The organism is Scopulibacillus cellulosilyticus, assembly GCF_042665295.1.
Classification (GTDB): Bacteria; Bacillota; Bacilli; order Bacillales; family Sporolactobacillaceae; genus Scopulibacillus_A; species Scopulibacillus_A cellulosilyticus.
Genome location: NZ_JBHTCO010000012.1, coordinates 1 through 52593 on the forward strand (window position 1 = coordinate 1; position 52593 = coordinate 52593).

The following is a 52593-nucleotide window of genomic DNA, read 5'->3' on the forward strand; positions in this document are numbered from 1 at the left end:
AGCAAACCGTTAATCTGTAGGGCTTTTTATATTCAATGGTAAATACGTTGGCGAAGGGTGGTAAATTCTTTGGCAAGCCGTGGTAAATAACTTGGCAAGGGTGGTAAAATCAAGTGGCCGTAATCAACCATTAGAAAAAAGAAATAAATTAAAGGCTGAAAGGACAAAATTATCTTTGTATGAACCAGAAAAATATGGTGAACTTTTTTCATTGGACATTAACAAAGGAATGTCGGCAATACGAATGAATTATTTCAGTCGGGAATTACAAGTTTACGATGTAACTAGAAAGTTAGAATTTATCTCAACTCCTACATTAATAATGTGTGGAAAATATGATGTACAGTGTCCAGTAACTTATTCTATTGAAATGGCTAAGAGCATACCCAATTCAAAATTAGTTATTTTTGAAAAAAGTAATCATTACCCATTCTTGGAGGAAACAGAGCTATTTACTAAAGAATATGAATTATTTAAAAAGGAACAGGACAACTAAAGACAGGTGTTAATATAAAAGATAAACCGAATCTTCATTAATTTAGGGAATCGGTTTAAGTCATCTTATAACAACCGTTATGTCAACTATCTTCAAAAAAAAGTTTAGTCACGTCATTGAATTCTTTAGTTTCTTCTAGAAAAGGCCAATGCCCTGAAAATGGGAAAACAACAAATTCAGCATGAGGTAAATACTCCAATAAATTCTGTTCCACCATTTTTGGTGTGAATAGGTCGTCATTACCCTGTAGAATTAAAATAGGTATTTCCTTAAGCAGGGAAAGGTATTTCCGAACATCATAGTTTTTAAGTATTTCCTCACTTAAAATTGAATTAACCTTTACGTTTATTTTGGTATCTATTTTCCTTTTCAAATTTTCAATATTATGTACATAGTATGGGTCTGTAATCTGGGTAAATTCTTTTATTAATTGATCAGGATCACTTTTTAACCGTTCGTTATAATTTTCTTCAAGTTTCTTAAGTTGATTACTATCATAATTAGACAATCTATCCCTTAATTCTTTACTAAATGCCTTAAAACCTTCGCCAGTTGCTCCTACAGCAGACACTAGCATCAATTTATTTACATGATCGGGATAGGTCGTTGCATATAAAAGCCCTAAAATTGTTCCCCAAGATTGACCCAAGACGTTCATTTTTTGGATTCCTAATTTTTGCCGTAAAGCTTCTAAGATTTCTATTTCCTGTTCCATTGAATAATTTTCAGAGGTACCAGACTGTCCGCAACCAGATTGGTCATAAAATATAAGAGTAAAATCATTTGAAAGAGGTTCAACATGTGGCAAAAAATATTTATGTTCATCACCTGGACCACCATGTAAAAAAATCAAGGGTTCACCGTGCCCCATCGTTTTAACAAAAATATTTACGTCATTTAATTTAATGTGCTGTTCTTTTAATTGCTGCAATGTAATCCCTCCTTAAACAACCGAAATTTTAGTATTCTAACAATTTAATTTTACACGAACAGTTAATTGATTCAAAGTAAGACATTTTTAATTAACTAAGTGAATAATTAATACAAAAACCATTTTATCGTTCTTATAACAATCTATTGTGATACCTGCGTATCTTTGAATATAAGTTTTATTTTACTGGAGGCTTTAAAATGACTGAAGATTTTTATTGTGAAGAAGTATTAAGTGATAATACAAAAGTTGAAAAAATCTACGAAACTAAAAATGCTTTGGCATTCTATCATACTCGTCCATTTTATAGAGTACACATAGTAGCCATCCCAAAAAAACATATTCCATCATTCACAAACTTGGATGATAACGATAAAGATCTTTTTTTCGAATTGATGGAAGTTGTAAAATTGCTCGCTAAAAAAGTAGAATCAGAGTACGGAGCATGTAGAGTACTCACTAATTTGGGTAGATATCAGGACTCTAAACACCTGCATTGGCACATTATTTCTGGTGGGAAAATAAACTAAAAGATAATTTATAAACCTCCTTAACTAGGCCTATTGTATCTAACAATGAAACCGATTCTCTATATTAGAAAATCGATTTTTGTTCTTATAATAAGGGTTATGTAAGCAGGTGAGAATAGCTGTATAAGAGAATATTGCTTTATGCCAATTCCTAAACTCAAATTTTAAATATTTAACTTGGGAAATCAATTATCGTTATGTAATTTATGGTAAAATATTAACGGTTGTTATTTGTGAAGGAAGATTAATCAATAAGTAAGCTTTCACTTCCCAAGGGGGAAAACTTCTATGAGTTACCTTACAATTGCCATAATAATTTTGACTGTTATTATTGAATGTTGTTTACTTGATTTTGGTTGAAAAAGATGAAGCTGGATAAAAAATTGGCATAAGCGTTATCAGGTGTCATTTTCTCTTGTTTTATAATAGGATCATTCTTAATTTCTATTTGTTTTAGTACAGGTTACTTTTAAGAACAACCTACACATTCCATTGGGGGAAAACGTATGGAAAATGAACAGCTAAAGATTTTTGATGAAAACAGAACTCAATTAGGCGTTGCCACTCGAGAAGAGGTACATAGGATTGGTTATTGGCATGAAGCCTTTCATTGTTGGTTTGTTAGTGAAGAAAAGGGTACAAATTATATTTATTTACAACTTCGAAGTGATACAAAAAAAGACTATCCAAGCCTTTTGGATATTACAGCTGCAGGGCATTTATTAGCAAACGAAACAGCTGTAGATGGTGTAAGAGAAATAAAAGAAGAAGTAGGAATTGATGTTTCATTTGATGAATTAATACCGTTAGGGTTAATTAATTACTGTGTAATTAAGGAAAATTTTATAGATAAAGAGTTAGCAAGTGTATTTTTATATAAAAGTAACAAAACCTTTGATGACTTTACTCTTCAAAAGGAAGAAGTTGCTGGAGTAGTAAAAGTTTTGTTTGATGATTTTGCTGAACTTTGGTTAGGTGAAAGAAAGACAGTTAAAATAAAAGGATTTAAAATAAATAAAGATGGGAACAAGAATTTGATTAATGAGAATGTAGGAAGGGATAAATTTGTACCTCATCAAATAGTATTTTATAAAACTGTTATCCAAAAAATAAAGGAAAAAATTAATGTAAAGTAATAGGTGACTAATATTCAACCGATCTCCATTTTTAAGGAATTGGTTTTATCTTCTTATAATGACGATATGTTAATCAGACCATAGTTTTATTGAAAAGAAAGTATATTTTTCTTAAACTTTAGAAGTATTTAGAATTAAAATTAAGACAATTACAGTAATGTGAAAGGAAGCTTATAATGTTAATAGCCTCGGAAAGATTGTTATTTCGATCATACAATGATGATGATTTTGATTTTCTTATGTCTTTGTTATCAGATCCTGAAATGGTACGGTTTATTGGAAATGGAAAGACAAGAGATAAAAATGGTGGGGAAAAATTTTTAGACTGGATATATAGTACATACAAATTCGGTAAAGATATGGGACTGATGGTTCTAACACGGATAGAAGACGATACCCCCATTGGGCATGCAGGTCTAGTTCCCCAAACAATTAATGATAAAGAAGAAATAGAAATAGGATATTGGATTTCCCGAAAATATTGGGGGAAAGGATATGCTACAGAAGCAGCACGATCGCTTAAAGATTATGGAACCAAAAGCCTCGATATAAAAAGATTTATTGCACTTATTCAACCTGAAAATTTAGCATCCCGAAAGGTAGCAAATAAAATAGGTATGCATTTAGAGAAAAAAATTGTATTAGATAGTCAAGATGTTAACGTATATTCAGTTTCTTGTGGATGATGTTTAATAAAGAAACCAATCTCAATTTTTAGAGGATCGGTTTTTTACTTTTTTATTAAAAAGGGTTATGACAACCAACATAGAAAATTTAAACTAGTTGATTATTATTCAAATTAATACAAAGCAATGAAAAAGTGTAAAATAAAAAAAGATAAGGAGCCGTTATGGATAAAACACAAGTAGCTTCACGATTTAAGAACTTTGCTAAACTGGAATGCAAAGGATCAAGCGACTTTTATGAATTTTTGTCTCTGGAAATTTCAGAAGATGGTGAAATTATCGAACTGTGTTCGGAAGCTCAAAATGGTCAACCGGTTCCTAATTTATTATTAGGTGCAGTTCATTATCTTTTATTAAAGGGAAAAGAACATACTTTAAAAGAATATTATCCAAGTATCGCTAAAGAACCAAAAAACATGGAGGGTTCTTTTGTTCACTTTAAGGATTTTTGTAACATTTATAGAGATGAGATAGTATCCATTCTTAAAAGTAAGATTGTACAAACAAATGAAGTTAGACGTTGTGCTTATCTATATCCAATTTTTTGCTTGATATATAGTAAGGTAAAAAAACCTTTATCACTTATTGAAATCGGAACAAGTGCAGGGCTTCAACTTTTATGGGATAAGTATAGCTATTCTTATGGAACTAACAAAATTTATGGAGATAGGAATTCAAGTGTTCTTATAAATTCTAAAATAAAAGGCCATAATGCTCCTTCATTTCTCTATAAATATCCTCCAGTTGCATCAAAAGTTGGATTAGATCTACATATAAGCGACCTAAGAAATTCCGAGGATTATCTATGGCTGAAATCACTAATTTGGCCAGAACATAAAGAAAGATTAGACTTGTTTGAGAGGGCAGCCAAAGTATTTAGGGAAAATCCCGTAGACCTAATTGAAGGAGACGGAGTAACCTTATTAACAGACGTTGTAGAAAAATCCCCTAAAGATACTGCTATTATTGTTTTTCATACCCACGTTGCCAATCAAATACCAGAAAGTTTGAAATATGAACTTATAGAAAAATTAAAGAAAATCGGCAGTAAAAGAGATGTTTTTCATATTTATAATAATATGTGGGATAGAAAACTTCACATTGATTCTTTCATTAATGGTGTTGAATACAATCATACAATTGGTGAAACTGATGGTCACGGGAGATGGTTTGAGTGGAATGTAGATGAAAATTTAATTTCAAACTAATGTTTTAAAAAGTAACCGATTCTCCAATTATTTTAGGGAATCGGTTTTGTTGTATTAATAACGACACATTTGCCAACTAAATAAAAATAATTAACAATTCGTAAGAATTGAAGAAAATAAGTTTAATTTAAAACAGTCGATGATAATTAATCATAGTTATTTTGATGTATCAAGTCTGTTTTTCATTAATGTAAGTTTTAATCGACGGTGGTTCATAGTTGTTAAATTGATCAAGTAGACCACTTGGCTCTGTATCAATAAGCGCCATAGAACGATATTTTTCATGAAGAAACTGTTCATTTGTCATGTGATTGAATAAGGCAACAAGTGGATCATAATAATGATTAATATTTAAAAATCCACATGGTTTTTGATGAAGTCCTAGTTGAGCCCATGTAAAAATTTCAAAGAATTCCTCTAATGTTCCCGGGCCTCCCGGTAAAGCTATAAATCCATCAGCCAATTCTGCCATTTTAGCTTTTCTTTCATGCATTGAATCTACAATAATGATTTCGGATAAATTCTTGTGTGAAATCTCTCTTTTCTCTAGAAAGCTTGGCATAACGCCAATAACTTCTCCGCCTTCTTTTAAAACTGAGTCCGCAACTGCACCCATAACGCCTACGCTTGCGCCGCCATATACAAGTGCAATATTTCGTTTAACAAGTTCTTTGCCAAATGCTTTTGCACCCTCTATATAAATATCAGATGCACCATTACTAGATCCACAGAATACAGTTATCCTTTTCAAACTATCCCTCCTAAATATATTGCCATTTTAAATTATATAGAATTATCGATACTTTGTTAAACTAAATATGTTTAAATAGAATCAGTGAAGAAACCTTAAAATAGAAGGTGGAGTAAAAATGAATTTAAATGAATTTCAACAATGGGTAAAAAACTATTATGAAGGAAGAGGGTGGTCAGATTTAGATATATTTATTCGGATTGGATTTCTAGCTGAAGAAACCGGGGAAGTATCAAGAGCTATAAGAGCATTAGAAATCGGTCGAGATAGGCCAGATGAAAAAACAGAAACATCCGATGAACTAAAACAGGAATTAGTTGAAGAATTAGGAGATGTTTTAGGAAATATTGTTGTCATTGCAAATAAGTATGAAATACCACTCGAAGATATTTTTCAATCTCATCGTAGAAAACTACTTGATCGGTATTCGATGGAGAAATAAAAAGCAAAAAAGTTTTTAATTACAAGATCGATTCTACTTTTTCTAGGGAATCGGTTTTTTGTTCCTGTACAATTCACACATATCACCACTTTAAAAGACTTGCAGTCCATAGTTGTTTTAGATGGAAATGAATACTCGGTGATGTAAAAATGGTTAGAGCAGGACTTGATGAACTGTGGAGGAACTTTGAGTACATATTATTGAAAATAATAAATAAAAACGGAATCCAAAGTTGGGGACGAACTGGGGACGGAATCAAAATTTTGCTTAGTAAATTAAGATTTATTGAGAATATCGCCAAGAATAGAACCCTTGAAAAATCAAGGACTTTAACAATCGGTAACAATGTAAAATTTAGTGATATTCCCCTTAGCTGGAGGTCAGAATGATATCATTTCTAACATTACTTTAAGTATATTAGTGGGGTTTAGGAAGGTTCAGATTTATAAAAAATGGAGCCATTAATAATCGGCCCCAATTTATGCCCCCAAAGTTGCCCCCAATTTGCCCCTTTTATTTAAAATAGTATAATCCATTTTGAAAAAAGTAAAATCATAAATGTCCAATATCTGAGTATTGCGGACAGAATGAGCCAGCTGTGCGGAGTTTTGAGCCACTGTTTGCGGGCAACAGGGCCAGTGAATGCGGGGAAGAGAGCCACTGGTTATTAAAGGAGAAAAACACACAGCCATTGAAACAGTTTTATCCTAATTCCAATGGCTGCTGATTCTATCTAAATCGTCTATCTTCTAATTGCTCGTCAATAATCTCAATTGCCCAACGGACAAGTTCATCAAAATCTAAATCATCTTCCTCGTTCCATACACAAGAAGTTAGTAATCTATCTACTATTTTCATCATCACTTCATCCGGTAAATATCTATGAAAGAAATATCTTGCTACACGGTTTTCAACTTCTGTTGGGATCATCTGCCGACCACCAAACCATGACGTTTTCTCATTGATACTTCACCATCAATTAGAAGTTTATAGGAATCATGAACAATACGGTCGAGAATCGCATCAGCTACCTGTGCTTGTCCTAACTTCGAATGCCAGCCTTCCGGGGAAAATTGAGAACAGAATATAGTGGATGCTCTCTTTAGTCTCGCCTCAATAATTTCCAGGACATGAAGTGCCTTTTCTTCTGAAAGCTCAGTTAATAACCATTCATCAAGTATTAAAAGATCAATTTTTTTATATTTATGAATGAGTTTGCGGAAGCTACCGTCAGCTTCATACTTTGCTACAGCTAATTCATCAAGTAATTCTGGCAATCTAATATACTTTACTTTGTAAAATTGACGGCACGCATGAACCCCAAAAGCGTTAGATATCCAGGTTTTCCCGTTACCTGAAGCCCCCATTAAAATAATGTTATGGTGATTTTGAATATAGTTGCCTGTCGCTAACTTTAGTATTAAATTTTTGTCCAAGTTGCGATCAGGATGATATTCTATGTCTTCAATAGCTGCCGTCGGTTCATCAAAAGTTGCTTGTTTAATTAATCGTGCTAGTCTATTTGATTTTCGGCGGTCATATTCATAATCTACCAAAAGATTAAAACCGATCATCGAAATCCATGTCATGATGATCTCTATTCTGACTTTGTTGCTGATATAATTCTGCCATTGCACCCATTTTCATTTCGGTTAGTTTGCGTAAGGTTTCTTGGTTAATCATTTTTTGTTCCCTCCAAAGTATTCAGCACCACGGGTAAACCCATGATCATTGTTATTATTTTTCTGGCTATCAATATTCGATTTTTGCTTACGCTTTTTACTCCTATCTAATACGCCCTTTAAAACGGAAATCGTGGGATTTGTTGATATTTCCAGTAATGTGTGTGTTGCTTTCTCAAGTTCCTTATTTGTATATTTTGTTGATAAGTTTCTTAGTGTACTAAGCATACTTAATGCTTTCTTTTCCGCATTCACTTCAAGGATATAAGAAACAAACTGAACCATAGAAGGCCCAATCGTTTCTGCCCATTTTCGGTTATTTTCAGGGTTATGTTCTAGATATAACCGGTGGTTATCAGGCATGTGATCCACGTTTGTTGAAAACTGACCGACTTCTCCATTTAATCGTTTATGGGATGCAATTCGTGTTTCTTTGAAGTAAACTTCAATTAGATCCGTAGTCAGTCGAACATCGACTTGTTCACGGACGTAGTCATATGGAACGGAATAATACATTCGTTCAACTTGGATGTGGTAGTTCAGTTGAACTTTTGCTGTTTTCCATTCCGCAAGTTTGTAACGTGTTTGGGGAAGCTGTTGAAGGTGGGATTTCTCTTCTTCCTCAAACACCTTTTTACGTGAACCAGGACGTTTTTGAAAATCAATCGTATTGATTTCCTCTAGCTTTTCAAGGATTCGCTCATTTAAATCATCAATATGAAAACATTGATAATTTCTTAACGAAGCGATAATCTGTCGTGAAATGTAGCCCACAGTTCCTTCGACACTTGGCTTATCTTTCGGTTTCCGGACTCGGCTTGGAACAATGACTGTACGATAATAATCTGCCAGCTCACGATAGGCTTCATTGAGAAGAGGTTCACCTCGAAGAACTTTTGTAACCCCTGTTTTTAAATTATCCGGAACCAAGGTTTCGGGAACTCCGTCAAAGTATTCGAATGCATGGATATGAGCGATAAGCCAATTAGGCGATTTCATATCTAAAAATGCTTCCACGTAACTTAATTGACTGTAAGGTAATGTCGCAATAAAAACATACGCTGGGATTGTTTCACCTGTTGATCGATCTATAATATGCAGTGTAGAACCAGTCCAATCCACCTCCATGATTTCACCAGGTTTTCTGCGAATTGGCATTGTTAATTTATATTTCTTCGCGTATTTCCCATACTTCTCACAAAAAGTTCGATAGGCATAAGGAATCTTCCCACCCTCACGTGCTACTGTGGTATATTCATGATGCAGTAAGGACAAGGTAACATTCTTTTTTTGTAATTCCTTATGCACTTCTTCCCAATCAATTGGAAAATAGCCTTTCTCAATAGCTTGTTTCTCTGGAAAGAGAAACGTCTCCAGCCATGAATTGGTCATGGTATCGCTCAAGCTTTCCACACCAAGTTTCTTAGCTCTTTGCACGACCTCAGAGACTGAATTCCTTGAGTGACCAGTGCTGGAACTGATTGTTCTTTGGCTGACCCCTTCGAAATACATCTCTAGGATCTTACGGTAATTAACCATAAAAAAACCTCCTGTATAATAGTGTCATGCTTGTATGCATGCAGCTTTTATTATACAAGAGGTTATTCTATATACTGTACTGGCTCTCTAGGGCGCAGAGGGTGGCTCTTTTTTCCGCAATGACTGGCTCAAAAGTACGCATTAGTGGCTCAATCCATCTGCAATATTCAATATCAGGGCATTTAATATAGTTAAAAGGATTTTAAAAGCGTCATATATGTTTAGAACTCAAGTCAATCCTTGGGAACGCGATCAATATATGAGCACATATTAATAGGTGAACCCCTTGATACCACTGGTATCAAGGGGTTTATTTAATTCCTAACCCATATTCATCTACAGACTTATAGGGGTATATTTGTCTTATAGGGATTTTATAGTGATATCTTTATCTTTCCTCGCTCAGCGGGAAGGATTTTTGGGAATTTTATTTAAAGTTAATGCCTTATCCATAGTGTTATACATGGTATTGTGAACAATTTCAACTGTACATCTTATTACAAAAAGGAGAATATTATTGAAAACTGTCTCGTATTTTAGAAAGATGCTTCATGATAACAATCAAATTTACATATAATTTTTACTCAGATCATAAAGTATAGTACCAATAAACGGAGGTATTATTATGAAATTTAATAAACACATTCGTAACATGGATCACGATAACTTGAGAAAACCGGCGACGAGTAAAACTAGCTTAATCAATAAGGGCTTTTATCAACAAATGAATTGGGGAAAATTAAAAACAGAACAAAATTTAGCTAGTCAAAACGTCGTGGTTAATGTCCCTTTACCTGTCATCTATCGAAACAATACCTCGCAAACAGTTTGGGATTTAAATAGATATTCATTTTTATTACAAGAACAAACCCCAGATACCGTCCACCCAAAGTTATGGGAACAAGGTAAATTAAATCTTCACTCTGGATTATTTAAGGTAACAGAAAATATATATCAGGTAAGAGGTTTTGATCTGGCAAATATTAGTGTAGTTAAAGGAAAAACCGGCTGGATTGTGATTGATTGTTTGACTTCTCAAGAGACTGCAGCGGCTGCGCTTCAATTATTAAAAGAGTATTTTGGCAGTTTCCCGATCAGTGCGATCATTTTTTCTCATTCTCATACGGATCATTATGGAGGAATATTAGGAATCCTGCAGTCTGAAAAAACAGTGAAAGTCTATGCTCCAAAAGATTTTATGAAATCCGTTATCCAAGAAAATATTACAGCGGGGGTTGCCATGTCCAGACGCAGCGCTTATATGTATGGGGAGCCCTTACCTCGAGATAACAAAGGACAAATTGATGATGGAATCGGAAAAACTGTATCTACAGGGAGAGTGACGTTAATCCGTAATGTACAAGAAATTTTACCCAATGATCACGAGCCATATGTAGAAAAAATAATAGATGGTATGAAAATCCAATTTCAACTGACTCCAAACACAGAAGCGCCTGCAGAAATGAACATGTATTTTCCGAGTGAGAAGTCATTGTGTATTGCGGAAAATTGTACGGCAACACTTCATAATATATATACCTTAAGAGGTGCTCAAGTAAGAGATCCTGTTGCTTGGGCAGCTTATTTGCAACAAGCAATTGATTTATTTGGTGATAGTTTAACCAGTATTTTTGGTGTTCACAACTGGCCGCGCTTTGGAAATAAATATTGTATCGACTATATGGAAAAACAAAGAGACATGTATCAATATATCAATGATCAAACATTACGATTGATCAATCAAGGTTATACTTTAGAAGAGGTTGGAAGAATGATAAAACTGCCAGAAAGCTTAAGCGACGAATGGTATAACAGCTCCTTTTATGGAACAGTAAATCATAACTCAAAGGCGGTTTATCAAAAATATATGGGCTGGTATAATGGAAATCCTATCGATTTAAATAAATTACTCCCTGAGGAATCCGCAAGGAAATACGTAGAATATATGGGGGGAGAAGATACTGTTCTGGAAAAAGCAAAAAAATCTTACCAAGATGGTGAATATCAATGGGTAGCAGAGGTAACCAAACAAGTGATCTTTTCCGATCCAAACAATAAAAAAGCAAAGCTTTTATGTGCTGATGCCTTAGAGCAATTAGGATATATTGCGGAATCTGGACCTTGGAGAAATGAATATTTAATGGGCGCTCAAGAGTTGCGTTTTGGAAAAACACTTATTCCCATTTCGACTATAACAAATGAGGTATTGGATGTTATCCCCCTTAAAGATATCTTATATTTATTAAGTATTAGGGTTGATGGAATAAAGGCGGGAAATTTCGACTATAAAATTAACTTCGTTATTCCTGACCGAAAGGAAAAAGCCGCAACAGAAATCAAACGCGGAATCTTCAGATACCTGAAAAGTGAGCTAATAAATGGTGCTGCGGTAACGGTCACGATGTGGAAAGATCGATTATACGAACTTGTAACTACAAATAATCTAATCAATCATTCCATTACCATTATCCAAGGAGATAAAAATAAATGGGAGTCATTCTTGGCAGCCCTAGATAAAATTGACCCTAATTTCAATATTATGACTCCTAAAGAATAAAAGGTTGCTGTACTTTTTTTTGGTATGGGTAGGGCGTTTGGGGATATCAACCTAGATTTCCTTGGTGAAAAGTTAAATTATCTAGCGGGTTTATTGTTCCGATATGATTGCCTTTTTTCACTCTTTTTAATAAAGCTTCAATGGAGCACCTTGCCCCTTTCTTTGTCTTAAATTTCTGAAAAGCTTCTCGCCAAACGGATATGACTGGATTACTGCTGAAATCCTCCAGACTGAGAAATTTATGTGCTTCTTTCTCTGCCTCCTGCAGCAGCTTCTCGTAGATTTCAACGTCCCTTATTGAATTATCAATACCCTGGCAAATAACGGTGCCTATTTTTGCATGAGGGAATAACGACCAAAAATCATCTTCAATGATAAATCTAGGCATAAAATATCTCTCCATTTCATTTTACTTATTGTCTTGGTAGAATCGCTATTTGTTGTGTCATAACACGATAAATTTTATCAAAAATAAATATCCGATAAAAAAATAATATTGTACAAACTGACATAAAAAAAGGTACAATAACAAATAATTATACATGTCAGATGGGATGAATCCCTTACCGTGGTGAAAACCGTTTATTTTTTTACTTAAATCACCTCAACGTTGTAAATTTGAGTTTTGCTGGTGATATCCCATATGGGAAAAAACGCATCGAATCATTTGATTCGATGCGTTAGTTTTATAATTTATTATACCATTCATCATCGACGGGTTCTAACCAATCCGGCGTACCTGCAGTGATTGCAATGTGTTCAAACCAACTATCTTTTGCTGCACCATGCCAGTGTTTCACACCATCATGAGTGACAATAACATCGCCAGCTTTTAAGAATTGAGCAGGTTTTCCTTCTTCTTGGTACCAACCTTCACCACCAGTTACTAATAGAAGTTGAAATCCATCACGATGGATATGCCAGTTATTTCGGCATCCCGGTTCAAAGGTCACATTCCCAACACCAACACTCACTTTAGGATCAGCAATCAATGTTTTAAGATAACTTTGTCCCACAAAAAATTTTGCATATGCTTCATTTTTTTCTCCTACTGGGAAAATAACCCCATTTTTTACTTCTTCATGTTTTGTCATTTTTAATCCCCGCTTTCTTTTAATCTTTATAGATTTCTTTTGCGATGTTAAATGCTGACCAAGCTTTTGGCCATCCTACATAAAACGCAAGATGAGTAATGATTTCAGAAATTTCGTCTTTTGTTAATCCGTTTGCTTTCGCTTTTTGAAGATGCGGTGTTAATTGTTCAAAGTTTCCTCCAGCAATTAACGCAGAAATTGTAATCATGCTGCGATCACGGGGAGATAGTTCTTTCTCTCTTGACCAAACTTCACCGAATAAGACATCATCGTTAAGTTCAGCAAATTTTGGCGCGAATTCTCCTAATAAGTCTCGTCCCGCTGTTTGTTTTTCTGCCATTTCAGTCATTCCCTCCATACAATCTTTGTTTGTTACAAGATGAAGTATAGACCTTAAAGTACACTTTAATGCAAGGGTAGTGTATCTTATTATTAGAAACAAATACACAAATCGAGGTGGGTACCATGACTTATTCAATTGGAGAATTTGCTAAAATTGTCAGTGTATCAACGAGTACACTCAGATACTATGAAAAGGAAGGGTTACTTACTCCTCATCGGAATGAAAATAATTTACGGGAATTTACTGATGATGATATCGGATGGGTTCAGTTTTTGCTCCATTTGAAAAATTCAGGAATGTCAATGACGGAGCTAAAACAATATACCAAATGGCGTGAAATGGGTGAAGAAACGATTCATGAAAGGTTGGATTTACTTGAAAATCGTAAGCTTCTCGTGGAACAAGAGATTCAAGATTTGCAACAAAACTTGCATATATTGAATCGTAAAATTGAATACTACAAAGATCAGTTAAAGGGGAATAAATACGAATTTGCCCTAAATCCAAACGAAGAGGCGAATTCAGAGGCCCCACAAACATATTGTCAAGAACACCTGCGCCAGCAACGGAGCGAACAGAAGTATTAACTGGCAAATGGATGTAAAATAAGGTAATTGTAACAAACATCTTATGGAATGGAAATGCCTTTCCCTTTCAAGGTCGACTAAAAAGGGAAGGGCTATTTTTATTGGATGAAAACTAATTTTTTGACTTACACGCTAAGCTTATATAACTGCAAAAACAATCCACCTTTGAAATTCCTTAGCATATTTAAGAAATTTAGTATCAAGGGGCACAAATTTGCACATACCCTTCTGCAATGATTGCGCTTTCTTATTACAGCAATTGTTATATGATAAAACCATAGAGAGGAGGAAAACTGGGAGTGAAAAATGCAGGTGCTTCTAAAAAGGGGATAATTTTAAATTACTTGGCACATCAAGAGGGATATACTTCTGCTGAAGATTTATCAAGCACCTTTAAGATTTCTAAGCGAACGCTCTATTATATTTTCAAAGATCTGAATAAAGATTTACTTTCGAAACAACTGGAACCCATACAGAATGTTAGGAATGAAGGCTACTACCTTAAGAAATGCACGAAAGAAAAAATACTGGAGACAGGGGCAAGTATCGAAGAAACAACACCGATTAAATATACAAAAGAAGAAAGATGTAACATTGATATACTGCTTAGCTTAATCAGCAATAAAAAAGTAACCCTGGAATGGCTTTCTGAAATTGAAAATGTATCAAGAAATACCGTTATCTCCGATATTGATCGTGCCAGAAAGATAATTGAAAAATCGAACCTTTCCTTATTAAATGATCCCAATAATGGCTATTGGTTAAGCGGCAAAGAAGAAGATATTCGTTGGTGGTTTTATGAATTCATTGGCAATTACTCAAAATTATTAGCGGAAATAACAGGGAGTGAATACTTTCAACGCTTCATTGATTGTGAAACTGTAAATCGAATAAATTGTGTAACCGGCAAATGGCTGGAAGATGTGGAAAGGTTAACCGGAAAGCATTTTTCGGATGACACAATAAACACGTTGTCAAATTTCTTACCGTTTGTCATTCAGCGGATATTAAGAAAAAAAACGATTGATTGTATAAAAGAATATGAATTAAATGTTCTTCGGAGCTATCCTGAATACGATTTGGTTTCGCAGCTATTAAAGCTTTTTAATATAAATCCTGAATTAAATGAAAATGAAGTCTTTTATATTGAAACACTTCTTTTGAGCAGCCAGATTAAGTTTATAAGTTTAGAGTCCAAATATGCACCGCAAAAGTTTACCGGATTGGATTCTATAGTTAAAAAAGTGATTTTACGCTTTCAACAAATATCCGGTATCGATTTCGATAATATTGAAGAACTAAAAAAGAATTTGTATGTTCACCTTCTCGCTTGTTACTATCGGGTGCGCTATGGGGTGAAATATCAAAACAGACTGTTAAAGGAAATCAAAAAAAATTACGGCAACGTGTTTTCATTTACTAGATTCTCCATTCAGCCTTTTGAAGCATTTTGTAAACATTCTATCAGTGAAGACGAAATCTCATTAATATCTATCTACTTTGGCGGAGAAATTGATAAACAAAAAAGAAACAGGCTTTCAGATAACGTTCAAAAGGTGCTAATCGTCTGCAGCAGCGGAATTGGAACTTCAAATATTTTAAAACAAAGGCTTCAGTCGCTGTTTCCATTTGTAGGCTTTGAAGGACCAATAACAGAAAGGGAGTATTTGAAACAAACAGAAATACATGAGAACTTGGTCGTTTCAACGGTTAAAATTCCTGAAAAAAGCAAAAAAGTCATTACGGTACATTCCATACCGGATGATCAAGATTTAAAGATACTGACCAAAAATCTTGTTCAATTTGATATTTACCGAAACGAACTTGTCTCATCTATTTTGGATGTTGTCAGTGATTATGCAAAGATCAATGACTTCAACGGTTTAACACAAGGTTTAATCCAATTGTTTAATAAACCAAATTTAAAAACTGGAACAGGAGGGGTCTATCAGCCAATGTTGAGTGAGTTATTAACAAGCAGTACGGTCCGAGTTGAGAAAAATGATGGAATGGATTGGAAAGAGGCAATCCAAAAGAGTGCGGACCCTCTTCTACAAAAGGGGAAAATTGACCAGGAATATATTGATGCCATGATAGATGTCGTCAATCAGCATGGGCCGTTTATCAATATTGGCAAAGAAACTGCCCTTGCGCATGCACGTCCGGAAAATGGTGTCAATCACTTAGGGATGTCACTTCTGAAACTGGACAAGCCGGTGAATTTAGTCGATAAAGAACATCCAGTTACATTATTTATTACTTTAGCAGCCGTCGACAATACGGCGCACTTAAAAGCATTATCTTCATTGGCAACACTGCTTGGCAAGGAAGAAAAGCTTGAACAATTATTGAATGCAAAGACAAAAGAGGAAATTTTATCAATTATAGAAGAAGAGGAGAATGTTCAATGAAAATAGCAGCTGTATGTGGGTCTGGTTTAGGTTCCAGTTTCATGATTGAAATGAATATTAAATCGATCTTAGATCAATTAGGCATCAATCAGGATGATATTGAAGTAACCCATTTTGATATGGGAAGTGCAATGCCGGATTCTGCAGATCATTTCTTTGTCGGCCAGGATTTAGCTGACGCCACCGAAAAACTTGGACACGAAAAAGTAACCGTATTAAAGAGTATTATCGATAAAAATGAATTGAAAGAAAAAGTCGTTCAATATTTGCAGGAATCTGGACGCCTGCCTAAATAATTCGCGTTAAGCCGAAACAAAAAGGGTTAGCTGCGGTTATGGTACACATATGGTCAAAGAGATTTCTTTTTTGACCATCTTCATCATTCAGTCGAATTGAGGTGAATTGAAAATGAAAGATTTATTAAATGTATTAATCGGTATTGCAAGTACTCCGGCACTTCTTGTTGCTTTAATTGCGGTTATAGGATTAATCCTCCAAAAGAAATCGATCAGTAACATTTTGCAAGGCGGTATTAAGACATTTGTAGGATTTTTGGTTTTGACGGGCGGCGCGGGGATTGTTCAAAGTTCATTAACACCTTTTGGAGAAATGTTTAAACATGCCTTTTCCGTTACAGGGGTTGTTCCAAATAATGAAGCAATTGTAGCCCTTGCACTCACAAAATATGGTACACCGACAGCATTGATTATGCTGGTTGGTATGGTTGTTAATATTTTAATCGCACGATTTACCAGATTTAAATATATCTATTTAACAGGGTACGCGACATTATATATGTCTTGTATGATTGCTGTCATTATGTCTGTATCCGGATTTACAACAGTGCCTTTAATTCTTTTGGGCGGGTTAATTCTCGGTATGGCCAATGCATTGTCACCGGCTATCCTGCAGCCATTTATAAAAAGCGTTACCGGAACAAATGACATAGCAATGGGGCATACTGGGAATTTTGGATACATGATTTCAGCAGTGATAGGCAAATTATTTGGCAATAAAAGCCGCTCAACAGAGGATCTTAAAGTTCCAAAAGGCCTTTCCTTCTTGCGTGATTCAACCGTTGCAATAGCGATTACGATGGGAATTATTTATGTCATCCTGGCTATCTTTGCCGGTAAAGGATACATTGAGGCGAAACTAAGCGACGGCACAAACTTTATCATTTATGCCATCCAAATGGCAGGTACTTTTGCAGCTGGTGTGTTTGTTATCCTATCTGGTGTTCGTTTGATTTTAGGGGAAATTATTCCCGCATTTAAAGGTATTTCTGAAAAATTGGTTCCAAATTCTAAACCGGCCCTTGACTGTCCAATTGTCTTTCCATATGCGCCAAATGCTGTTCTAATCGGCTTCTTTTCAAGCTTTGTCGGCGGTATCGTCAGCATGTTCATTATGATTGCTTTTCACACGGTCATCGTTTTACCAGGAGTCGTTCCGCACTTTTTCTGTGGTGCAACGGCCGGGGTATTTGGCAATGCAACTGGCGGGCGCCGGGGCGCGATACTCGGTTCATTTATACAAGGTATCGTTATCAGTTTTATGCCTCTTGCTTTGATGCCGGTATTAGGTAATCTTGGTTTTGCTAATTCTACGTTCTCTGATACGGATTATGGTGTTGTAGGGCTCTTCCTGGGAGGATTAGGAACTACCGGCGGTATTGTAATGATTACAACAGGTATTTTTGCAGTTCTTGCCATCATGCTTCTTCTAACCGTATTCAAAAAGAAACCGGTAAATACTGATACTGTTGTTAAAAAATGATAGCTTGCTAGAAAGTTGGGTTATGAATCTTTTACTTTAGTAAAAAACTGAAAGAAAGAAGCTGATAATTCATGTTTGATAGCATAGATGAGCTAAGCGTAAAAACGATACGGGCATTAAGCATTGATATGATTGAAAATGCAAAGTCCGGGCATCCGGGGCTGCCGCTTGATGCGGCTCCGATGGGCTATGTATTATGGGCTAAACAAATGAAATTTAATCCAAAGGATACCCATTGGATCAATCGGGACAGGTTTGTTTTGTCGGCCGGCCATGGATCGGCACTGTTATACAGCTTGCTGCACCTGGTTGGCGCCAAGGTTTCGATGGATGACATCAAAAATTTTAAAACTTATAAAAGCAATACACCTGGTCATCCGGAATATGGGGTAACAGACGGTGTGGATGCCAGCACAGGACCGCTCGGCCAAGGACTCGGAATGGCAGTTGGCATGGCGATGGCTGAAAAGAATATGGCCTCAAGATATAATAAACCTGATTTTCCAGTCATAGACCATTACACATTTGTACTTTCAGGCGACGGGGATTTGATGGAGGGTATTTCCCATGAAGCGGCAAGTCTTGCCGGACACCAAAAATTAAATAAATTAATTGTTTTATATGATTCGAATGATGTGTCATTAGACGGGCCGACGAAAAATACGTTTACCGATGATACTAGGAAACGCTTTGAAGCATATGGATGGAATTATGAGTTTGTGAAAGATGGCAATGATTTAGCGGAAATTGACAATGCCATTACCCGTGCAAAAGCACAGACAGAGAAACCTACAATTATTGAAATTAAGACCATAATCGGCTATGGCGCCCCGAATGAAGGAACGAACCTTGTACATGGCAATATCCTTGGCAAAGAAGGAGCATTATCAGCTAAGAAAAGGTATGGCTGGAACTATCCTGAGTTTACTGTTCCAAAAGAAGTAAATGATCGTTTCAGTGAAGCGGCTGAGAAAGGGAAAAAGGCTGAAGATAATTGGGTTCAATTATTCAAGGCCTATAAAGAAAAATATCCGGGATTAGCTGAAGAATTCGAAACAGCTGTTACGGGAGAATTACCTGAAAATTGGGATAGGGGTCTTCCAACTTACAAAAAAGGCGATTCTGAAGCCGGCAGAATGACCAGCCATAAAATCATTCAGCAGCTTTCAAAGAATATCCCTTATTTTTGGGGCGGGTCTGCGGATTTGTTTGGTTCAAATCGGACAGATGTAAAAGATGAAGAGATCTTCCAACCGGAAACTCCAGAAGGACGAAATATCTGGTTTGGCGTTCGTGAATTTGGCGAAGCAGCAGCTGTAAACGGGATCGCGCTGCATGGTGGAAGCAAAGTCTACGCTAGTACATTCCTTGTCTTTTCTGATTATATGCGTAATGCAATTCGTTTGTCAGCACTGCAAAAGCTCCCTGTTACGTATATTTTTACGCATGATTCAATCGCACTGGGGCCGGATGGACCGACACATCAGCCAATCGAACATCTGACCAGCTTCAGATCAATGCCTGGAGTAGTTTTGTTAAGACCTGGCGATCCGAATGAAGCATTAGAGTCATGGAAACTTGCGATTCAAAGCAGGGAACATCCGACACTTTTAGCTTTATCACGGCAAGATTTACCTGTCCTGACAGGGACAGATAAATTGGCTTGTGAAGGTGTAGCCCGCGGCGCTTATGTGCTATCCAAACAGAAAGGGGACAAACCCGAAGGAATACTGATTGCCTCCGGTTCTGAAGTTCCTCTTATATTGGAGGCACAGAAGGTTTTAGCTGGCTCAGGTATAGATGTATCGGTCGTTTCAATGCCAAGTATGGAATTATTCGAACAACAATCGGCCGAATATAAAGAATCTGTTTTGCCATACGATGTAACAAAAAGAGTCTCCGTTGAAATGGGTTCAACATTATGCTGGGGACGTTACGTAGGACTTAATGGAGCAAGTATCGGAATCAACCATTTTGGAGCGAGTGCTAACGCGGATGAATTAATCAGAGTCAGCGGATTCACGGTGGAAAATGTCGTTGAAACCTTCAAATCACTTAAAGCGGAGAAACAGTTAATTTAAACACAAAACACCATAATGATATAATTTGCTGTTATAGCAGTCACATTAAAAGAAAAAGTAACCACGTGCCCTAGCCAAATAAGGGGGTAGTGGTTACTTTTTAATAACATACTTTTTACTTAGTTACCACCAATTCTATGATTGTAACTGCTCAAGGTGTTTGGTAGTTGCTGCTGCCAAGTCCTTATTTACATTTTCACAAAAATATCATAGGAGATAAAATCCGGTACCCATAATGACGTAAGCTGCTACCAACGTTGCCCCCTCAAACCAGTTGGCATCTCCGTCGTTCATGATCATGACGTTCAATAATACGGCTAAAACCATCGCAATCATTTCCGGAACGGTAAATATCAGCTTCATTTGTTCAGGGAACAATAACGAGACCAGCACGAGGATTGGCGCCACGAACATTGAGATTTGTAATGTCGAACCAATTGCTATCTCTACAGTGGTCGAGACACGGTTCTTCACCGCCATCATAATCGCGGTGACATATTCACTTGCATTACCGACGATGGATACAATGATGATACCGATAAAGATTTCACTCCATCCGAACGTTCTGGAAACCGTCTTAAATGTATCGACCAAGTTTTCGCTGATGTATGCAGCAGCTAAAGTCAACACGATCAACGTGATCAACGACCGCCACAATCCCCATTCCGGTTGTTCCTTCGTTTCTTTTTCAGCTTTTTTCTCATCTGAAGTTTGATAAACACCGCGGTGAGTGACTAGCTTGAAATATAGGCCGGCAAGATAAAGTAAAATTAATATTACTGAAGAACTTACTGTAAGGGTTAAGACATCCTTGCTATGTAGTTCATAAGAAAAGAACTTTGGAAATAAAAAGGCGACAATGACAGCAAAAATCAATAAAACAGAGTTGTGTCTCGCGTTATAGGCGTTAAATTGCAATCGTTTATGTTTTATACCCCCTATAAAAAAGGCGAGGCCACCGTTGAAAAGTAAATTTCCAATTACTGATCCTGATATCGATGCCAGCACAAGCTGGATTAATCCGGCATGTAATGAAAAAATTGCAATCATTAATTCAACTGCGTTCCCGAATGTCGCGTTTAGCAAGCCGCCGATCCGTTCTCCCGCGATCATCGAGACGTTTTCTGTCGCCTTACTCATAAAGAAAGCCAACGTAACGATAGTTAAGCAATAAATAATGAACATAAGGATAGCAGGCCATTTTAACAAACTGCCGATTACCGATACAGGAAATCCAATAATCATTACAATGAGAAAGATTTTGTCCATCAACGGGTATCAACCTTTCATAAATAAAAATCACTTCTTTTCGTATATATTGTGCCGCCCAACAGTAAAAGTATGAAATGAAATATCACAAATAGAAAAAGCAAGCCATTTTAACGCAGGGGATGGGCTTCCTTTTTTTCTTCATAATTTAAATAAGGGTCCAAACTTGGAGGCACCCAACACGAAAATCTTTGAGTGCTGTTTTTCTTAAAATAACTATGTTGCTGACTTTTACTATTGATGCTAGTGTCTTATTATACATACTGAAAACATGGAAACGAAAAAAATCAGGGTGCAAGAATAGAAGGACTAATAACAGCAAAATTGCAGATATTGAGATTGGTCAGCTAGAAAGTGACATGCTGTTATCCAAACTGTTCATCGTTAACATTAGATTTATATGAGGGCGTATTAATAGGGGAACCCCATAGAATCAGGAGGTTACTATAATGAAATATTATATTGTAGATGCATTTGCTGAAAAATTGTTTGAAGGAAATCCGGCCGGGGTTTGTATTATGAAGGAATGGCTTCCTGAAGAAGTGATGCGAAAAATTGCAATTGAAAATAATCTTTCTGAAACAGCATTTGCTGTAAAAGAAAAAGACGGCTATCGGTTGAGATGGTTTACTCCAGGTGGAGAAATTGACCTCTGTGGTCATGCAACTTTAGCAACTGCTTATGTAATTGCCAACTTCTATGAAGAAAATGTAGAAGCAATTAAGTTTCAGACAATGAGTGGGGAGCTTATTGTATTAAAAAAGGATGAACTTTATGAAATGGACTTCCCCAGCAAAATGCCTGAAAAAATTGCATTAACTGAACAAATGGTTGAAGCAATTGGAATAGAGCCCGCTGAAACCTATCTAGGAAGAGATCTAATGTTTGTGTTAGAGAAGGAAGAAGATGTTCAAAATGCGAATCCTGACTTTTCAAAAATAAAGGATTTACCGGATGGTTTGGGCGTTCTAATTACTGCAAAAAGTAAAAAGTATGATTTTGTTTCCAGGTGCTTTTTTCCGAAATTGAATGTGAATGAAGACCCTGTGTGCGGATCTGCGCATTGTAATTTTATCCCATTTTGGGCAAAACGTCTTGGCAAGGATGAAATGGTGGCACGGCAGCTTTCCGATCGCGGTGGGACACTATACTGCAAATCTTTTGGAGACAGAGTGAAAATCAGCGGATCGGCTGTATTGTATGCTATTGCTGATATTCTAATAAATGAATAAGAGCTAATTTTAAAAAAAAGAACAGAGGAAACCTTAAAAATAGGGTTTCCCTTAATTTTTACAGAGCCTATTATAAAAGTGCATTCTATAATTTTTTAAGTTGAATATTTGGAAAATTGATTAAAAAGTGTTGCGAAAATAAATATCAAATGTTATTATTCATTTAAATGAAAATATTAGGAAACATCGTTGTGTAATAAACAACAAAGTCTATATAAGCAAGCGAAATATTTTTTTGGACCAATATAGGAACACAGTTACACAATAAGCAACACAGGGGATTGGTGGGGATGATTTACAATTGGGAAACAAGGAATTAAAACCTTCACAAAAATATTCTCCTTTAAATAAATAGAAGTCCAAATATTCAAATAGTGGTTATAGCTTTTGACGACGTTGAAAACGGTTGTTTCTTGTCAAAGTTATTATCATTTAAATAAATAAGTCGAGAGAAGGGAAGAAAGAATTATGAAGTTTGCTAGATTTACACTCAGTAATGAGGAAAAAATTCGCTATGGGATTATATCGAAAGGTAGAATTGAAGAAATTAATGGTGATATTTTCAGTGACTGGCAGTTTACCGGCAAGACGTTTTCTGATCTTGAAGTTCAATTCATAGCTCCTCTTGAACCGAACCAGATAATTGGAATCGGTTTAAATTATGTAGAAACCATAGAAGAACGACCTGAAATCATTCCGGACATTCCAGTTTTCTTTTTTAAACCAATAAGCTCAGTAATCGGTTCGGGTACTCCTATTGTCATTCCCAGTACGCTTACAGAGGTTAAATTCGAATCGGAACTGGCGGTTGTTATCGGAAAGAAAGCCAAAAATGTTTCAGAAGATGAAATATTAGATTACGTGTTTGGATATACAGTATCTAATGATGTAACGGCGCCACAGTATTTTCATTCGGAGGGCCATTGGATGGTCGGAAAATCATTTGATACATTTACGCCACTTGGACCCGTTATTGAAACAGAAATGGATCCAGATTCTGTCCGGGTACGATCATTTCTAAATGGTGTGAAAAAACAAGACAGCTCAACAGGATTAATGATCATAAATATTAGGCAAATGCTATCATACCTTACGCGCGTGATGACCCTATCTCCGGGAGATGTTGTTTTAACCGGGTCTCCTGTCGGTGCTGAATTTTTGAAAGAAGATGATATTATCGAGTGTGTCATTGATGAAATCGGTACTTTGCGCAATTCCGTCATAACATCAGTCGAAAAAGCGAGGACAATTTAATAGATTTATTCGTACTTTAAAACACTAACTAACTTTGGAGGTATTTAATTTGAACTGGATACAGAATTATAATCCTTTAGGAAATATGCTTTTTTCCTTTATCGTCGCACTAATTCCACTTCTTTTTTTCTTTTGGACGTTAGCAATCAAAAAAATGAAAGGTCACATTGCTGCGTTATGGACAATATTGATTGCTATTATTGATGCAGTAATTATCTTTCATATGCCTATTCTTAACGCTATAGAATCAACCTTTTATGGTGCCGCAAATGGTCTATGGCCAATTGGGTATGTTATTGTTGCCGCCGTTTTTCTGTACAAATTAACATTAAAGTCAGGTAAGTTTGAAGTTATGAAAAATTCAATTGCCTCTTTAACAGAGGATCGACGCCTTCAAGCTTTATTAATTGCTTTTTCATTTGGAGCCTTTTTAGAAGGTGCAGCTGGCTTCGGTGCACCCGTTGCAATTGCAGGAGCACTTCTTGCCGGCCTTGGATTTAATCCATTTTATGCGGCAGGTCTTTGTTTAATTGCTAATACTGCACCTGTTGCCTTTGGCTCATTAGGTGCACCTATTCTTACCGCAGCCCAGGTTTCAGGATTAAGTCCTGAAAAAGTCGGTGTTGCGGCAGGTGATCAGCTTCTTCTGCTTTCAATTTTCATTCCATTCTGGTTGATATTTATTATGGCGGGATGGAAAAAGACTATTGAAGTATTACCTGCCATTCTTATTTGTGGGATATCTTTTGCAATTACACAATTTATAACCTCACATTACCTTGGTCCACAGCTTCCAAACATCGCTTCTTCGATTGTCAGCCTTGTTTGTTTGGCATTATTTTTAAAAGTGTGGAAACCTAAAAGCATATACCGTTTTAAAGATGATAATTTAGTTCAAGGTCATCAATTAATCAATAAAAATAATGAAGTGGCAATAGAAGAGGCAGCAACAATAGAAACAGTACCTGGGTATACTTTAATACAAATATTAACTGCTTGGTCACCATTTATAATATTGATTATTTTAGTTGCTGGCTGGGGAGCTATTGATTTCGTAAAGAATATTTTAAATTTGGCAACTATTGAAATTCCTGTACCTGGCTTAAACAATGCTATCTTAAAGGCAAAACCAATAGTTGATCATCTAACGCCTTATACTGCAATTTTCAAATTTGATATCTTAGGAGCTGCAGGATCGGCTATTATGATCACAGCAGTAATCAGTAAATTTATCTTAAAAATATCTTGGAAAACTTGGGGAATTTCATTTGTAGAAACGTTGAAGGAATTACGTATACCATTAACAATGATTGCTTCCGTATTGGGATTGGCATACCTTGTTAATTATTCAGGTATGAGTGCCACTCTTGGTCTAGGACTTGCACAAACTGGAAAACTATTCCCGCTTTTTGCTCCACTATTAGGGTGGATTGGTGTATTTTTAACTGGTTCAGATGCTTCCTCGAACGCATTGTTCGGCAATCTACAAAAGATTACCGGTTCCCAAATGGGTCTTGATCCTACATTGCTAGTTGCGGCAAACTCAAGTGGCGGTGTGACGGGGAAAATGATTTCTCCACAATCAATAGCCATTGCGACGGCTGCCACTGGTATGGTTGGCAAAGAAGGTAATTTATTAAGATTTACAATTAAACATAGTCTATTTTTAGTTGCGGTTGTAATGGTAATTACGTATATTCAGGCATACTTTCTATAATGAAACCGCTTACCATTTATGTATTTGCAATACATTTTTATTAATTCCAATAATATAAGTAACGCCAATTTTCAACATATTCAATTTTAGTAATCATCATCTATCTAGGAGTAATCAATATAAAAATTCCATAATTAATATTGCATAAATACTATTTTATTATTGTAAAAATGCGAAAGGGGTGAACTGGATTAAATTAGAAACGTGGTTGTTTATTAAATAACAAAAAGTTGGGTAACTATTGAATATTTTAGGAGGTCTATTTAATGAATGATCGTGGACAAAGACAACAATCCAAGCGGCGGTGGAAGGTAAGATATACTGTTTTACTTTTATTATGGTTTTGTTGGATGTTTTCCTTCTTAGACAGAATGGTTATAACAGTAGCTTTACCTTTTATTGGTAAGGACTTTAACGTTGGCGCCACAGGCCAAGGTCTCATTATTAGTATCTTTTTTGCTGGTTATGCTATCTTTCAAATCCCAGGTGGTATGCTAGCAGATAAATTTGGTTTTAGAAGAGTCATTAGTTTAGCGCTTGGATGGTGGTCGATTTTCACAATGTTAACGGGTGTGATTTTCTCTTATCCACTGATGTTAATTAGCCGTTTCCTGTTTGGTTTGGGGGAAGCGCCTTTACCTGGTTCGTCATATAAAGGCATCGCGACATACTTTCCCAGTAAAAAGCGCGGTACCGCTGCAGGTATACAGTCGACAGTTAATACTTTGGGGCCAGCTGTTGCTACAATAGCTGCAGCCGCAATTATTTCTTCTTTCGGTTGGCGTCCTGTATTTATTTCTATTGGGATTCCTGGTTTGATAGTTGCACTATTGATCTGGTTAAAAACTAAAGATAATCCAGCAGATCACCCAAATATGACAAAAGAAGACCTTCGTGAGCTGGAAGAAGATGAAGATCTTAGTAAAGAAGAAGTACAAACGAAAGTTGGCTTTAAGGAAGTTCTAAAAAAGCCGATTCTGTGGCAAGCTACGTTGATTTGGTTCTTTTTTGACATTACTTTCTGGGGATTCACATCATGGCTTCCTTCTTACTTGATTAATGTTCGAGGTTTCTCATTAATGTCAACAGGCCTCTTTAGTGCATTACCATTCTTAATTGGCACGGTCACTATGATTCTGGGCGGCTATTTGTCGGACCGTGCTCAGGGAAATCGTAAGTGGATTTTCATTCCTAATGCGATTATTGGCGCCGGAGTTCTATACTTGATGTTTCAGGCCTCCTCAAATACAATGGTCATTACATACCAATGTATTGCCGTATTTTTTATGTTCATGGCACAAGGTTCTTTCTGGGGACTAGTTGTAGACAGTCTCCCTTCAAAAGTTATGGCTACGGGATCATCAATTGTTAATTTTGGTGGCTCAATTGCCGGGTTTATTTCCCCGATTGTGATGGGGGCTTTAATTGAAGCAAGCGGTGGATCTTATGGGTCTTCATTTATATTTATAGCAATTGCCCTTGTCATTTCTGCAATCATTGCAATGACAATTCATACAAAGTCCGAACAGGAGAATACATCCGAAGTCTTAAAAGCCTAATTAAATCTAAATATTTATACATGTCAAAGGGTGGCCTTAATTGGCCATCCTTTGATATGTAAAAAGAGCAATCGCATAAAAAGACTGGTTAATTACTTCTTTTTCTAATTAAAGTGGCAAATTTACAGTCTTTAAAGGTATATTCATTATAGATTACTATAACTAAAGATGCTTCGAGTGCAATTTAAAACGGATTTCCGTAATATAAAGGCACAGAGAGCAATTGAACGAATCGGAGCTACAAAAGAAGGTATATTACGAAGCGAGAGACAGTTACCTGATGGTTATGTAAGAGATGCTGTTGTTTACAGCATACTGCAAAGAGAATGGCCAAATGTAAAAGACTTGTTACAAGAAAAACTGAGTCAGTATAAACTTGCCGGAAAAGAACAACAAATAAATCAGCGTCATATATTAAATAGCCTTATTTTTCAGAGAAGAATGCGGCTTATGTCCCTTAATTCAGGTCTTTTCGTCCTTATAATTAACTCATTTAGTTAACTAGATTAAAAATTTATTTAATCTGAGGTGTCATATGAAGATTAGAAAAGCCACATTAACTGATGCTAAAGGGGTTGCCAAAGTTCAGGTCGATAGTTGGAGGACGACATATAAGAATATTGTTCCAGACAAGTATTTAAATCAAATGACATATGAATCCAGAGAACAAAAATGGAAAGATATTATCTCTAAGGAAACTGTTTATGTTGCCGAAAATAATGCAGGTGAAGTTGTTGGTTTCTCAAATGGCGGCAAAGAAAGAACTGGAAAATATCCAAATTATAAGGGTGAGCTATATGCAATCTACATCTTAATGGAATACCAAAGAAAAGGGTTAGGGAAATTGTTGTTAGAACCGATTATTGAAGACTTAAAACAACAAAATATATTTGCAATGATGGTGCTAGTTTTAGAAAAAAATAGTTCCCGATTGTTTTATGAATCTCTAGGGGCTAAAAAAATTGACACTGTTGAAATAGATATACTAGGGAAAAAGCTTAATGAGCTTGTATATGGATGGGAAAATACAGCGATAATTATCTAATTTGTTATTTAAGTAACGTTTGCCTAATGTTTAATAAATGAATCTGTATTCCCATCACATACACATAAGAGAATCGTTTTTGTCGTTCTTATGCGAGATTTACACATCATTACAATTTATTGGTGATGGTTTAATGAAAGCAAATGATAAAGAACGAGAAAATTTTTATAAAGCTTTAGATATTATAATCCAATTGTTTAATGCCCCCTGTATGCCAATTTACTACCTTTAGGAAATTTCTATTTATCTCTATTATTTTTCGAAGCGTGTATTTCGTGAACTGGTACCTCAAAAATCCATTAACTTACCTTAAAAGTATAGATGAAACAGCTCTTTCTAAAACTTGCATTGGATCATCTGCCATTCCAGAACTTCGCCAAGCAACAATTCCATCAGGTCTTACTAATACAGCACCAGTTGTATCGACTCCATAAGAATTACAGAATCGTCCATCGATATCAGTGAGGTCTGACCCAATTTGATAAATTGGTAACGAAAGATTAAATCTTTTTTCCACTTCCTTAATTGCAGGAATCCACTCCATCCCCTTAGGGCTGACAAGAAATACAAAAAGAGTACCAAATAAATCGAGGGTAGATATTTGCTTCCCATTTTTATCAAAATCAACATATGGAGCACGGGTTCCGGGGAGCCCTTTCCACTGATTCGGCAGTTTTATTTGAGTTGTATCTTGCTTGTCTTCTGTTACAAATGCACCCTTTAAGTAACGATAACCCATGTTAATCATAAGTGTATTAACTGTAATTTGGTCAATGTCTTCTGTTGCACGCTGTTGAGATAAGAGGGTTGTTTGTTCAACAGTTAAATCCGCAATCGGCAGCCGTTCACTTTCATATGTTTTGAGCAAATCAAGACCTGTGTCCCCTCGAAGAACAGCTGCCAATTTCCAAGCAAGATTTTGAGCTTCGGCTATTCCAGTGTTTCCTCCAAGAGCTCCGGAAGGGGGCTGCACTCGAACAGAATCACCAACTAAGAATATTCGACCTTGCTGAAAGCAATCAGATACACGAGCAGCCATTTCCCAAGAAAGGACGGTCTTCAAATTCACTTGGAGATCAGATATACCAACTGCTGCCCGAATCAATGGAATGCACCGTGATTCTGGATAATCCGCAACCGACTCCTTTTTTGGATCATACCAAATATCTAGTCGATAAAGGTCTGGACGGACAGAAGTTCCTGGATACGATACGAGAGCGCCCATCACTTTTTCATTTCGAACAAAGCCCATAACAGCATTTCTCTTGGCAAATAACTCAGCGATGTCCGCCTCAAAAACCATACTCATATTATGCATAATCGTTCCTGCGCCATGCTGTTCAATATCAAGTTGTTTTCTAACTCCGCTTTTACTGCCATCAGCAGCTATCATAAAATCAGCCTTAATTTGTCGTGAAGTACTGTCCGATTTATTACGAATAATAGCCGAAACGCCATCCTGATCTTGTTCAAAAGAAATCATTTCTGTATTATATCGTAGGTCAACGCCATTTTGTTCTGCATGTTTTCGCAGTATAGGTTCAAGTATATCTTGCGCAATACAGCTGCCTTTTACAGGACTTTCATCTGTAAAGAAAGCACTCATTTCTTCAATTGTTTGATTAAACAATTGACCCACAAGACTTTCTGCTTGAAAAACCTTACTTTCTTTCGAAAATTGCGGTTCCACGTTTCTTATATCTTTTTCAACTCCTAAAACACGAAAAATTTCCATGGTTCGGGAGGTCAAACCTGCAACGCGTGGATGTATGGCGGTATCTGGATGACGCTCTACAACCATAGAGGAAACTCCTTGCTTAGCAAGAAGAAGAGAAAGAGAAAGACCTACCAAACTGCCTCCAATAATAAGAATTGGAATAGTTTCATCATATGGCTGAAAGTAATCAACTTTTTTATTCATAATGTTTACTTTCCTTTCAAATTTTAATTGGTAAAAATTAAGAACCTTCATCCCTGATTTTTTCATAAACATTTATAACCTTTTAAAATTTATGTTTAAAACATCTTTTGATGAACTTCTTTTTAAAATAAACTAGCGTAATTAAGATTACTCCCTTTACTTTTTGTAGTTGTTAATTTTTTATAAAGATTTTGGATAGAGGAACGTTCTTCAACAAAGGTCAAAAATAAACCATCAACATTCGATTGATATGTCTGTTATTGTTTTTTGATAATTTGTTTGCCGTAAAATGAAATAGTAAATAATAAGAAGGAATAATAAATAAGGAGAGATGCTGTTTTGACAGATCCAAATGAAAAAGAGTTAGTTCAAGGCCTTATGGAAAGCGGGTATTCAGATGATGAAATATGCAGTGCACTAGGTCTTACCGAAGAAGAGTACAAAAATATCATGGATAATAATTAGATGTATGAAGAGCTGATAAACCAGCTCTTTTTTTGTCGAAAATCATTTGAATAAATCTATTAAAAATTGACAAAATACGCCATGTTGAGTATTTTATAATAAGCCATAGGTCACATATATATAAACAAAGATTAAGAAGATCTGTTATCGGCGGTTAAATCGTGGTACTATTGGCGTGATTATAATTTTGATTAAGTAGTTCTTTTATCCTAATTTAATAACGAAAATGAAAAAGCCTTTAATCAAGGAGAAAAGCTATGAGAAGCCATATTATAAATATGAAAAAAATATGTCTGCAAGCTGTTAAATTGTTTTTTCTGTTTGCTTTAATTCTCATAGCATCAAAATATGTTTCCTTGACAACACATGCAGTATTTTCTGAACGCGTTAATGTTTCAATGAACCTTTCAACCGCCGACAAATTTAATGGGGGTGATGCCGGCTGGGATAAGAGTCAGCTAATTTTTGTTAAACAGGATGAAAGCGGTAACTGTTCGAAAATTGAAGCTTGGTTAATGAATGAACAGAAAGCAGGTAATAAAAAAGTCTATACAGATTATAAAGTATATTATATTGAACACGGTAACCCGGAACACGGCATTGTCGTTGCAACAGGGAAAGTTCCCCTATTAAAAGCGGGAGAAACATATGTGTTAACATATCAGCCAAAGAAACCCGGATTTTACATATTTATGGCTGAACAAAGTCCGGGATATCCTGGTGAAAAAAACATTTGGAGCAAGAAAATTCATATTAAGGATTGCACGTAAATTTAAGAATTTATGATATCTATAAAAATTATAAAAGGTACCCTAATTTATTTATCGGTTGAAGGAGTTAAAAGTTTAACAAAAAATTTAAAGGAGTGGCGCTAATTGCGGCTCATAAAAATATTTCGAATGACCTTAACCGGGGTAATCATTCTATTTATCTTACTTACCATTTTCATAGTTTCCTATTCAAAGCTGTCTGGCAGCGGATTCAATTTATTTGGATATAAGATAGAAACGGTTTTATCAGGGTCGATGACTCCAACATTTAAAACAGGTTCAGTGATCACCGTTAAGTCTCTGGATGACCCGTCTGCATTAAGAAAAAACGACGTGATTAGTTTTCATCCTCCGGGGAATTCAAACATGCTTATTACTCATAGAATTACAAAAGTTTCAAAAAATGACGGTCAACTGCAATTTGAAACAAAAGGGGACCATAATCAAACAACAGATTTAGAAAAAATACCATCGCAAAATGTCGTTGGACAATATACAGGGTTCACGATTCCGTATATTGGATATTTTGTCGAATTTTTAGGATCAAAACTTGGTTGTATTTTATTATTGATTCTTCCTGGATTTATTTTGGTTGTCAGTTCACTTGTCGCAATTTGGAGGACGATTTCAAGACTTGAAAAATCAAACAATAATTCTCTTGAATCTTAAAATTTGTAAATATTATCAAAAGTCATTTTTTGGAGGAATTAAAAATATGAAAATAAGATCAAAAATTTCGGGGGCTTTACTGAGTTTAGGATTAGGGGCAGCTTTAATGATCGTCGGTACTTTTGCCTTATTCAGCGATCATGTAATAAGTCCGAATAACAGTTTTGCGGCGGGAACGTTAGATTTGAAGGTTAATGGTCAAGATACTACAGTACAGGGGATCAATGCAACTGGTATTACTCCGGGGGACGTAAATACTCAATCATTTAAAGTTCAAAATGCAGGAAGCTTAGATTTCTTCTATAGAATAGTGCCGAGTAATCTCAAGATCACTTTAAAAGATGGAACAAGCTTTCAATTAACGGATGATAAAGGAACTTTTAACCAAAGCGCGTATGATAATTATGTCAAGAGAATAAAAGCTGATGGTGAATCAGGTGATCATCTGCAAATTAAGGTCGCTGGTCAAAGCTTTTTAGATTCTAACGGCGGAATCAGCACTCATGTGACAAAGTTGTCTCCAAGCCAAACGGATAATATTGACATTACCTATGGACTGGATAAAGACGCGGGAAATGCTTATCAAGGCATAAAGGTGCAATCTGATCTTTACTTTGATGCTGTTCAAGCTAAAAATAATGATACTAATGGCAACAATCGTCCGGATAGCTGGGGTTAAAAAGACAGCGGTCATTTGACCGCTGTCGTAATTTCTCTTATGTACTAACAAATATCCCGAAATACGCCAATGACTTTACCCAAGATAATACAGTTATCAAGTATAATTGGAGCCATATTCGGATTCTCGGGTTGCAGCCGAATATAATTATTTTCCTTAAAGAAACGTTTAACGGTTGCTTCGTCATCTTCTGTCATTGCCACTATAATATCGCCGTTATCTGCAGTTCTTTGCTGCCTGACAATAACTTTATCGCCGTCCAATATACCGGCATCAATCATACTTTCCCCGACAACATTTAAAATGAAAACCTCATCATTAGCTGCCATTGAAGCAGGCACCGGAAAATATTCTTCTATATTTTCAACAGCTGTGATCGGCAGTCCTGCCGTAACTTTCCCGATAACCGGAACTTGAACAATATCCTGTCTTGGTACGGAGGGTTCATCGATTTGGAGGACTTCGATAGCTCTTGGTTTTGTTGGATCTCTGCGAATATATCCTTTTCTTTCAAGCCGTTCTAAGTGTCCATGAACAGTGGAACTTGATGCCAAGCCAACAGCATCACCGATTTCTCTTACGGAAGGCGGGTAACCTTTTGTATTAACTTCGTTCTTAATAAAATCTATAATATCTTGTTGGCGCTTTGATAGTTTCAATGTCTTTACACCTCTCTTACGCAAGATTATTCTTGACTGTATTATAACACCATCATATAGCAAACGCAAACATTCGTTCGAAATATCTTGACACAAACAAATGTTCTATTTAGAATAATAAGCGAACATACATTCTTTAAGAGGTGATTGATATGACTGGAACGAGTTACAGGTCTAAGTCGAGAATAGGTTTTTCTTTTGTTATCATTTTTATTTTCTTGTTAATGTGCGCGTCAGTTGCAGTAGCCTCTGATCTTAAGCCGGTTAATAAACACCAATATAAAATGGTCACTGTTAAAGAAGGGGATACAATCTGGTCAATTGCCAATTTGTATAAAAAAGATACTTCAATGGATTACGATGGATTTGCCGGCTGGGTAGAACGTGTTAACCAAATTGAACGGAATCATATTGAACCCGGCCAGAAACTTGTTATACCTGTAAAGAAATAGCTGACTCTAACTCTTGAATAATTTCCGGACATGAGATAAGCTATCAAATAAAGCTGATACAAAAAGGAGTTTTTTGATGCTTTCTAAAGAGAAGCTGAGTCGGATCTCAGAATTAGCCAATAAATCAAAACAGGCAGAATTAACTTCGGAAGAAAAAAAAGAACAAAACAAGCTGAGGGAAGAATACTTAAATGCTTTCCGAAAGGGTTTTAAAGAACATTTGCACACCATTAAAGTGGTCGATCCAAATGGTGACGATGTCACTCCTGAAAAATTAAAAAACAGTAAGGACAAGCGTCGTCAAATGCATAATTAACTCAAACTCGCCTTTTTGGCGAGTTTTTTAAGTAAGTTCAATTTTTTTAAAATTGGGCTTATTTTTGTATTGCATCAGACGGAAATTCTGGTATACTGTTATATAACAATAATAAAAAAGGATGTGATGATGTTGTTGCAAGTATCTGAAAAGGTTGCTCGATTTTATAAGAACGAAATGGCTTTAGAAGACGGTGATGCGTTGCAATTATTTGTTCGGCATGGCGGTATAGGCATAGGCGGCTATGCACTGGGTGTTGAAAAATCATTTCCAAGAGACCTTGATATTAAGCAAACAATAGAAGGTATCACATTTTTTGCCCGTCCGGATGATTTGTGGTTTTTAGACCAACTCGAATTAGACTGTGACGAACAACTATCTGAATTAAAGCTATCATTTATAGCTTCTTAATAAAAATATATTTTTATAAAAACCTGAAGACACTTTAAAGTCTTCAGGTTTTTTTGTAAACGCAGGATAAATGTGTAAGCGCAACCAATCCCTTAGCGGTGCGAATTGTTGGATTTTCCCTTTTAAAATAGGGCATTATACCAATAATACATGGTGCATTTAATGTGATGAAGAACTGAACTTTGTGTTAAACTGTAAATGTTCTTATCATAGGAGAAAGGAAGATAAGTCTTGACACAATCGATTGAACAACTATCTATTAACACCATTCGCACACTATCCATTGATGCGATTGAAAAAGCAAATTCCGGACACCCAGGATTGCCAATGGGAGCAGCTCCAATGGCTTATACGCTTTGGTCCAAATTTATGAAACATAATCCTAAAAACCCTCATTGGTTTAATCGTGACCGTTTCGTTCTTTCAGCCGGACACGGTTCAATGCTTCTATACAGCCTTTTACATCTTTTTAATTATGATGTTTCTATAGAAGATCTGAAATCATTTAGACAATGGGGAAGTAAAACACCTGGACATCCTGAATACGGTCATACAGCAGGCGTTGATGCTACTACCGGCCCATTAGGACAAGGTATCGGCATGGCAGTTGGTATGGCAATGGCTGAAAGACACCTTGCAGCAAAATATAATAAAGATAATTATGAGATCATTAATCATCATACTTACGCCATTTGCGGCGATGGAGATTTAATGGAAGGTGTATCAGCTGAAGCTGCATCATTAGCCGGGCATTTGAAATTAGGACGTTTAATTGTATTATTTGATTCAAATGATATCTCCCTTGACGGCGATTTAAGTAAAGCTCAAACAGAAGATGTTAAAAAACGTTTTGACGCCTACGGCTGGCAAGTCCTTTACGTAGAAGACGGCAATAATATTGATGAAGTTGCTAATGCCTTACAAACGGCTCAACAAGAAACTGAAAAACCAACGCTTATCGAAGTAAAAACAACAATCGGTTACGGTGCGCCTAATAAACAAGGCACAAGCGCTGTTCACGGCAGTCCTCTTGGTGCTGATGAAACTGAACTTGCTAAGAAAACTTATGAATGGAATTATAGTGAACCATTTACAGTTCCAGAAGAAGTTAGAGAACACTTCAAGACTTTTACTGAAGAAGGACAAGCTTCTGAAGATCAATGGAACAAGCAATTTGATGCATACAGTGAAGCATACCCTGAACTAGCTAAAGAGCTGAAAGACGCGATTGATGGCAAGCTTCCTGAAAACTATGATGCCAACTTGCCTCAATATCAAATTGGCGATAATAAAGCGACTCGGGCTATCTCTAATGAAATCATTAATGGTTTGGCCTCATCAGTACCGCAACTCTTTGGCGGAGCAGCGGACCTTGCCGCTTCAACAAAGACATTAATGAAAGATAGCGAAGACTTCCAGCCTGGAAGCTATCAAGGACGAAACATTTGGTTCGGCGTCCGTGAATTTGGTATGGCTGCAGCTGTTAACGGCATGGGATTACATGGCGGTGTTAAGCCTTATGGTTCAACGTTCTTTGTTTTCTCTGATTACTTAAGACCAGCTGTTCGTCTATCAGCTTTAATGAACTTGCCTGTGACTTATGTCTTTACTCATGACAGCATTGCTGTTGGTGAAGACGGACCAACTCACGAACCAATTGAACAATTGGCATCGCTTCGTGCCATGCCGAACTTATCAGTGATTCGTCCGGCAGACGGCAATGAAACGAGAGAGGCGTGGAAGCTTGCAATTGAAAGTACTGACCAGCCAACAGCGCTTGTTCTGACTCGTCAAGGATTGCCGACATTAGAAGGTTCAATTAATGGCGCAAAAGACGGTGTGAAGAAAGGTGCTTATATCGTTTCTGAAGCGAAAGATAATGCAGAAGGCATCATCTTAGCTACAGGTTCCGAAGTCAGCCTTGCTGTTAAGGCGCAAGAACAACTGGCTTCTGAAAATATTCATGTTCGTGTTGTCAGCATGCCTTCTTGGGATCGTTTTGAAAAACAATCACAAGAATATAAAGAACAAATCTTACCTTCAAACCTTACTAAACGCTTAGGCGTTGAAATGGGTGCATCATTAGGATGGCATAAATATGTAGGACAAGAAGGGGATCTCATTACAATTGACCGCTTCGGCGCTTCGGCAAATGGAGACAAGGTCCTAGAAGAATATGGATTTAGCGTCGAAAACGTTGTAGCCAAAATGAAACAACTTCTTAACAAATAATTTGTAATAAATTTCAGTTCGACAAAAGTAGTGTCTCATTTCACGTCATTTAGACAATCCTCTTATATCATCCGTATTATAATTGGAATAATCTCGGATGATGGGAGGAATATATAATGAGGCACTACTTTATTTTTTTAATACAAGACGAGATTGCCCGGTCCTATTTTGGAAGAGAGAGTAAACTTTATCAGCTTTTTTTAGAAGCGGATAATATCGGTGATTATAATATGAAACAACAAATAAATAAGCAAGTCGAATATATTACAAAGCGGATACCTGTTTTTAAAATAGGTCGAAGATTGGAATTGCTATTGAGCCACTTATCTGAATATAAATGCTGCAATCAAATTCATATGATCGAGCATCCTAAAAAGACAAGCCAAGCTCAACTCGAATTAGGTACTGGACGGTTATCGTTAAAAGCCACAGGTGATTATAGTGCCGAAACCTCCTTCTTCGAAGTTCTCCGGCAAATTGATGACAGCTTTTTAGCCATTGATTTTAAACATCATCGTTTTGGATGGTTAAAACCCATTAAAAATGCGCATCTTATCTAGCATAATAGGGTTGTGCAATGCTCGCTCTTTATAGTAAACTAAGGAGTGGACAGAAAAGCAAAAGGAGGACGACAATCGAATGTGGCTCTATATTCTTGTGGGCGTGATCGGTATTATTGTAGGTGTTTTACTCGGTTTTTTCCTTGCCCGCAAATATATGATGGATTATATGAAGAAAAACCCGCCTATTAATGAAAAAATGCTTCGTGTGATGATGATGCAAATGGGACAAAACCCGTCACAGAAGAAAATTAATCAAATGATGAAGGCTATTAATAATCAGTCTAATAAATAATTGACAAAAAGGATCACATTTTAGAATGGATCCTTTTTTATTTTGTAAAAAAAGTGTTATCATATATTAAGTATGTAAAGTTCGTAAAGAAGGTTAAAAAGTATGGACAGTGTAAAAAAAATCTCTATCTCGGAATTGTTAGAGAAAAAGGAACAGACAGCACTTATTGATGTTAGGTCGCCGGGGGAATTTAAAGAGTTTCATATTCCGGGCGCTGTTAATGTGCCGTTATTTTCAAATGATGAACGGGCAATGATTGGTACGCTGTATAAACAAAAAGGACCGCATATCGCCAAAGCAAAAGGTCTTGAAATTGTATCGCCTAAACTGCCGAAAATGTACGAAAAAATTAAATCGCAGGCAGATGAAAAAGAACATACTGTGATTTACTGCTGGCGAGGCGGCATGCGCAGCCGGAGCATTGCTTCAGTCATGTGTCTTATGGGTGTGTATTCATTTCAGCTTGAAGGCGGCATTAGATCTTTCCGGAAACGTATTGTGGAAGAGCTTGAACATTTATCAGAAGTAAAGAAGCCTTTTGTTGTGCTTGAAGGATTGACCGGGACAAGAAAAACTGATATTTTATCGGCTTTGCAAGAGAAAGGATACCCGGTATTAGACTTAGAAGGCATGGCGGGGCACCGCGGGTCTATTTTTGGATCGGTTGGACTCGAGCCCCATAGTCAAAAGGAATTTGAGTGTTTGCTGTGGCAGCGCCTTATACAATTAAAAGATGCGCCGTATTATATTATTGAAGCTGAAAGTAAAAGAATTGGCCGGATTGTACTGCCGCAATTTATTGTAGAGGGAAAGGAAGAAGGGCAGCGGTTTCACATTAATTACCCTTTCCAAAAACGTGTTGCTGCTATTTATGACGCTTATAATCCTGAACAGCATGAAGAGGCCGTTTATGAAGCTTTTACTTATCTCAAAAAATATTTACAGCCGGCTTTTGCTGAAGAAATTGAACAAGCCTATAATGAGAAAGATTATTTTCGGGTTATTTCTCTATTTCTTGAACATTATTACGATCCTAAATATAGCCATAAGTTCAAAAAGTATAAAACAGAAGCTATACCTTTAGTTATTTCAAGTGTTAATGAAGGTGTAGAAAAAATAGAACAAATGCTTAACAATTATAAAAGGGAAATAAAAAAAGGTGTCTAAATTGTTAGCGAAAGTTCAATTTTTGTATAACAGCTGCTCTTAAAATTGGTTTAAAATGATAATAGTTATTTTTAAGGAGGCAGCTTATAATATGAAAAAGTCATTAGTATTATGTGTATCGATTGTTATGGTTATGATCTTTGCCCTTTCAGCATGCGGCAGCGCTAATAACAGTTCTAATGCCCAAAGCAAAGATCAAAAAGTAGCTAAAACGCTGAATATTACCGCAACAGATTTTAAATTTAACAAGCAAACTTATAAAGTACCTGCTAATAAAAATATTAAAATTAATTTTCAGAGTAAGCAAGGAACTCACGGGCTCGGAATAGATGGCACAAAGGTTGATATTGAAGGCAAGGGAAGCACAGTTGTGAAATTAAAACCTGGAACCTATCATGTCCACTGTACAGTGCCTTGCGGAAATGGACATGGTGATATGAAAGCAGAAATTATCGCTCAATAATAAGTCATAAACGAAAATAGACACACGAATATTTATTCCGTGTGTCTGTAATTTTTTCCCGGTGCAACAATCCGTAAGACTCTGCCCCAAAATGTTAGAGAATCACTGACGATTAAGAGTAAGGTAACGGACAGTAAACACCCCGATAAGTTCAACCTAACCATCAGAGGGTTAAACAAACCCCCTTGATGGAAGTTTTACTTTATTATTTTCAAAAGAAATTAATCATGGTAACAACATTGATATTAGAATGTCGAAAGGACTACATATTATGGTAAAGAACAGTATACGAAACGGTATCATTGGGGCTGGTCTGGCAGCTTTAACGTTAAGCGGCTGCGGTACAGACAGTACAGCTTCCACTCAAAAAAATTCAAGTTCAAATAATGACAGCCATCATGAAGAAAAGGCTTATCAATCAACACATAAGACCGATACATCCAATAAAGATAAAAAACAAGATCAATCAAGTCAAAGTAATGATAAAAACAAAGAAAATAACATACCAACTTCAGCCAACGGCAATAAAGTAACTGTTGTTTCAAATCCAAAAAGTATCCTTGTTCTTGTAAACAAAACTCATAAACTTCCTGATGGTTACACGCCGCCTGACTTAACCATTCCGCATGTTAAATTTCCTTATGACGGCACGTACGAGAAAATGCATCTTCGTAAACCGGCTGCCGTTGCCTTAGAAAAAATGTTTAAAGGTGCTGAGAAGCAGGGGATTACTCTTTATGCGCAATCCGGATACCGCTCATATGACCGTCAGAAGGCGATCTTTGCCACCAATGTCCAGCAGCAAGGCAAAAAGCAGGCAAGCATTGTCAGTGCAGAGCCTGGGACCAGCGAGCATCAAACAGGGTTGGCTATGGATATTTCAAGTCAAGATGCAGAGTTTAGACTGGATCAAGATTTCGGTGATACAAAAGAAGGAAAATGGGTGGCACAACATTGCGCTGATTATGGATTCATAATTCGCTATCCAAAAGGAAAAGATAAAGAGAAGATCACAGGTTACGAATATGAACCATGGCATATCCGTTACGTAGGCAAAAAAGCTGCCGAATATATTATGGGACATCACATTACTTTAGAACAATATCTTGCAAAAAATCAAAAATAAAAAGTTTCAAGGGATCCTCATTTTTTATCCAATAAAAACATGTTATAATATAACAATAAAGAAAACTTGGCTGATGCCAAGCCTTAAAAGGCGCAGGCAACTGCCTAGTTGCCCTTATACTAGGGTCTTAAAATTGGCGCCTGCGTCGCATGTCTGCATTGTTGCCAATTTATACTTTCCTTACGTATAAAAATAGACCAACAGTTTAAAAAAGAAGGTTGATCTTATGCTGTTACAAATTTTAAGCCTTTTAATTGGTGTTGTTTTTGCATTATCAATAATAGCAGTAAGATTAAAAGCATCGAAAAAACCAACAAACACTAAGAAGATACTCTTGCCGCCGCTTTTTATGTCAACTGGTGCACTGATGTTTATCTTTCCAATGTTCCGAGTCACGTACGTTGAAGCGCTGGAAGCCTTTTTAGTCGGAGCGTTTTTCTCTATTTTTCTTATCAAAACATCAAAATTCGAACTGCATGACAACCAAGTTTATCTGAAACGGTCGAAAGCTTTTATTTTCATATTGCTTGGACTATTAGTCATTAGAACAGTCATGAAAATATTTTTGGAGAAGAGTATTGATGTCGGCCAAACAGGCGGTCTCTTCTTTATCTTAGCTTACGGTATGATTCTCCCATGGCGTATTGCAATGTTTGTGATGTACAAACGTTTGCTGAAACAGATTCCTAATGATGAAATAGCCACGCCAACATAAAAATAAACTCCCCGGACGGGGAGTTTATTTTTTCAGCTTTAAAAAAAACGTTCGTAAGGTTCTACATTAATTTGATGTTTAATCAGTGTTTTTCTTAAATATTTATGATCACGTTTGGGTGTTGCTTTAATATAACCTTCAATAATAAGAGCATCGGTTATTTTTTTCGCACGACGTTTTAGTGCCAGCTGGCCGATTTTACCTGCTATTTTTTCTTTTGCGACATCCCTGAATAAAGAAGGAACAGGCGCAACAAGTTCATCTAAAAATGCGAGCTGATCTTCTGTCCATAAATGCTTAGTTCGTCTGATATAATCTGTTTGCCAGTCTAATATTGACTTACCGTCTTCTTTAGGCAGGCTCTTTAAAAATTTCCTGAACATGAAAAAGCCGCCGACAGCTATGATGCCTAAAAGGAAAATAGACCATAGAACGATAAATCCCATGAACCAACCTGACATGAATCGCACCCCATTTAAGAACTTTCAAAATAATTATATCATGTCTGGGTTACGGTACAAGCGACAATTTTCAAATAAGTATAAATAAAGGATAGTTTGACACTACCCTTTACTGCGTTTGATTATTTTGTTGACTTGCTTGCTGAGCTTGTTGGACCATCTGCTGAGCTTGTTGCAATTCTTGCAGAGCTTGCTGGTACTGTTGTTGCTGTTGCTGTGATTGTTGTGCTTGACCTTGCTGGGATTGCATCGTTTGCAATTGCTGCTGTGCCTGCTGCAATTGCTGCTCAGCTTGTTGAATTTGCGGCAAATTAGCGGTTGATTGCGCTTGTTGTAATTGTTGCTGAGCTTGCTGAATTGCATTCAAAATTTGTGTCACTTGCTGATTTTGTTGTTGAGGCATTTAAATTCCCTCCCTAAAATGATATCTAACAATATATATATTGATATGTAGGGATGTTTTTTATACATTAAAATAAGACTATATGATTGACTTACTGTTATAAGTAAATTTTTGTAGTAAAATCCTTTTTGACATTGTAGGTTATAATTAGATGAGGTTTGTTGCGGGGGAGTGGTTTTGTGAAAAAGAGGGGTAAAAAATATAATATATATCAAAGATTCTATAGAAGTTTTAAATTGAATTTCATCAAACTTTTTCGATCACCTGGCGGGGCCAGAAAGGTTGCCTTAGGATTTGCTATTGGATTTGGATTAGAAATGTTAGTTATTTCGACAGCTTGTTTAATATACATTCTTTTGTATCCGCTGGTCAGATTGGCTCGCGCCTCACTTCCGGCCGCAATCATCGGCAATGTCATTGGCAAATTATCATTTCTTCCTGTCCTGCTTATCCCATTTGCAAAAAAACTGGGAGCATTTGTTTATCCGATTAACAATGGGAATGATAATGTTCAAAAGCACTCGTTGTTGGACATTTTAGAAGGTGATTTTTCTGTTATTAAAGATCTCCTCCACGGCGGTATGCATATACTAATCGGCATGACTGTTTTTGGCCTGATTCTTGGTTGTATTTCGTATTATATTGTAAGTTATCTTTATAATAAAGAAAGAGAGCGAAGAAAGGCAAAAAGAAGTAACAAAGGAAAGAAAAACATTTCGATGGATAGTTGAATTTGGCTTGAAGGGAAGTAAAGTGGCGGGACTGTGTGGGAATCGAACCCACCAGAGACGTCACGCGCCTCTCAAAAAGTTTTGAAGACTCAGGCAAGCACCAGCTACGCGACCAGCCCCATAACTTGACTGTAAAACTATTATAACGAATGATTTATAGCAGAATCAACTTTAATTATTTTTGTATATGACAGATTAACTGCAAGATTGGTAAAATGATATTGAAAGAGAGGTTGGGAATGGTGATCTATATAGGGTTAACAGGCTGGGGCGATCATTATAGTTTATACGGTGAACCGCAAACAAAAGCAACTAAGCTTGAAATGTACAGCAGTCATTCCCAATTGTCGAGTGTGACAGTTCTTTTTATGCCATTTTACCAGAAAATAATTATGTAAAGTGGATTGATGAAACGCCGGAAACCTTTTCTTTTATCGTTAAAGCCTATCAAGGAATGACAGGGCATACACGTCATGAAATACCGTACAAAACAATTGGAGATATGTTTGATGCTTATATTACATCTATACAGCCTATGATTGAAGCTGGTAAATTAACTGCTGTATTATTCCAGTATCCGCCGTGGTTCGATTGTACGAAAGACCATATTTCATTGTTAAGATATACAAAAAATAAAATGGGCGATATACCGGTTGTTTTAGAGTTTCGCAACCAATCATGGTTCAGTGGTTCAATGAAAGAAAAGACTTTAGCATTTATGAAAGATGAAGGATGGATACATAGTATTTGTGATGAACCGCAAGCAGGCATCGGCTCTGTGCCTTTGGTTTTAGAGCCAACGAACCAAGACTTGACTGTCATTAGAATGCACGGAAGAAATACGAATGGCTGGGAAAATAAAGGCCAGCCTAATTGGCGGGAAGTTCGTTATCTATACCGTTATAATTCTAAGGAATTAAATGAATGGAAGGAAAGACTGCAAACTCTTCAAAAAAGAACGAAAGACATTTATGTTATTTTTAATAACAATTCCGGCGGTGATGCCGCTGATAATGCCAAAATGTTAATGGAAATGCTGAATATTAATTATAGGGGATTAGCTCCAAAACAATTAAACCTCTTTTAAAATATAAAGTGAAAAAGCTCGCCATTTGCGAGCTTTTTATTGTGACCTTGTAACTGAATCATCATGCTTAAGTTTTGGCAGTTTTAGTTCTATAAACGGTTTTGCAAAAGTACGAACAGGCTTGCTGGCCAGGAGTAAACAAATCACAATTGAAAGGATAAACAGTGCGATGTATTGTGAATAATGACCAATACTGTTGTAATATGGACTTAAATTGATCGTTTTTATAAAGAAACCGTGCAGCAAGTAAATATAAAGTGTACATTGTCCGAGTTTTGTAAATGTTGTCTTTGATTTTGGCATTAAGGCCATGACACTGAAAGTTGTTATGAATGATCCGGCATAGAAAACTAAACGCAGCAGCCCGTCAAACCATGTTTTATTTCCCATTGCCGCATAAGAACTGTCTCCAAGAAGCCATTCTTTCCAAGCATCAGGAAAAACAAAGAAACAAATCACAAAGATGCCGATAAGGATTGGGACAGCCGCAAATTTATTAACAGATTGCTGAAGTTTAACAAAGTGCTCTCTTTTGAGTAAATAACCAAGATAGAAAAATGGAAAGAAGACAAATGTTCTTTCAATGCTTAAATAGGAGCCAAATACATCAAAATAGCCGATACCGACACCAAGGATAATGGCTAACGGGAAACCGTATTTTCCTAACTTTGAAAATGGTATAATCGCCAAATGCCAAAAGAAAATACTGATTAAGAACCAAAGTGACCAATGAGGATCCAGTAACGTTAATTTAAAATGATCATCATAGCCAGTAAAGTAATAGTAAAATGAGTAAATGACTTGAAAAATGAAATAGGGTACTAAAGTGCGCTTGATTGTTTTCATAATATACCCCGGTTTATTGAAGCCTTTGCAAAAATATCCGGAGATGAGGATGAATGCCGGCATGTGGAATAAAAATATAAATTTATACAAAGCAAAAAGCAGGTGATGATCTTCTTTTAATGGACTAATAATATGGCCAAAGACAACAAATAAAATTAAAATAAATTTTGCATTATCAAAATAGAAATCTCGTTTGCCCATTAATATCCCCCTTTCCGGTTGTAAAGATTTTTTCATGACAATCAATTCTTTCGTAAAATTTTTAGTATATTGACGGTCTCAATCGAACTTATCGGCTGTTTTGACCGCTTTTTTGATCAACATACAGACGATTCTGATCGTCGATTTGGCACAGAATGATGTTTTTAATATTCGTATAACCATTGGCTTCAAGAAGAGTTTGCAGCCAATTTTCGTTTTTATGAAGAATATTAAGCGATTCTTTAATAATCTTACCATCGATAACTAGATTATAAGCAAGCCCTCTTTTTTCAAAATTAACATTTAAATCCTTTTTAGTGACATTCATTGCTGAAGGATATTTAAGGACAGATAACGTACCATCTGTTTCTACAATTGCTGCATCTACTTCATCAATGTAAAAAGTGTCTTTTTTCCTAAGGAGCATAAGCAAATCATTAACATTAAGCTGAATTTTTCTTAATTGATCTTCTAAAATTTTTCCTTTTCTTATCACTATAGTAGGTTCACCGTTAACCACTTTCCTGATTATTAAATGCTTCATAACTGCATGCCCTAAAATGAAGGCTAAAAAGGCGAATAACGAAATGGACAACATCGTTTTTAAAACGCCTAAATCTGGTGTCATAATGCTGCTGCCCACAAGCGCTCCTAAAGAAATACCTGCGACATAGTCAAAAACAGTCATTTGTGAAATAAGTTTTTTACCGAGGATTCTGGTCCAGATAAAGAGGATGATGAAAATAATGACTGTACGGCTTATAATCTCTATATAACTCATTATAGATTCATTCCCCGTTTTCTTAATGTTTAATCTTACTATTGTATTACAATAGTTTTTCACTTTTATTAAGTGTTTATACTAAAGAACACTTAGAAACTGGCAAGCGAAAGGTGCTTTTCCAACCGTCAAAAAAGGAGACCCTTAATTGGATCTCCCTTTTTGATACATCATAATCGATAAGTTTGATTTTATTTAACGTCGATAATATCCTGTTCGCCCTGTTTAACGTTGCCTGTTTTATTTAATGTAATTTCTGTACCTTCAGGAAGGTTTGTGAAAATCACAGGTGTAACGACTGAAGGGACTTTCTCTTTAATACCGGATAAATCAAATTTCATAAGTTTTTGTCCTCGTGTTACCTCTTCACCTTCAGTTACCAATAGGTCAAATCCTTCACCTTTTAAATTAACTGTATCTAATCCGACATGAATCAATATTTCTAAACCATCATCCGATTCAATGCCGATTGCATGCTTGGTAGGGAAGAGCGTTCTGATTGTACCGTTAACAGGTGAAACTAATTCACCATCTTCAGGGTTTACAGCAAACCCATCGCCCATCATTTTTTGTGAAAATACTTGGTCGGGAACTTCACTGATTGGCATTATTTTCCCATTTAATGGTGAAGCGATCAGGTTCATATTAAAACACGATTCATTCTCATTTGCAGTGTCTTCAATATTTTCATTTGAATCTTCATTTGTTTCAAGCTGTGATGGATCAAAGCCGGATTGAACGAGACGTTTCATTGCATCAGCAACAAATTCAACACTTGTACCGACGATGATTTGTAAATTCGTTTTATTTAATTTAACAACGCCGCGTCCGCCATGGCGTTTAATAGCCGCTTCATCGGCGATGCCTGAATCTTTTACATTTAAACGAAGACGGGTTGTACAATTATCGATATTTGTAACGTTGTCGCTGCCGCCGATATCTCCCAAGAAGCGGGCAGCCATCACTTCGTATTTATCATCCATATTGATTCCGGCAATTGCATTGTCACTTTCATCTGTATCTTCTTTATCTTCCCGTCCAGGTGTTTTAATGTCCATGATCTTGATTAAGAAGTAGAAGACTACAAAATAAATAACAGCATAAATAATACCTACTACTAGTAAAAGTAACGGCTTTTGTGCAATCCCGAAGTTAAGGACATAGTCGATTGCTCCGGCGGAGAACCCAAATCCGTCATGAATACCTAAAAGGTAAGTGACAGCCATTGAACTTGCTGTTAATAATGCATGAACAACATAAAGAACTGGTGCAATAAACATAAATGTAAATTCAATTGGTTCGGTAACGCCTGTAACAAATGCAGTTAAAGCAATACCGATAAAAAATCCGGTTACTTCTTTTCTTCGCTCCGGTTTGGCGGCAGCGATCATAGCCAAACATGCTGCAGGTAAACCAAACATCATGATTGGGAAGAATCCGGATAATAATAAGCCGGCATGCGGGTCGTGGTGAAGAAATCTTGTTATTTCACCATGATAGCCGTGATAATCACCGAATACAAACCAGATAAAGCTGTTTAATACATGGTGCAAACCTACTGGGATTAATAGTCTGTTTAAGAAACCATAGATCGCTGCCCCTAATGCACCGGCATCAATAATCCAATTACCGACAGCATTAATCGCATTTTGAACATATATCCAAACATAGCCAAAGATAAAGGATAATATCAGCATTGTAACTGCAGTTATGATAGGGACAAACCGTCTTCCTCCGAAGAATGACAGCCAGTCCGGCAGTTTAATATCATGAAATCGATTATATAATAGGCCGGCAACAATACCGGTAATAATACCGCCTAAAACGTCCATGTTAATGTCTTTGTTAATGGCATGAACACCGGCTGTTAACACTAGATAACCAACAACGCCGGCTAATGCAGCTGCGCCGTTATTATCCTTGGCAAAGCCAATCGCAATACCTATTGCAAAAATGAGTGCAAGATTACTGAAAACGGCATTGCCGGCATCCATAATAAATTTTATATTGAGTAAATCCGGCTGCCCAAGCCGCAGAAGTATAGCGGCTGCTGGTAATACAGCGATTGGCAGCATCAACGATTTACCAATTCTTTGTAAGAAGCCAAGCATTTGAATTTATCCCCCTAATTATGACAGGTTCGGAATCCTGTCTTTATATTTTGTAATTAATTGTTGATTATGCGCATCAGCGCCCTCGATGTTACCGCTTATAAAAATCGGCGGTTCAATATTCTCATCAGCAAGATATTGAATAGTTTCTACAATAATACAGTTGATAATGGCTGTTCCAATAACGGTCGATGTCGGCCCAAACGCTTGTCCAATCCGTTCATCTCTTATGATAGCGTCGCCTGCTTCAGAATGATTATCGATGACAAGATCGGCCACTTCATACAATTTTTTTTTGGAATGGTGCCTTGACTCTGATTGTTTAGAATAGCTAAGGGACGTTAAAGCGATGACTTCAGCCCCTTTACTTTTTGCATAAAGTGCTGCATCAATTGGAACACCATTAATACCTGATGTTGATACAACGATAAACACATCATTTTTTTTAATTTCATATCGTTCAAGATAAGGCTGTATGAAATGATTTTGTCTTTCAAGTTTAGAAGACCGCGCGGCACCTTTATGAAGCATTAAATCTTCAATAAATATCGGATGGACAGGGACTAATCCTCCGGCACGATAAAAGATTTCTTCACCAATAAGGTGTGAATGTCCACAGCCGAAAATATGGATCAAACCGTCATTTTGTATGGATTTGGCAATGATTTGTGCCGCTTGCTTTATGGTTGCTTCATCATTTTTTACTTGCTGCAATATTCCTTCTATACAGGAAAGATATTTATTAAGCATACATTCCTCCTTTCTAAGCGAGTCACATTTTTTTCGCTTAATTTGACAATATAAGACTATATTCATAGCGCTTTGACACCGCTTACTTAAACGTATATTATCATAATGGAATATAGATGTCTATACCATTGGATTTTAAAAATAATAATATATATTAATGTTTTATAAGAAATATACGCTCTTAAGTAAACTATTTTGCAGTTGTTAGTGATTAACACATGAATATAGATGTCTAGACAACAAGATATGATCGTGCTACGATAAAGTTACTAAGGTCAATGAATAGGGGGAAATAAAAATGCTCATCAAAGGGTTAAAAATATATAAAGAAGATGAAGTGGTTGAAGCAGGATATATTAAAATAGCTGATGGAAAAATAAAAGATATCGGTGAGCAATGTCAACTTGAAGACCATGAGACAATAAATTTTCCGGAAACCTATAAATGTTTACCGGGAATGATTGATGTTCACATCCATGGAGCGAACGGCTCAGACACAATGGATGCGACCCCAGATGCACTTAAGAACATTGCCCAAACATTACCAAAAGAAGGGACAACAAGCTTTCTGGCCACCACAATTACTCAAGAACATTCGGCCATTGAACGGGCTTTGGAAAACGCCGGAAAATATATCATTGACCAACCAAATGGAGGCCAAGCAGAAGTTGTTGGCGTACATCTGGAAGGACCTTTTATTAATCCCGAAAAGGCTGGTGCTCAACCCCTTAAACATATTGTAGAAGGCGATATTCCACTCTTTGAAAAATGGCAAAAAATATCAGGCGGGAATATTCGGCTCGTCACATTGGCACCGGAAAGAAAGCATGGATTAGAGTTGACTAAATATCTTAGTGAACATAATGTGACCGCGTCCATCGGCCATTCAAACGGTTCGTATCACGATGTTGACGAAGCTATTAAGGCAGGCGCTACACATGTCACCCATTTGTATAACGGCATGAAAGGTCTTCATCACCGTGAACCGGGTGTCTTAGGTGCGGCGTTATTACGCCATGAATTGTATACAGAAATGATTGTCGACGGCCTGCATATTTGTCCGGAAATGGTTGATTTTGCCTACCGTCAAAAGGGCAGTGACCGCACCGTTTTGATTACTGATGCCATGCGGGCGAAATGCATGAAAAACGGCATCTACGATCTTGGCGGTCAAGATGTTAATGTAAAGGATGGAAAAGCTACTCTGGCTAATGGTTCACTTGCCGGAAGCGTATTAGAAATGAAACAAGCGATAAAAAATATGTTGTCCTTTACAGACGCTACATTGGCAGATGTCATGAAAATGGGGGCTGTCAATCCTGCAAAACAGTGCGGTGTATTTGATAGAAAAGGCAGCGTGGAAACAAATAAAGACGCTGATCTCATTATATTAGATGAAAATAACGACCTTGTTATGACAATTTGCCGCGGTGTTGTTTCTTATCAACGATAATTTTTTAGAGGTGAGTCTGATGAATATTATCCCAGCAGAAAATTATAATGACCTAAGTCAAAAAGCAGCTAAATTTATTATAGAATTTGTTCAAAGTAAACCTGATGCAGTTCTCGGTCTTGCTACAGGCGGAACACCAGAGGGAACATATAAATATATGGTAGAGGATTTTAACCATAATAAAACGTCTTATCAAAATGTCAGAACGGTTAATTTAGATGAATATGTTGGTCTGCCTGTAGAAAATCCAAACAGCTATCATGCTTACATGTACAATCATTTATTTAAGCATATTGATGTTCCTGAAGGCGGGTGTCATATTCCTAATGGCATGGCAGAAGACCTTGATGCGGAATGTAAACGATATGATCAGCTCATTTCATCGTTAGGCGGTGTTGATCTCCAATTGTTAGGCATCGGGCATAATGGGCATATCGGTTTTAATGAACCGGGAACGTCATTCGAGAAAAGGACGCATACCGTCGAATTAACAAGAACAACCAGGCGTGCGAATGCAAGATATTTTGACAGTTTGGATGAAGTCCCAACCCATGCACTGACAATGGGTATCAAAGCCATTATGGAAAGCAGACAAATCCTTTTGATTGCTTCTGGTAAAGACAAGGCCGAAGCAATGAGAAGACTTATCAAAGAAGAAAATATTAGTGAAGATTTCCCGGCATCCAGCCTGCAGGCTCATTCTCATGTTACAATAATAGCAGATAGAGAAGCGCTTTCACTCGCTTACAACTATGAAAGGAGAGCATGAGAATGATCGATCGAGAGTCGCCTGTTCCAATTTATTACCAAATAGAAGAATATATTAAGCAATTAATCGAGACAGAAGCACTTAACCCCGGCGACGCCATTCCCTCTGAAAGAGAATTTACAGAGCAGTTTAAAGTCAGCCGGATGACTGTTAGACAAGCCATTACTAATTTGGTAAATGAAGGTTACCTTTTTAGGCAAAAAGGTAAAGGGACATATGTATCCAAGCAAAAAATAGAGCAAACATTGCAAGGGCTGACAGGGTTTACTGAAGATATGAAAAAAAGAGGGATGAAACCCGACAGTAAAATCTTAGATTTTAAACTTATTCCAGCTGATTTAAAGGTTGCAAAGCAATTATATATAAATGAGCACGATCCTATTTATGAAATAAAAAGAATCCGTCTTGCTGATGATCTGCCAATGGCTCTTGAAATGTCATACCTTCCTGCGAATCTCATTAAAGGTTTGACAGAGGAGATTGTGAATTCGTCCCTTTATGAATATATAGAAGATAACCTTCAATTAAAAATTGACTATGCGACTCAAGAAATAGAATCCTCGCTTTCACATGAGGACGAAGCTAAGTTATTAGATATTCCAAAAAATGTACCGATTCTTCTCATCCAAAGGCAAACATTTTTAGATAACGGACAGCCATTTGAATTAGTAAAGTCAAAATATCGGGGTGACCGTTATAAATTTGTTATTGATATGAAGAGAAGATAAAGGAAATCCACCCTGCTAATGATGTTTAGTAAGGTGGATTTTTTATTTGGAATAAAACATATATCATACGTTTTAATATAAGATTAATGAGGAAATTTACCCTTGTATCTGATATAAGATTGCAAAATTGTATAGGAATCCTAATTTTTTGAATAGTTCCTTGAAACTTATATATCATTTTCTATATAATTAAGATATGAAGAATGAAAAAGATTTGAACAAACAACAATATGCATATGTAACCATTCGTGCCCGTATTTTAGACGGCACTTATTCACCAGGGTTTCGGCTGGTTATCAATCAATTAGCTAAAGAATTTTCTACCAGTGCCATTCCGGTCAGGGAGGCGATCCGCCAGCTTGAGGCTGAAGGCTTAATTGATTATAAACCATACAGCGGTGCAGTCGTAACGCCTATTGATGAAAATCAATATCATGAAACATTATCTGTACTTGCTGTTTTAGAAGGATATGCGACAGCTGACAGTTCTCAGCAAATACCTGAAGAAAAACTGAAAGAACTAAAAAAATTAAACCAATCTATGCGGGAAACATTCGAAGAAGATTATGATTTTATCCATTTTGGAAAATTAAACCGTCAATTTCACAGTATTATTTATGATTATTGTACAAATAGTTACTTGGCGGAAAGCATCAGACAAATATGGCACCGTTTAGATTCTATCCGGCATGTTGGTTCATTATTGGTACCGAAAAGGGTTAAAGAATCTATTAATGAACACGATAACATTATTAAATTAATGGAAACTAAGGAGTCTCTTGATAAGATTGAACAAGTTGTTCGTGAACATAAAATGAACACGCTTACCTCGTTCAATCAAAGAAAAAAGAATATGTATTTTTATGATGCTTAAAAGAATGAGATCCCCCTCTTGAAGTTAAAGAAGGGGATTTTGTTATTGTTTAGGAAACTATAAAATGTCGACTTGTGGATAATTGTTCGGTAAAATGTTCGTAGATTTACCTTGGGGTGGGAACATGGGGAAACATAAAAGTGGTGTTATTAAACAAATTCTAAAAGAA

General features: G+C 36.4%; 50 protein-coding genes, 1 tRNA gene and 5 pseudogenes. 38 read left to right on the forward strand and 18 right to left on the reverse strand.

Features of this window, described 5'->3' with window-relative positions; all coding sequences use genetic code 11:
- Positions 1-91 precede the first annotated feature (91 nt).
- Positions 92-496, forward strand: coding sequence for an alpha/beta fold hydrolase (locus tag ACFQRG_RS10315; protein ID WP_380965834.1), 405 nt, complete (start codon positions 92-94; stop codon positions 494-496).
- Positions 497-578: 82 nt separating this feature from the next.
- Here the strand turns inward: ACFQRG_RS10315 and ACFQRG_RS10320 are convergent, their stop codons facing one another.
- A complete protein-coding gene (locus ACFQRG_RS10320) occupies positions 579-1427 on the reverse strand; it encodes an alpha/beta fold hydrolase (protein WP_380965835.1) in 849 nt (282 codons plus the stop codon).
- A gap of 200 nt (positions 1428-1627) precedes the next feature.
- Between ACFQRG_RS10320 and ACFQRG_RS10325 the strand changes: the two genes are divergently transcribed.
- From ACFQRG_RS10325 to ACFQRG_RS10340, 4 genes are all read left to right on the forward strand, one after another.
- A complete protein-coding gene (locus ACFQRG_RS10325) occupies positions 1628-1957 on the forward strand; it encodes an HIT family protein (protein WP_380965836.1) in 330 nt (109 codons plus the stop codon).
- Positions 1958-2463: 506 nt separating this feature from the next.
- Positions 2464-3093 carry an NUDIX hydrolase gene (locus tag ACFQRG_RS10330; RefSeq protein ID WP_380965837.1) on the forward strand — a complete coding sequence of 210 codons (630 nt, stop codon included), beginning with the start codon at positions 2464-2466 and terminating at the stop codon, positions 3091-3093.
- Positions 3094-3269: 176 nt separating this feature from the next.
- Positions 3270-3779: a GNAT family N-acetyltransferase gene (locus tag ACFQRG_RS10335; protein ID WP_380965838.1), complete on the forward strand. Its 510-nt coding sequence runs from the start codon at positions 3270-3272 to the stop codon at positions 3777-3779.
- A gap of 164 nt (positions 3780-3943) precedes the next feature.
- Complete coding sequence (locus ACFQRG_RS10340; RefSeq protein ID WP_380965839.1) at positions 3944-4987, forward strand: DUF2332 domain-containing protein; 1044 nt, start codon at positions 3944-3946, stop codon at positions 4985-4987.
- A gap of 169 nt (positions 4988-5156) precedes the next feature.
- Here the strand turns inward: ACFQRG_RS10340 and ACFQRG_RS10345 are convergent, their stop codons facing one another.
- The gene (locus ACFQRG_RS10345) at positions 5157-5738 is read right to left on the reverse strand and encodes an LOG family protein (RefSeq protein ID WP_380965840.1); all 582 of its coding nucleotides are present in this window, start codon (positions 5736-5738) and stop codon (positions 5157-5159) included.
- Positions 5739-5856: 118 nt separating this feature from the next.
- Between ACFQRG_RS10345 and ACFQRG_RS10350 the strand changes: the two genes are divergently transcribed.
- The gene (locus ACFQRG_RS10350; RefSeq protein WP_380965842.1) at positions 5857-6180 is read left to right on the forward strand and encodes a MazG nucleotide pyrophosphohydrolase domain-containing protein; all 324 of its coding nucleotides are present in this window, start codon (positions 5857-5859) and stop codon (positions 6178-6180) included.
- Between the two features lie 729 nt (positions 6181-6909).
- On the opposite strand, the gene ACFQRG_RS10355 is transcribed toward ACFQRG_RS10350, so the two are convergent.
- The 3 genes and pseudogenes from ACFQRG_RS10355 to istA form a co-directional block, all read right to left on the reverse strand.
- A complete protein-coding gene (locus ACFQRG_RS10355) occupies positions 6910-7110 on the reverse strand; it encodes a hypothetical protein (RefSeq protein WP_380965843.1) in 201 nt (66 codons plus the stop codon).
- Positions 7107-7863: pseudogene (istB, locus tag ACFQRG_RS10360) on the reverse strand (IS21-like element helper ATPase IstB). Before istB ends, ACFQRG_RS10355 begins: the two are co-directional and overlap by 4 nt.
- Positions 7860-9401, reverse strand: a complete 1542-nt coding sequence (gene istA, locus ACFQRG_RS10365) for an IS21 family transposase (RefSeq protein ID WP_380965844.1) — start codon at positions 9399-9401, stop codon at positions 7860-7862. The pseudogene istB and the gene istA overlap by 4 nt, the downstream one beginning before the upstream one ends.
- Before the next feature lie 625 nt (positions 9402-10026).
- Between istA and ACFQRG_RS10370 the strand changes: the two genes are divergently transcribed.
- Positions 10027-11958: an alkyl/aryl-sulfatase gene (locus tag ACFQRG_RS10370; RefSeq protein WP_380965845.1), complete on the forward strand. Its 1932-nt coding sequence runs from the start codon at positions 10027-10029 to the stop codon at positions 11956-11958.
- Positions 11959-12040: 82 nt separating this feature from the next.
- Here the strand turns inward: ACFQRG_RS10370 and ACFQRG_RS10375 are convergent.
- The 3 genes and pseudogenes from ACFQRG_RS10375 to ACFQRG_RS10385 form a co-directional block, all read right to left on the reverse strand.
- Positions 12041-12346, reverse strand: a pseudogene (locus ACFQRG_RS10375) (B3/B4 domain-containing protein); the annotation flags it as partial.
- Between the two features lie 298 nt (positions 12347-12644).
- Positions 12645-13052 (reverse strand): cupin domain-containing protein, encoded by a 408-nt coding sequence (locus ACFQRG_RS10380; protein WP_380965846.1) that lies wholly within the window; start codon positions 13050-13052, stop codon positions 12645-12647.
- A 19-nt stretch (positions 13053-13071) separates the two neighbouring features.
- Complete coding sequence (locus tag ACFQRG_RS10385) at positions 13072-13392, reverse strand: carboxymuconolactone decarboxylase family protein (protein WP_380965847.1); 321 nt, start codon at positions 13390-13392, stop codon at positions 13072-13074.
- Between the two features lie 125 nt (positions 13393-13517).
- On the opposite strand from ACFQRG_RS10385, the pseudogene ACFQRG_RS10390 reads away from it, so the two are divergent.
- From ACFQRG_RS10390 to tkt (ACFQRG_RS10410), 5 genes and pseudogenes are all read left to right on the forward strand, one after another.
- A pseudogene (locus tag ACFQRG_RS10390) lies at positions 13518-13871 on the forward strand (MerR family transcriptional regulator); the annotation flags it as partial.
- A gap of 410 nt (positions 13872-14281) precedes the next feature.
- Positions 14282-16393 (forward strand): BglG family transcription antiterminator, encoded by a 2112-nt coding sequence (locus ACFQRG_RS10395; RefSeq protein ID WP_380965849.1) that lies wholly within the window; start codon positions 14282-14284, stop codon positions 16391-16393.
- A complete protein-coding gene (locus ACFQRG_RS10400; protein ID WP_380965850.1) occupies positions 16390-16689 on the forward strand; it encodes a PTS sugar transporter subunit IIB in 300 nt (99 codons plus the stop codon). The genes ACFQRG_RS10395 and ACFQRG_RS10400 overlap by 4 nt, the downstream gene beginning before the upstream one ends.
- Before the next feature lie 112 nt (positions 16690-16801).
- Positions 16802-18172 carry a PTS ascorbate transporter subunit IIC gene (locus tag ACFQRG_RS10405; RefSeq protein ID WP_380965851.1) on the forward strand — a complete coding sequence of 457 codons (1371 nt, stop codon included), beginning with the start codon at positions 16802-16804 and terminating at the stop codon, positions 18170-18172.
- Positions 18173-18243: 71 nt separating this feature from the next.
- Positions 18244-20253, forward strand: coding sequence for a transketolase (gene tkt, locus ACFQRG_RS10410; protein WP_380965852.1), 2010 nt, complete (start codon positions 18244-18246; stop codon positions 20251-20253).
- Between the two features lie 207 nt (positions 20254-20460).
- Here tkt (ACFQRG_RS10410) and cax read toward each other — a convergent pair whose 3' ends face one another.
- Positions 20461-21522 (reverse strand): calcium/proton exchanger, encoded by a 1062-nt coding sequence (gene cax / locus ACFQRG_RS10415; protein WP_380965853.1) that lies wholly within the window; start codon positions 21520-21522, stop codon positions 20461-20463.
- Between the two features lie 449 nt (positions 21523-21971).
- On the opposite strand from cax, the gene ACFQRG_RS10420 reads away from it, so the two are divergent.
- The 6 genes and pseudogenes from ACFQRG_RS10420 (at position 21972) to ACFQRG_RS10445 (ending at position 28329) form a co-directional block, all read left to right on the forward strand.
- Positions 21972-22754, forward strand: a complete 783-nt coding sequence (locus tag ACFQRG_RS10420) for a PhzF family phenazine biosynthesis protein (protein WP_380965854.1) — start codon at positions 21972-21974, stop codon at positions 22752-22754.
- 468 nt (positions 22755-23222) lie between these two features.
- The gene (locus tag ACFQRG_RS10425) at positions 23223-24008 is read left to right on the forward strand and encodes a fumarylacetoacetate hydrolase family protein (protein WP_380965855.1); all 786 of its coding nucleotides are present in this window, start codon (positions 23223-23225) and stop codon (positions 24006-24008) included.
- 49 nt (positions 24009-24057) lie between these two features.
- On the forward strand, positions 24058-25725 hold the full coding sequence (locus ACFQRG_RS10430) for an L-lactate permease (protein WP_380965856.1): 1668 nt from the start codon (positions 24058-24060) through the stop codon (positions 25723-25725).
- A 266-nt stretch (positions 25726-25991) separates the two neighbouring features.
- On the forward strand, positions 25992-27284 hold the full coding sequence (locus ACFQRG_RS10435) for an MFS transporter (protein WP_380965858.1): 1293 nt from the start codon (positions 25992-25994) through the stop codon (positions 27282-27284).
- A 162-nt stretch (positions 27285-27446) separates the two neighbouring features.
- Positions 27447-27659 (forward strand): annotated as a pseudogene (locus ACFQRG_RS10440) (GNAT family N-acetyltransferase); the annotation flags it as partial.
- Between the two features lie 160 nt (positions 27660-27819).
- Positions 27820-28329, forward strand: a complete 510-nt coding sequence (locus ACFQRG_RS10445) for a GNAT family N-acetyltransferase (protein ID WP_380965859.1) — start codon at positions 27820-27822, stop codon at positions 28327-28329.
- A 304-nt stretch (positions 28330-28633) separates the two neighbouring features.
- Here the strand turns inward: ACFQRG_RS10445 and ACFQRG_RS10450 are convergent, their stop codons facing one another.
- Positions 28634-30316 (reverse strand): FAD-dependent monooxygenase, encoded by a 1683-nt coding sequence (locus tag ACFQRG_RS10450; RefSeq protein WP_380965860.1) that lies wholly within the window; start codon positions 30314-30316, stop codon positions 28634-28636.
- 273 nt (positions 30317-30589) lie between these two features.
- Between ACFQRG_RS10450 and ACFQRG_RS10455 the strand changes: the two genes are divergently transcribed.
- From ACFQRG_RS10455 to ACFQRG_RS10470, 4 genes are all read left to right on the forward strand, one after another.
- Positions 30590-30715: a hypothetical protein gene (locus ACFQRG_RS10455; RefSeq protein WP_380965861.1), complete on the forward strand. Its 126-nt coding sequence runs from the start codon at positions 30590-30592 to the stop codon at positions 30713-30715.
- 257 nt (positions 30716-30972) lie between these two features.
- Positions 30973-31485, forward strand: a complete 513-nt coding sequence (gene tapA, locus ACFQRG_RS10460) for an amyloid fiber anchoring/assembly protein TapA (RefSeq protein ID WP_380965863.1) — start codon at positions 30973-30975, stop codon at positions 31483-31485.
- A gap of 105 nt (positions 31486-31590) precedes the next feature.
- Positions 31591-32154: a signal peptidase I SipW gene (gene sipW, locus ACFQRG_RS10465; protein WP_380965864.1), complete on the forward strand. Its 564-nt coding sequence runs from the start codon at positions 31591-31593 to the stop codon at positions 32152-32154.
- Between the two features lie 46 nt (positions 32155-32200).
- Positions 32201-32833 (forward strand): TasA family protein, encoded by a 633-nt coding sequence (locus tag ACFQRG_RS10470; protein ID WP_380965865.1) that lies wholly within the window; start codon positions 32201-32203, stop codon positions 32831-32833.
- A gap of 44 nt (positions 32834-32877) precedes the next feature.
- Here the strand turns inward: ACFQRG_RS10470 and lexA are convergent, their stop codons facing one another.
- Positions 32878-33492: a transcriptional repressor LexA gene (gene lexA / locus ACFQRG_RS10475; RefSeq protein ID WP_380965867.1), complete on the reverse strand. Its 615-nt coding sequence runs from the start codon at positions 33490-33492 to the stop codon at positions 32878-32880.
- A gap of 152 nt (positions 33493-33644) precedes the next feature.
- On the opposite strand from lexA, the gene yneA reads away from it, so the two are divergent.
- The 10 genes from yneA (at position 33645) to ACFQRG_RS10525 (ending at position 41229) form a co-directional block, all read left to right on the forward strand.
- Positions 33645-33944, forward strand: coding sequence for a cell division suppressor protein YneA (yneA, locus tag ACFQRG_RS10480; protein ID WP_380965868.1), 300 nt, complete (start codon positions 33645-33647; stop codon positions 33942-33944).
- Positions 33945-34020: 76 nt separating this feature from the next.
- The gene (locus ACFQRG_RS10485) at positions 34021-34260 is read left to right on the forward strand and encodes a DUF896 domain-containing protein (RefSeq protein ID WP_380965869.1); all 240 of its coding nucleotides are present in this window, start codon (positions 34021-34023) and stop codon (positions 34258-34260) included.
- Between the two features lie 126 nt (positions 34261-34386).
- Positions 34387-34671, forward strand: a complete 285-nt coding sequence (locus ACFQRG_RS10490; protein WP_380965870.1) for a HesB/YadR/YfhF family protein — start codon at positions 34387-34389, stop codon at positions 34669-34671.
- Between the two features lie 231 nt (positions 34672-34902).
- Complete coding sequence (gene tkt / locus ACFQRG_RS10495) at positions 34903-36903, forward strand: transketolase (protein WP_380965871.1); 2001 nt, start codon at positions 34903-34905, stop codon at positions 36901-36903.
- Between the two features lie 116 nt (positions 36904-37019).
- Positions 37020-37463, forward strand: a complete 444-nt coding sequence (gene sirA / locus ACFQRG_RS10500) for a sporulation inhibitor of replication protein SirA (RefSeq protein ID WP_380965872.1) — start codon at positions 37020-37022, stop codon at positions 37461-37463.
- Between the two features lie 79 nt (positions 37464-37542).
- Positions 37543-37758: a YneF family protein gene (locus ACFQRG_RS10505; protein ID WP_380965873.1), complete on the forward strand. Its 216-nt coding sequence runs from the start codon at positions 37543-37545 to the stop codon at positions 37756-37758.
- 102 nt (positions 37759-37860) lie between these two features.
- Complete coding sequence (gene mnmH, locus ACFQRG_RS10510; protein ID WP_380965874.1) at positions 37861-38925, forward strand: tRNA 2-selenouridine(34) synthase MnmH; 1065 nt, start codon at positions 37861-37863, stop codon at positions 38923-38925.
- 91 nt (positions 38926-39016) lie between these two features.
- Positions 39017-39388: a cupredoxin domain-containing protein gene (locus tag ACFQRG_RS10515; protein ID WP_380965876.1), complete on the forward strand. Its 372-nt coding sequence runs from the start codon at positions 39017-39019 to the stop codon at positions 39386-39388.
- A gap of 271 nt (positions 39389-39659) precedes the next feature.
- Positions 39660-40514, forward strand: a complete 855-nt coding sequence (locus ACFQRG_RS10520) for a M15 family metallopeptidase (protein WP_380965877.1) — start codon at positions 39660-39662, stop codon at positions 40512-40514.
- A gap of 226 nt (positions 40515-40740) precedes the next feature.
- On the forward strand, positions 40741-41229 hold the full coding sequence (locus ACFQRG_RS10525; protein WP_380965878.1) for a CcdC family protein: 489 nt from the start codon (positions 40741-40743) through the stop codon (positions 41227-41229).
- Between the two features lie 38 nt (positions 41230-41267).
- Here the strand turns inward: ACFQRG_RS10525 and ACFQRG_RS10530 are convergent, their stop codons facing one another.
- Together ACFQRG_RS10530 and ACFQRG_RS10535 are read right to left on the reverse strand one after the other, a co-directional pair.
- Positions 41268-41690: a DUF2621 family protein gene (locus ACFQRG_RS10530; protein ID WP_380965879.1), complete on the reverse strand. Its 423-nt coding sequence runs from the start codon at positions 41688-41690 to the stop codon at positions 41268-41270.
- Between the two features lie 109 nt (positions 41691-41799).
- Positions 41800-42093 carry a hypothetical protein gene (locus ACFQRG_RS10535; RefSeq protein WP_380965880.1) on the reverse strand — a complete coding sequence of 98 codons (294 nt, stop codon included), beginning with the start codon at positions 42091-42093 and terminating at the stop codon, positions 41800-41802.
- A 236-nt stretch (positions 42094-42329) separates the two neighbouring features.
- On the opposite strand from ACFQRG_RS10535, the gene ACFQRG_RS10540 reads away from it, so the two are divergent.
- On the forward strand, positions 42330-42824 hold the full coding sequence (locus tag ACFQRG_RS10540) for a DUF2062 domain-containing protein (RefSeq protein WP_380965881.1): 495 nt from the start codon (positions 42330-42332) through the stop codon (positions 42822-42824).
- Between the two features lie 23 nt (positions 42825-42847).
- On the opposite strand, the gene ACFQRG_RS10545 is transcribed toward ACFQRG_RS10540, so the two are convergent.
- Positions 42848-42944, reverse strand: a tRNA-Sec gene (locus ACFQRG_RS10545).
- Between the two features lie 122 nt (positions 42945-43066).
- On the opposite strand from ACFQRG_RS10545, the pseudogene ACFQRG_RS10550 reads away from it, so the two are divergent.
- Positions 43067-43911 (forward strand): annotated as a pseudogene (locus ACFQRG_RS10550) (DUF72 domain-containing protein).
- 36 nt (positions 43912-43947) lie between these two features.
- On the opposite strand, the gene ACFQRG_RS10555 reads toward ACFQRG_RS10550, so the two are convergent.
- From ACFQRG_RS10555 to ACFQRG_RS10570, 4 genes are all read right to left on the reverse strand, one after another.
- On the reverse strand, positions 43948-44958 hold the full coding sequence (locus ACFQRG_RS10555) for an acyltransferase family protein (RefSeq protein WP_380965883.1): 1011 nt from the start codon (positions 44956-44958) through the stop codon (positions 43948-43950).
- A gap of 88 nt (positions 44959-45046) precedes the next feature.
- Positions 45047-45739 carry a DUF421 domain-containing protein gene (locus tag ACFQRG_RS10560; RefSeq protein WP_380965885.1) on the reverse strand — a complete coding sequence of 231 codons (693 nt, stop codon included), beginning with the start codon at positions 45737-45739 and terminating at the stop codon, positions 45047-45049.
- A 191-nt stretch (positions 45740-45930) separates the two neighbouring features.
- Positions 45931-47850: an N-acetylglucosamine-specific PTS transporter subunit IIBC gene (gene nagE, locus ACFQRG_RS10565; protein ID WP_380965886.1), complete on the reverse strand. Its 1920-nt coding sequence runs from the start codon at positions 47848-47850 to the stop codon at positions 45931-45933.
- An 18-nt stretch (positions 47851-47868) separates the two neighbouring features.
- Positions 47869-48600, reverse strand: coding sequence for an SIS domain-containing protein (locus tag ACFQRG_RS10570; protein ID WP_380965887.1), 732 nt, complete (start codon positions 48598-48600; stop codon positions 47869-47871).
- 298 nt (positions 48601-48898) lie between these two features.
- Here ACFQRG_RS10570 and nagA point away from each other — a divergent pair, with 298 nt between their 5' ends.
- The 4 genes from nagA (at position 48899) to ACFQRG_RS10590 (ending at position 52424) form a co-directional block, all read left to right on the forward strand.
- On the forward strand, positions 48899-50053 hold the full coding sequence (gene nagA, locus ACFQRG_RS10575) for an N-acetylglucosamine-6-phosphate deacetylase (RefSeq protein ID WP_380965889.1): 1155 nt from the start codon (positions 48899-48901) through the stop codon (positions 50051-50053).
- Positions 50054-50072: 19 nt separating this feature from the next.
- Positions 50073-50822 (forward strand): glucosamine-6-phosphate deaminase, encoded by a 750-nt coding sequence (gene nagB / locus ACFQRG_RS10580; RefSeq protein ID WP_380965890.1) that lies wholly within the window; start codon positions 50073-50075, stop codon positions 50820-50822.
- Between the two features lie 2 nt (positions 50823-50824).
- A complete protein-coding gene (locus ACFQRG_RS10585; protein WP_380965891.1) occupies positions 50825-51550 on the forward strand; it encodes a GntR family transcriptional regulator in 726 nt (241 codons plus the stop codon).
- A 196-nt stretch (positions 51551-51746) separates the two neighbouring features.
- Positions 51747-52424 carry a GntR family transcriptional regulator gene (locus ACFQRG_RS10590; protein ID WP_380965892.1) on the forward strand — a complete coding sequence of 226 codons (678 nt, stop codon included), beginning with the start codon at positions 51747-51749 and terminating at the stop codon, positions 52422-52424.
- The last annotated feature ends 169 nt before the right edge of the window (positions 52425-52593 follow it).

What these genes read in the sequence shown, in the direction of transcription:
- ACFQRG_RS10325 (WP_380965836.1), top strand. Translation starts at nt 1,628, where the DNA reads ATGACTGAAGATTTTTATTGTGAAGAAGTATTAAGTGATAATACAAAA.
- ACFQRG_RS10330 (WP_380965837.1), top strand. Translation starts at nt 2,464, where the DNA reads ATGGAAAATGAACAGCTAAAGATTTTTGATGAAAACAGAACTCAATTA.
- ACFQRG_RS10335 (WP_380965838.1), top strand. Translation starts at nt 3,270, where the DNA reads ATGTTAATAGCCTCGGAAAGATTGTTATTTCGATCATACAATGATGAT.
- ACFQRG_RS10340 (WP_380965839.1), top strand. Translation starts at nt 3,944, where the DNA reads ATGGATAAAACACAAGTAGCTTCACGATTTAAGAACTTTGCTAAACTG.
- ACFQRG_RS10350 (WP_380965842.1), top strand. Translation starts at nt 5,857, where the DNA reads ATGAATTTAAATGAATTTCAACAATGGGTAAAAAACTATTATGAAGGA.
- ACFQRG_RS10355 (WP_380965843.1), bottom strand. Translation starts at nt 7,110, where the DNA reads ATGATCCCAACAGAAGTTGAAAACCGTGTAGCAAGATATTTCTTTCAT.
- istA (WP_380965844.1), bottom strand. Translation starts at nt 9,401, where the DNA reads ATGGTTAATTACCGTAAGATCCTAGAGATGTATTTCGAAGGGGTCAGC.
- ACFQRG_RS10370 (WP_380965845.1), top strand. Translation starts at nt 10,027, where the DNA reads ATGAAATTTAATAAACACATTCGTAACATGGATCACGATAACTTGAGA.
- ACFQRG_RS10380 (WP_380965846.1), bottom strand. Translation starts at nt 13,052, where the DNA reads ATGACAAAACATGAAGAAGTAAAAAATGGGGTTATTTTCCCAGTAGGA.
- ACFQRG_RS10385 (WP_380965847.1), bottom strand. Translation starts at nt 13,392, where the DNA reads ATGGCAGAAAAACAAACAGCGGGACGAGACTTATTAGGAGAATTCGCG.
- ACFQRG_RS10400 (WP_380965850.1), top strand. Translation starts at nt 16,390, where the DNA reads ATGAAAATAGCAGCTGTATGTGGGTCTGGTTTAGGTTCCAGTTTCATG.
- ACFQRG_RS10405 (WP_380965851.1), top strand. Translation starts at nt 16,802, where the DNA reads ATGAAAGATTTATTAAATGTATTAATCGGTATTGCAAGTACTCCGGCA.
- tkt (WP_380965852.1), top strand. Translation starts at nt 18,244, where the DNA reads ATGTTTGATAGCATAGATGAGCTAAGCGTAAAAACGATACGGGCATTA.
- cax (WP_380965853.1), bottom strand. Translation starts at nt 21,522, where the DNA reads ATGGACAAAATCTTTCTCATTGTAATGATTATTGGATTTCCTGTATCG.
- ACFQRG_RS10420 (WP_380965854.1), top strand. Translation starts at nt 21,972, where the DNA reads ATGAAATATTATATTGTAGATGCATTTGCTGAAAAATTGTTTGAAGGA.
- ACFQRG_RS10425 (WP_380965855.1), top strand. Translation starts at nt 23,223, where the DNA reads ATGAAGTTTGCTAGATTTACACTCAGTAATGAGGAAAAAATTCGCTAT.
- ACFQRG_RS10435 (WP_380965858.1), top strand. Translation starts at nt 25,992, where the DNA reads ATGAATGATCGTGGACAAAGACAACAATCCAAGCGGCGGTGGAAGGTA.
- ACFQRG_RS10445 (WP_380965859.1), top strand. Translation starts at nt 27,820, where the DNA reads ATGAAGATTAGAAAAGCCACATTAACTGATGCTAAAGGGGTTGCCAAA.
- ACFQRG_RS10450 (WP_380965860.1), bottom strand. Translation starts at nt 30,316, where the DNA reads ATGAAAAAATCAGGGATGAAGGTTCTTAATTTTTACCAATTAAAATTT.
- tapA (WP_380965863.1), top strand. Translation starts at nt 30,973, where the DNA reads ATGAGAAGCCATATTATAAATATGAAAAAAATATGTCTGCAAGCTGTT.
- ACFQRG_RS10470 (WP_380965865.1), top strand. Translation starts at nt 32,201, where the DNA reads ATGAAAATAAGATCAAAAATTTCGGGGGCTTTACTGAGTTTAGGATTA.
- yneA (WP_380965868.1), top strand. Translation starts at nt 33,645, where the DNA reads ATGACTGGAACGAGTTACAGGTCTAAGTCGAGAATAGGTTTTTCTTTT.
- ACFQRG_RS10485 (WP_380965869.1), top strand. Translation starts at nt 34,021, where the DNA reads ATGCTTTCTAAAGAGAAGCTGAGTCGGATCTCAGAATTAGCCAATAAA.
- ACFQRG_RS10490 (WP_380965870.1), top strand. Translation starts at nt 34,387, where the DNA reads ATGATGTTGTTGCAAGTATCTGAAAAGGTTGCTCGATTTTATAAGAAC.
- sirA (WP_380965872.1), top strand. Translation starts at nt 37,020, where the DNA reads ATGAGGCACTACTTTATTTTTTTAATACAAGACGAGATTGCCCGGTCC.
- ACFQRG_RS10505 (WP_380965873.1), top strand. Translation starts at nt 37,543, where the DNA reads ATGTGGCTCTATATTCTTGTGGGCGTGATCGGTATTATTGTAGGTGTT.
- mnmH (WP_380965874.1), top strand. Translation starts at nt 37,861, where the DNA reads ATGGACAGTGTAAAAAAAATCTCTATCTCGGAATTGTTAGAGAAAAAG.
- ACFQRG_RS10515 (WP_380965876.1), top strand. Translation starts at nt 39,017, where the DNA reads ATGAAAAAGTCATTAGTATTATGTGTATCGATTGTTATGGTTATGATC.
- ACFQRG_RS10520 (WP_380965877.1), top strand. Translation starts at nt 39,660, where the DNA reads ATGGTAAAGAACAGTATACGAAACGGTATCATTGGGGCTGGTCTGGCA.
- ACFQRG_RS10525 (WP_380965878.1), top strand. Translation starts at nt 40,741, where the DNA reads ATGCTGTTACAAATTTTAAGCCTTTTAATTGGTGTTGTTTTTGCATTA.
- ACFQRG_RS10530 (WP_380965879.1), bottom strand. Translation starts at nt 41,690, where the DNA reads ATGTCAGGTTGGTTCATGGGATTTATCGTTCTATGGTCTATTTTCCTT.
- ACFQRG_RS10535 (WP_380965880.1), bottom strand. Translation starts at nt 42,093, where the DNA reads ATGCCTCAACAACAAAATCAGCAAGTGACACAAATTTTGAATGCAATT.
- ACFQRG_RS10555 (WP_380965883.1), bottom strand. Translation starts at nt 44,958, where the DNA reads ATGGGCAAACGAGATTTCTATTTTGATAATGCAAAATTTATTTTAATT.
- ACFQRG_RS10560 (WP_380965885.1), bottom strand. Translation starts at nt 45,739, where the DNA reads ATGAGTTATATAGAGATTATAAGCCGTACAGTCATTATTTTCATCATC.
- nagE (WP_380965886.1), bottom strand. Translation starts at nt 47,850, where the DNA reads ATGCTTGGCTTCTTACAAAGAATTGGTAAATCGTTGATGCTGCCAATC.
- ACFQRG_RS10570 (WP_380965887.1), bottom strand. Translation starts at nt 48,600, where the DNA reads ATGCTTAATAAATATCTTTCCTGTATAGAAGGAATATTGCAGCAAGTA.
- nagA (WP_380965889.1), top strand. Translation starts at nt 48,899, where the DNA reads ATGCTCATCAAAGGGTTAAAAATATATAAAGAAGATGAAGTGGTTGAA.
- nagB (WP_380965890.1), top strand. Translation starts at nt 50,073, where the DNA reads ATGAATATTATCCCAGCAGAAAATTATAATGACCTAAGTCAAAAAGCA.
- ACFQRG_RS10585 (WP_380965891.1), top strand. Translation starts at nt 50,825, where the DNA reads ATGATCGATCGAGAGTCGCCTGTTCCAATTTATTACCAAATAGAAGAA.
- ACFQRG_RS10590 (WP_380965892.1), top strand. Translation starts at nt 51,747, where the DNA reads ATGAAGAATGAAAAAGATTTGAACAAACAACAATATGCATATGTAACC.